This is a genomic window from Micromonospora sp. NPDC049836, assembly GCF_044465125.1.
Lineage (GTDB): Bacteria > Actinomycetota > Actinomycetes > Mycobacteriales > Micromonosporaceae > Micromonospora.
Genome location: NZ_JBITLH010000005.1, coordinates 499436 through 554827, shown reverse-complemented (window position 1 = coordinate 554827; position 55392 = coordinate 499436). Strand labels below are relative to the sequence as shown.

General features: G+C 73.3%; 54 protein-coding genes (1 of these 54 running past the window's edge). 27 read left to right on the top strand and 27 right to left on the bottom strand.

Annotation, left to right across the window (positions count from 1 at the left end; translation table 11 throughout):
* The 4 genes from ACIBPB_RS17245 to ACIBPB_RS17230 form a co-directional block, all read right to left on the bottom strand.
* Positions 1-869 carry the start of an ATP-dependent helicase gene (locus ACIBPB_RS17245; RefSeq protein ID WP_396840551.1) on the bottom strand. Its footprint begins 2665 nt before the window's first position, so only the first 869 of its 3534 coding nucleotides appear in the window; it begins with the start codon at positions 867-869; the stop codon falls past the left edge of the window.
* A 46-nt stretch (positions 870-915) separates the two neighbouring features.
* Entirely contained in the window at positions 916-4536 is a 3621-nt protein-coding gene (locus tag ACIBPB_RS17240) for an ATP-dependent helicase (protein WP_396840604.1), read from the bottom strand.
* A gap of 135 nt (positions 4537-4671) precedes the next feature.
* Entirely contained in the window at positions 4672-5217 is a 546-nt protein-coding gene (locus tag ACIBPB_RS17235; protein ID WP_396840550.1) for a TIGR00730 family Rossman fold protein, read from the bottom strand.
* A 3-nt stretch (positions 5218-5220) separates the two neighbouring features.
* Complete coding sequence (locus ACIBPB_RS17230; RefSeq protein WP_396840549.1) at positions 5221-6132, bottom strand: TIGR00730 family Rossman fold protein; 912 nt, start codon at positions 6130-6132, stop codon at positions 5221-5223.
* 156 nt (positions 6133-6288) lie between these two features.
* Here ACIBPB_RS17230 and ACIBPB_RS17225 point away from each other — a divergent pair, with 156 nt between their 5' ends.
* Positions 6289-6450 (top strand): hypothetical protein, encoded by a 162-nt coding sequence (locus ACIBPB_RS17225; protein WP_396840548.1) that lies wholly within the window; start codon positions 6289-6291, stop codon positions 6448-6450.
* Between the two features lie 79 nt (positions 6451-6529).
* On the opposite strand, the gene dapE is transcribed toward ACIBPB_RS17225, so the two are convergent.
* Positions 6530-7603 (bottom strand): succinyl-diaminopimelate desuccinylase, encoded by a 1074-nt coding sequence (gene dapE, locus ACIBPB_RS17220; RefSeq protein ID WP_046568515.1) that lies wholly within the window; start codon positions 7601-7603, stop codon positions 6530-6532.
* Positions 7604-7733: 130 nt separating this feature from the next.
* Between dapE and dapD the strand changes: the two genes are divergently transcribed.
* Entirely contained in the window at positions 7734-8693 is a 960-nt protein-coding gene (gene dapD, locus ACIBPB_RS17215) for a 2,3,4,5-tetrahydropyridine-2,6-dicarboxylate N-succinyltransferase (protein ID WP_396840547.1), read from the top strand.
* Between the two features lie 147 nt (positions 8694-8840).
* On the opposite strand, the gene ACIBPB_RS17210 is transcribed toward dapD, so the two are convergent.
* Positions 8841-12185 (bottom strand): S8 family serine peptidase, encoded by a 3345-nt coding sequence (locus tag ACIBPB_RS17210; RefSeq protein WP_396840546.1) that lies wholly within the window; start codon positions 12183-12185, stop codon positions 8841-8843.
* Positions 12186-12316: 131 nt separating this feature from the next.
* Here ACIBPB_RS17210 and ACIBPB_RS17205 point away from each other — a divergent pair, with 131 nt between their 5' ends.
* Both ACIBPB_RS17205 and ACIBPB_RS17200 read left to right on the top strand, forming a co-directional pair.
* Positions 12317-12874, top strand: coding sequence for a sugar O-acetyltransferase (locus ACIBPB_RS17205; RefSeq protein WP_396840545.1), 558 nt, complete (start codon positions 12317-12319; stop codon positions 12872-12874).
* A 94-nt stretch (positions 12875-12968) separates the two neighbouring features.
* Complete coding sequence (locus ACIBPB_RS17200; protein ID WP_396840544.1) at positions 12969-15560, top strand: hypothetical protein; 2592 nt, start codon at positions 12969-12971, stop codon at positions 15558-15560.
* On the opposite strand, the gene ACIBPB_RS17195 is transcribed toward ACIBPB_RS17200, so the two are convergent.
* Genes ACIBPB_RS17195 through fdxA form a run of 5 tightly spaced genes read right to left on the bottom strand, consistent with a single transcriptional unit; the run spans position 15537 to position 19381 of the window.
* Positions 15537-16184, bottom strand: a complete 648-nt coding sequence (locus ACIBPB_RS17195) for a nucleoside/nucleotide kinase family protein (protein ID WP_357313840.1) — start codon at positions 16182-16184, stop codon at positions 15537-15539. The two genes, ACIBPB_RS17200 and ACIBPB_RS17195, sit on opposite strands and share 24 nt — an antisense overlap.
* Entirely contained in the window at positions 16184-16828 is a 645-nt protein-coding gene (locus ACIBPB_RS17190; RefSeq protein WP_357313843.1) for an SIMPL domain-containing protein, read from the bottom strand. Before ACIBPB_RS17190 ends, ACIBPB_RS17195 begins: the two co-directional genes overlap by 1 nt.
* Before the next feature lie 46 nt (positions 16829-16874).
* On the bottom strand, positions 16875-17936 hold the full coding sequence (locus tag ACIBPB_RS17185; protein ID WP_396840543.1) for a prephenate dehydrogenase: 1062 nt from the start codon (positions 17934-17936) through the stop codon (positions 16875-16877).
* Between the two features lie 15 nt (positions 17937-17951).
* On the bottom strand, positions 17952-19058 hold the full coding sequence (gene dapC, locus ACIBPB_RS17180; protein WP_357314448.1) for a succinyldiaminopimelate transaminase: 1107 nt from the start codon (positions 19056-19058) through the stop codon (positions 17952-17954).
* Complete coding sequence (fdxA, locus tag ACIBPB_RS17175) at positions 19055-19381, bottom strand: ferredoxin (RefSeq protein ID WP_007464872.1); 327 nt, start codon at positions 19379-19381, stop codon at positions 19055-19057. Before fdxA ends, dapC begins: the two co-directional genes overlap by 4 nt.
* Before the next feature lie 79 nt (positions 19382-19460).
* Here fdxA and ACIBPB_RS17170 point away from each other — a divergent pair, with 79 nt between their 5' ends.
* Positions 19461-20411, top strand: coding sequence for a GNAT family N-acetyltransferase (locus ACIBPB_RS17170; protein WP_396840542.1), 951 nt, complete (start codon positions 19461-19463; stop codon positions 20409-20411).
* A gap of 12 nt (positions 20412-20423) precedes the next feature.
* On the opposite strand, the gene ACIBPB_RS17165 is transcribed toward ACIBPB_RS17170, so the two are convergent.
* The 3 genes from ACIBPB_RS17165 to mshB form a co-directional block, all read right to left on the bottom strand.
* Positions 20424-20888 (bottom strand): hypothetical protein, encoded by a 465-nt coding sequence (locus ACIBPB_RS17165; RefSeq protein ID WP_396840541.1) that lies wholly within the window; start codon positions 20886-20888, stop codon positions 20424-20426.
* Between the two features lie 85 nt (positions 20889-20973).
* A complete protein-coding gene (locus ACIBPB_RS17160; RefSeq protein ID WP_357313855.1) occupies positions 20974-21447 on the bottom strand; it encodes a hypothetical protein in 474 nt (157 codons plus the stop codon).
* Between the two features lie 17 nt (positions 21448-21464).
* Positions 21465-22388, bottom strand: a complete 924-nt coding sequence (gene mshB / locus ACIBPB_RS17155) for an N-acetyl-1-D-myo-inositol-2-amino-2-deoxy-alpha-D-glucopyranoside deacetylase (protein WP_396840540.1) — start codon at positions 22386-22388, stop codon at positions 21465-21467.
* A gap of 86 nt (positions 22389-22474) precedes the next feature.
* Here mshB and ACIBPB_RS17150 point away from each other — a divergent pair, with 86 nt between their 5' ends.
* Positions 22475-24619, top strand: a complete 2145-nt coding sequence (locus ACIBPB_RS17150; protein WP_396840538.1) for a prolyl oligopeptidase family serine peptidase — start codon at positions 22475-22477, stop codon at positions 24617-24619.
* Between the two features lie 119 nt (positions 24620-24738).
* On the opposite strand, the gene ACIBPB_RS17145 is transcribed toward ACIBPB_RS17150, so the two are convergent.
* The 5 genes from ACIBPB_RS17145 to ACIBPB_RS17125 form a co-directional block, all read right to left on the bottom strand.
* On the bottom strand, positions 24739-26475 hold the full coding sequence (locus ACIBPB_RS17145; RefSeq protein ID WP_396840536.1) for an ABC transporter substrate-binding protein: 1737 nt from the start codon (positions 26473-26475) through the stop codon (positions 24739-24741).
* Positions 26476-26581: 106 nt separating this feature from the next.
* Positions 26582-27568 carry an ABC transporter permease gene (locus ACIBPB_RS17140; RefSeq protein WP_357313868.1) on the bottom strand — a complete coding sequence of 329 codons (987 nt, stop codon included), beginning with the start codon at positions 27566-27568 and terminating at the stop codon, positions 26582-26584.
* Between the two features lie 70 nt (positions 27569-27638).
* Positions 27639-28646 carry an ABC transporter permease gene (locus ACIBPB_RS17135; protein ID WP_396840535.1) on the bottom strand — a complete coding sequence of 336 codons (1008 nt, stop codon included), beginning with the start codon at positions 28644-28646 and terminating at the stop codon, positions 27639-27641.
* 114 nt (positions 28647-28760) lie between these two features.
* Positions 28761-29843, bottom strand: coding sequence for an ABC transporter ATP-binding protein (locus ACIBPB_RS17130; RefSeq protein ID WP_396840534.1), 1083 nt, complete (start codon positions 29841-29843; stop codon positions 28761-28763).
* Positions 29840-30946, bottom strand: a complete 1107-nt coding sequence (locus tag ACIBPB_RS17125; protein ID WP_357313881.1) for an ABC transporter ATP-binding protein — start codon at positions 30944-30946, stop codon at positions 29840-29842. The genes ACIBPB_RS17130 and ACIBPB_RS17125 overlap by 4 nt, the downstream gene beginning before the upstream one ends.
* A gap of 236 nt (positions 30947-31182) precedes the next feature.
* On the opposite strand from ACIBPB_RS17125, the gene ACIBPB_RS17120 reads away from it, so the two are divergent.
* The 6 genes from ACIBPB_RS17120 (at position 31183) to ACIBPB_RS17095 (ending at position 38906) form a co-directional block, all read left to right on the top strand.
* Positions 31183-31731: a Uma2 family endonuclease gene (locus ACIBPB_RS17120; RefSeq protein ID WP_396840533.1), complete on the top strand. Its 549-nt coding sequence runs from the start codon at positions 31183-31185 to the stop codon at positions 31729-31731.
* A 113-nt stretch (positions 31732-31844) separates the two neighbouring features.
* A complete protein-coding gene (locus ACIBPB_RS17115) occupies positions 31845-33281 on the top strand; it encodes a TldD/PmbA family protein (RefSeq protein WP_396840532.1) in 1437 nt (478 codons plus the stop codon).
* Positions 33282-33357: 76 nt separating this feature from the next.
* A complete protein-coding gene (locus ACIBPB_RS17110) occupies positions 33358-34749 on the top strand; it encodes a TldD/PmbA family protein (protein WP_396840531.1) in 1392 nt (463 codons plus the stop codon).
* 307 nt (positions 34750-35056) lie between these two features.
* Positions 35057-35878, top strand: coding sequence for a hypothetical protein (locus tag ACIBPB_RS17105; protein WP_357313898.1), 822 nt, complete (start codon positions 35057-35059; stop codon positions 35876-35878).
* Between the two features lie 10 nt (positions 35879-35888).
* Entirely contained in the window at positions 35889-37799 is a 1911-nt protein-coding gene (locus ACIBPB_RS17100; protein WP_396840530.1) for a fumarate reductase/succinate dehydrogenase flavoprotein subunit, read from the top strand.
* A gap of 3 nt (positions 37800-37802) precedes the next feature.
* The gene (locus ACIBPB_RS17095; protein WP_396840529.1) at positions 37803-38906 is read left to right on the top strand and encodes a succinate dehydrogenase/fumarate reductase iron-sulfur subunit; all 1104 of its coding nucleotides are present in this window, start codon (positions 37803-37805) and stop codon (positions 38904-38906) included.
* 82 nt (positions 38907-38988) lie between these two features.
* Here the strand turns inward: ACIBPB_RS17095 and ACIBPB_RS17090 are convergent, their stop codons facing one another.
* A complete protein-coding gene (locus tag ACIBPB_RS17090) occupies positions 38989-39429 on the bottom strand; it encodes a (deoxy)nucleoside triphosphate pyrophosphohydrolase (RefSeq protein WP_396840528.1) in 441 nt (146 codons plus the stop codon).
* Between the two features lie 184 nt (positions 39430-39613).
* Between ACIBPB_RS17090 and ACIBPB_RS17085 the strand changes: the two genes are divergently transcribed.
* From ACIBPB_RS17085 to ACIBPB_RS17070, 4 genes are all read left to right on the top strand, one after another.
* On the top strand, positions 39614-39922 hold the full coding sequence (locus ACIBPB_RS17085) for a 4a-hydroxytetrahydrobiopterin dehydratase (protein ID WP_357313914.1): 309 nt from the start codon (positions 39614-39616) through the stop codon (positions 39920-39922).
* Between the two features lie 138 nt (positions 39923-40060).
* Positions 40061-40393: a hypothetical protein gene (locus tag ACIBPB_RS17080; RefSeq protein ID WP_396840527.1), complete on the top strand. Its 333-nt coding sequence runs from the start codon at positions 40061-40063 to the stop codon at positions 40391-40393.
* A 214-nt stretch (positions 40394-40607) separates the two neighbouring features.
* Positions 40608-41315, top strand: a complete 708-nt coding sequence (locus ACIBPB_RS17075) for a vancomycin high temperature exclusion protein (RefSeq protein ID WP_396840525.1) — start codon at positions 40608-40610, stop codon at positions 41313-41315.
* A 62-nt stretch (positions 41316-41377) separates the two neighbouring features.
* Positions 41378-41746 (top strand): hypothetical protein, encoded by a 369-nt coding sequence (locus ACIBPB_RS17070; protein WP_396840524.1) that lies wholly within the window; start codon positions 41378-41380, stop codon positions 41744-41746.
* A 138-nt stretch (positions 41747-41884) separates the two neighbouring features.
* On the opposite strand, the gene ACIBPB_RS17065 is transcribed toward ACIBPB_RS17070, so the two are convergent.
* The gene (locus tag ACIBPB_RS17065; protein WP_046568463.1) at positions 41885-42103 is read right to left on the bottom strand and encodes a hypothetical protein; all 219 of its coding nucleotides are present in this window, start codon (positions 42101-42103) and stop codon (positions 41885-41887) included.
* A gap of 576 nt (positions 42104-42679) precedes the next feature.
* Between ACIBPB_RS17065 and ACIBPB_RS17060 the strand changes: the two genes are divergently transcribed.
* Genes ACIBPB_RS17060 through ACIBPB_RS17050 form a run of 3 tightly spaced genes read left to right on the top strand, consistent with a single transcriptional unit; the run spans position 42680 to position 44606 of the window.
* Positions 42680-43039: a GntR family transcriptional regulator gene (locus ACIBPB_RS17060; protein ID WP_357313932.1), complete on the top strand. Its 360-nt coding sequence runs from the start codon at positions 42680-42682 to the stop codon at positions 43037-43039.
* On the top strand, positions 43036-43914 hold the full coding sequence (locus ACIBPB_RS17055) for an ATP-binding cassette domain-containing protein (protein ID WP_396840522.1): 879 nt from the start codon (positions 43036-43038) through the stop codon (positions 43912-43914). Before ACIBPB_RS17060 ends, ACIBPB_RS17055 begins: the two co-directional genes overlap by 4 nt.
* Positions 43911-44606, top strand: coding sequence for an ABC transporter permease (locus ACIBPB_RS17050; protein WP_396840521.1), 696 nt, complete (start codon positions 43911-43913; stop codon positions 44604-44606). The genes ACIBPB_RS17055 and ACIBPB_RS17050 overlap by 4 nt, the downstream gene beginning before the upstream one ends.
* A 98-nt stretch (positions 44607-44704) precedes the next feature.
* On the opposite strand, the gene ACIBPB_RS17045 is transcribed toward ACIBPB_RS17050, so the two are convergent.
* Positions 44705-45244, bottom strand: coding sequence for an orotate phosphoribosyltransferase (locus ACIBPB_RS17045; protein ID WP_396840520.1), 540 nt, complete (start codon positions 45242-45244; stop codon positions 44705-44707).
* Positions 45241-45831 (bottom strand): Lrp/AsnC family transcriptional regulator, encoded by a 591-nt coding sequence (locus ACIBPB_RS17040; RefSeq protein WP_396840518.1) that lies wholly within the window; start codon positions 45829-45831, stop codon positions 45241-45243. Before ACIBPB_RS17040 ends, ACIBPB_RS17045 begins: the two co-directional genes overlap by 4 nt.
* A 91-nt stretch (positions 45832-45922) precedes the next feature.
* Between ACIBPB_RS17040 and ACIBPB_RS17035 the strand changes: the two genes are divergently transcribed.
* The 7 genes from ACIBPB_RS17035 to ACIBPB_RS17005 all read left to right on the top strand — a co-directional run bounded on the left by ACIBPB_RS17035 (position 45923) and on the right by ACIBPB_RS17005 (position 50618).
* Positions 45923-46951, top strand: coding sequence for a zinc-binding dehydrogenase (locus ACIBPB_RS17035; protein ID WP_396840517.1), 1029 nt, complete (start codon positions 45923-45925; stop codon positions 46949-46951).
* A 28-nt stretch (positions 46952-46979) separates the two neighbouring features.
* Positions 46980-47966, top strand: coding sequence for a GNAT family N-acetyltransferase (locus ACIBPB_RS17030; protein ID WP_396840516.1), 987 nt, complete (start codon positions 46980-46982; stop codon positions 47964-47966).
* A 284-nt stretch (positions 47967-48250) separates the two neighbouring features.
* Complete coding sequence (locus ACIBPB_RS17025; RefSeq protein ID WP_396840514.1) at positions 48251-48643, top strand: YbaB/EbfC family nucleoid-associated protein; 393 nt, start codon at positions 48251-48253, stop codon at positions 48641-48643.
* A complete protein-coding gene (locus tag ACIBPB_RS17020) occupies positions 48643-48957 on the top strand; it encodes a type VII secretion target (RefSeq protein WP_396840513.1) in 315 nt (104 codons plus the stop codon). The genes ACIBPB_RS17025 and ACIBPB_RS17020 overlap by 1 nt, the downstream gene beginning before the upstream one ends.
* Positions 48958-48972: 15 nt before the next feature.
* Entirely contained in the window at positions 48973-49698 is a 726-nt protein-coding gene (locus ACIBPB_RS17015; protein WP_396840512.1) for a WXG100 family type VII secretion target, read from the top strand.
* A 10-nt stretch (positions 49699-49708) separates the two neighbouring features.
* Positions 49709-50338, top strand: coding sequence for an EndoU domain-containing protein (locus tag ACIBPB_RS17010; protein WP_396840510.1), 630 nt, complete (start codon positions 49709-49711; stop codon positions 50336-50338).
* A 22-nt stretch (positions 50339-50360) separates the two neighbouring features.
* Positions 50361-50618, top strand: coding sequence for a hypothetical protein (locus ACIBPB_RS17005; RefSeq protein ID WP_396840509.1), 258 nt, complete (start codon positions 50361-50363; stop codon positions 50616-50618).
* A gap of 215 nt (positions 50619-50833) precedes the next feature.
* Here the strand turns inward: ACIBPB_RS17005 and ychF are convergent, their stop codons facing one another.
* The 3 genes from ychF to ACIBPB_RS16990 all read right to left on the bottom strand — a co-directional run bounded on the left by ychF (position 50834) and on the right by ACIBPB_RS16990 (position 53337).
* The gene (ychF, locus tag ACIBPB_RS17000) at positions 50834-51919 is read right to left on the bottom strand and encodes a redox-regulated ATPase YchF (protein ID WP_396840508.1); all 1086 of its coding nucleotides are present in this window, start codon (positions 51917-51919) and stop codon (positions 50834-50836) included.
* Positions 51920-52049: 130 nt separating this feature from the next.
* Positions 52050-52793, bottom strand: coding sequence for a Type 1 glutamine amidotransferase-like domain-containing protein (locus ACIBPB_RS16995; protein ID WP_396840507.1), 744 nt, complete (start codon positions 52791-52793; stop codon positions 52050-52052).
* Positions 52794-52824: 31 nt separating this feature from the next.
* Positions 52825-53337 (bottom strand): MarR family winged helix-turn-helix transcriptional regulator, encoded by a 513-nt coding sequence (locus ACIBPB_RS16990; RefSeq protein ID WP_396840506.1) that lies wholly within the window; start codon positions 53335-53337, stop codon positions 52825-52827.
* 91 nt (positions 53338-53428) lie between these two features.
* On the opposite strand from ACIBPB_RS16990, the gene ACIBPB_RS16985 reads away from it, so the two are divergent.
* Positions 53429-54523 (top strand): EamA family transporter, encoded by a 1095-nt coding sequence (locus tag ACIBPB_RS16985; RefSeq protein ID WP_396840505.1) that lies wholly within the window; start codon positions 53429-53431, stop codon positions 54521-54523.
* Here ACIBPB_RS16985 and ACIBPB_RS16980 read toward each other — a convergent pair.
* Entirely contained in the window at positions 54455-54910 is a 456-nt protein-coding gene (locus ACIBPB_RS16980) for a hypothetical protein (RefSeq protein WP_396840504.1), read from the bottom strand. The two genes, ACIBPB_RS16985 and ACIBPB_RS16980, sit on opposite strands and share 69 nt — an antisense overlap.
* Positions 54911-55392 lie beyond the last annotated feature (482 nt).

Below are 55392 nucleotides of genomic sequence, written 5' to 3'. Positions count from 1 at the left end.
ACCCGGAACCGGTCCCGCTCGATCACCCCGACGCCGGGGTGGTCGCGGGCCACCCGGGCCGCCCGGGCGAGCTGGTCGGCGAAGTCCATCGCCTCGAAGTCATCCTTGCGCCGGGCGTACGCGCGGACCAGCGGGAGCAGCTTGAGCCGGGCCCGCTGGAGCTGCAACGCCTTCCGGACGTCGGCGTAGACCCGGCCGGGGCGGGACTGCACGTCGGCGAAGAACCGGCCGGTCCAGGCGGCCAGGTCGTCCGGGTCGACCAGGTGCTCGTCCAGCTCGCCGGCGAGCGCGAGCACGGCGTCGGTGATGGTGGCGGGCATCCGGTCCACCTCGGACATGTCCCCGTCGTAGTTGCGTACCAGCAGGTCGACGAGCTGCCAGCGGGACGCCTCGGTGAGCAGCCGGGTGGTCGGCTCGTACCCGGCGCGCAGCCCGTGCTCGGTGACGATCCGCCCCGCGTAGGAGTGGTAGGTGGAGACGGTCGGCTCGCCCGCCAGGGGGTCGTCGTGCGGGTCCCGTCCGGCCCGGCCGAGCCGGCGGATGAGCTGGTCGAGCCGGGTGCGTACCCGGTGCGCCAGCTCGCCGGCGGCCTTGCGGGTGAAGGTGAGGCCGAGCACCTGCTCGGGCCGGACGTAGGAGTTGGCGACCAGCCAGACCACCCGGGCCGCCATCGTCTCGGTCTTGCCCGAACCCGCGCCGGCGACCACCAGCAGCGGCTCGACCGGGGCCGCAATGATCGCCGCCTGCTCCCGGGTGGGCGCCGGCAGCCGCAGCAGCTTCGCCAGTTCGACCGGCGTGTAGCGGGGGCCGGCGTCGGCGGCGCGCGGCGCCGGGGCGGCGCTGCCGAACAGGGTGGGCTGGGTCGTCACGGCGCCTTCCCGGTTCGCGACTGCGGGGCTCGCAGGTCCGGCTCGGTCACGGCTGCTCCGTCGGTGGCTCGACCACCTGGCGGCCCTGGCCGGAGACCGGGCAACTGGTGCGGACCGGGCAGACCCGGCACTTCGAGTTGGCGACCGCCGCGAAGGTCGCGGCGGCCATCGTATCGGCGGTGCGCCGGACCAGCGCGGTGGCCCAGCCGGCCTCGGGCCCCTCCCCGGCGGCGGCCTGGGTCTGCTCCCGGGCGTCCTTCGCCCCGGTGCCGAGCTGCACCAGGGCGGCCCCGCCGGGCTCGTCGCCGAACTCGGCGAACGCACCCGCCTCCACCGCCGCCTGGTACGCCCCGAGCTGCGGGTGCTCGGCGACCTCCCGCTCGGTGACCGCCGTCGACTTGCCGGTCTTCAGGTCGATCACCACGAGCCGGCCGTCCTCGTCCACCTCCAGCCGGTCCACCCGCCCGGTCAGCTCCACCGGCCGGGCCGGGTCGTCCAGCCGGACGGCGAACTCGTGCTCGATGGCGAGCAGCCGGCGCGGGTTGCCGGCCAGCCAGCGCAGCAGCTTGTCCACCATGGCCTCGGCCCGCTGCCGTTCCGGGCCGACCATCCAGCGGGCGGCCAGCTCGATCGCGTCGAACCGGGCGGCCACGTATTCCAGCAGGGTGCCCCGGTCGACGCTGGCGTCCTCGGCCAGCATCGCGGCGGCGTGCACCAGGTTGCCGACCCCCTGCGCGGCGCTGGCCGGCGCGCTGCCGCCGTGCCGTTCCAGCAGCCAGCGCAGGCTGCACCGGAGCGCGCTCTCCATCGCCGACGGGGTGACCTTCACCGGCTCGCCCTCGTCGACCAGCGGCCGGTCGTCGGAGAGGCCGCGCAGCCCCCACCAGTCGTCCGGGTGCGCGCCGGGCACCCCGGCGGCGGCCAGCCGGGCCAGCTCGGCCGCCGCGGCGCGCCGCCGGCTGATCGGTGCCGCCGGGTCGGTGACCGCGGTACGCAGCTCCGCCACCAGCGCGGAGAGGGTGAGCCCGCGCGGCGGCAGGGTCACCGGAAGCGCGCCGGGCAGCCCGTCCTGCGGATCGTCGTCGCCGGTCGGCACCGGCCCCTCCGCCGGCTGCGGCGGCGACCCGGCCAGCGCGGCACCGTCGCCGGGCCGCCCGTCCCGGCGACCCCGCCCCCGGCCGGCACCACCGGCCGCGGCGCCACCGGCCGGGCGACCGCCGTCCGGACCGGTCGGTGCGGAGCCGCCACCGGGACCGGTCGGTGCCGGCCCGCCGCCAGGGCCGGGCGGGACCGGGCCACCACCCCCGCCCACGGCGGGCGGGTCGGTGGCGGCCAGCTCGTGCAGGAAGCGGCTGGGCTGCTCCTCGTGGTCGTCGCCACCGACCGCGGCCGAGGCGACCGCGCTGACCAGCAGCCGGTGCCGGGCCCGGCTGACCGCGACGTGGAAGAGCCGGCGCTCCTCGTCGAGCAGGGCCGAGGTCTGCCCGACCAGGCTGGCCCGTACGCCGGTGCCGTCGGCCCGGCCGGCGAGCACGTCGACCAGCCGTTCCGAGCCGAGCAGGCTGCCGCGCAGCCGCAGGTCCGGCCAGACGCCCTCCTGCACCCCGGCGACCGCCACGAGGTCCCACTCCAGGCCCTTCGCGGCGTGCGCGGTGAGCAGGCGGACCGCGTCGCCCCGGTCGGCGCCGGCGGCCAGGGTGTCCGCCGGCAGGTCCTGGCCGAGCACGTGGTCGAGGAAGACCTCGGTCCGGGCGCCGGGCAGCCGGTCGGTGAAGCGGGCCGCCGCGTCGAAGAGGACCAGCACCGCGTCGAGGTCCCGGTCGGCGGCCTCGGCCCGCCAGCGCTGCGCGGTCTCGTGCTCCCCGGTGGCCTCCCGGCCCCGGGTGATCGCGCCGGCCCAGCGTTCGGCCAGGCCGCTGTCCCGCCACACCGCCCAGAGCACGTCCTCGGCGGTGGCCCCCGGGGTCGCCGCGGCCGTCCGGGCGGTGGCGAGCAGCCGGGCCACCGCCTGGGCCGGCGCGGCCCAACGCCGCTGCACGGTGTCCAGGTCGGCGGGGTCGCGCAACGCCTCGACGATCAGCTCGCCGGAGGGGCGGCGGTCCCCGGCGGCCAGCGCGAGCGCGCGCAGCCCCTGGCGCAGCCGGCGCTCGGCGAGCGGGTCGGCGCCGCCGAGCGGCGAGTGCAGCAGCGCGACTGCCGCCTCCTCGTCCAGCCGGTCGGGTTCGAGGGCGCAGCGCAGCAGGAGCAGCAGCGGCGCCACCCCGGGCTGGAGGTGCAGCGGCAGGTCCTCGCCGTGCACCACGGTCGGCACCCCGGCGGTGTGCAGGGCGCGTTGCAGCGACGGCAGCTGCCGGCCGGTGGAGCGGACCAGCACCGCCATCCGCGACCAGGGCACCCCGTCGAGCAGGTGCGCCTCGCGCAGGGCATGGGCCAGCCAGGCGGACTCGCTGGTGGCGGAGCGGAAGGTGCGGACCTCGACGGCGCCGGGCGGGGCGTCCGGCAGCGGGCGTAGCCGCCGGTGCGCCGCCGGGCCGCGCAGCCGGCGGGCCAGCCGCGCGGTCGCCGCCAGCAGCACCGGCCCGGCCCGGTAGGAGGTGGTCAGCGTGACCTGGGCGGCCGGCGCACCGGAGGCGGTCCGGAACCGGTGCGGGAAGGTGCCCACCCCGGCCGGGTCGGCGCCGCGGAACGCGTACGTGGAGGAGTCCGGGTCGGCGAAGGCGACCAGGGGCTTGCCGCCGCCGGCGATGACGGCGAGCAGGTCGAGCTGGGCGGGGTCGGTGTCGGCCAGCTCGTCGACGTAGACGTGGGCCAGCCGGCGGCGCTCCGCCGCCAGCAGCTCCGGATCGTCGCGCAGCATGCCGGTGGCGGCGCGGACCAGCTCCGCCGGGTCGTACGCGATGGAGCCGCGGTTGCTGACGTCGCGCAGGGCGAGCACGGCGACGTACTCGCGCAGGAAGCGGGCGGCGGCCGGCCAGTCCTCCCGGCCCAGCTTCTCGCCCAGCCGGGCCAGCTCCACCGGGCCGACGCCCCGCTCGGCGGCGCGCATCAGCAGGTCGCGCAGTTGCTGGGCGAACGCCCGGGTGCGCAGCGCGGGGCGCAGGTCCTCCGGCCAGCCGACCGGGTCGTCGCCGGGCTCCTCGCCCACCACGTCGAGCAGCTCGCGGATGATGAGGTCCTGCTCGGGGCCGGTGAGCAGCCGGGGCGACGGCTCGCCCCGCTCGGCGGCGGCCCGGCGCAGCAGGCCGAACGCGTACGCCGGGAAGGTCCGCACCAGCGGCTCGCGGACCACCCGGTGCCCGTCGCCGGCGATCCGCGCCTCGATCCGGTGCCGCAGCTCGGTGGCGCCGCGCCGGCCGAAGGTGAGCACCAGGACCCGTTCCGGGTCGACGCCCTCGGCGACCCGGGCGGCGACCGCCTCGACCAGGGTGCTGGTCTTGCCGGTGCCGGGACCGCCGACGACCAGCATCGGCCCGGCGGTGTGCGCGACGACCTCGGCCTGCACCGGGTCGGGGCGGCGCGGGTGCGCGGCATCGACCGTCGACCCCCCGGATCGCGGCTCCGCACCGGCCGGCCCCTCGGACCGGCCACCCCCCTGCCCCGCCCCGCCGGAGTGGACGACCCCCGTCCCCACCCCGCCGGCCCGGCGCACCAACCGGAACGCCTGCATCACGGACATCCCACCACGCCGGTACGACAGCGGGAACCACCCACCACCCCCGTGGCGCCCCGGTTCCCGCCGATCAGGAGGGTCGGGCCGGTGGCGGGGCTCCAGCACGCCGTCGACCGCAGGGTCGGGCGAGGGTCAACCGAGGTGGGTGTCGAGCAGGTCGAGGGCCGCCGGGACGGTCGGGGCGACCATGAGCAGGCCGAGGCCGGCGGGCTTGAGGAAGTTGCGGTCGGCCAGCGTACGCAGCCAGTCCAGCAGCGGGCGGTAGAAGCCGTCGACGTCGACCAGCACCATCGGCTTGTCGTGCAGGGCCAGCGTGGCGGTGGTCCAGACCTCGAACAGCTCGTCCAGGGTGCCCAGGCCGCCGGGCAGCGCCACGAAGGCGTCCGACTTCTCGATCATGAGGGTCTTGCGGCTGGCCATCCCGTCGGTCACCAGCAGTTCGTCCGAGGCCAGGTCGGCGACCTCCAGGTCGACCAACACCTGCGGGATCACCCCCAGGGTGCGCCCACCGGCGCTCCGCGCGCCGTCGGCCACCGCGCCCATCATCCCCACGCAGCCGCCGCCGCTGACCAGCACGTGACCGCGCCGGGCCAGCTCGGCGCCGGTCTCGGCGGCCAGCTCGAGCCAGCGGGCGTCGAGGGTACGCGACGACGCGCAGAACACGCAGACGGCGGCCACGCCTCAGCGCTCCCCGGCGCGCCGCGCCCCGGGCCCCTCCGGCCCGGCCTCGGCGGCGGCCTGCTGGTCGGCGGCGACCCGGGCGACCGCCTCCTCGCGGACCGCCTCCTGCTCGGCGGAGAGCACCGCCTCGGCCTCGACGATGTGCCGCACCGCCTCGTTGACGTCGTCGGTGAGGCAGATCAGGTCCAGGTCCGTCGGGCCGATCTTGCCCTCGGCGGCCATCGTGCCGCGCAGCCAGTCGAGCAGCCCGCGCCAGTAGTCGACGCCCATCAGCACCACCGGGAACCGGGTGACCTTGCCGGTCTGCACCAGGGTGAGCGCCTCGAACAGCTCGTCCATCGTGCCGAAGCCGCCGGGCAGCACCACGAAGGCCTGGGCGTACTTGACGAACATGGTCTTGCGGGCGAAGAAGTAGCGGAAGTCGATGGCCAGGTCGACCCAGTCGTTGAGGCCCTGCTCGAACGGCAGCTCGATGCCGAGCCCGACGGAGAGCCCGCCCGCCTCGCCGGCGCCCCGGTTGGCCGCCTCCATCACGCCGGGGCCGCCGCCGGTGATCACCGCGAACCCGGCCCGGGCCAGCGCGCCGCCCAACTCCTCGGCCAGCCGGCACTCCGGGCTCTCCGGCAGGCTGCGGGCGGAACCGAAGACGCTGACCGCGGGCGGCAGGTCGGCGAGGGTGTCGAAGCCCTCGACGAACTCGGACAGGATGCGCAGCGCCCGCCAGGCGTCCTTGGTCTTCCAGTCGCCCCGGCCCCGGGAGTCCAGCAGCCGCTGGTCCGCGGTGCTGGTCGGGATCGCCCGGTTGCGCAGCGTCACGGCACCCCGGTGCCGCTCCCCGCCCGGGCCGCGACCGGCCTGCTGCCGCTCCCCGCCCGGGCCGCGACCGGGCTGCCGCCCGTTGCTCTGACTCATGCAGCCACCGTAGTGGAGCCGGGCCGGTCGGGTGCGCAGGCCGGCGGGCCGGAGAAATTCTTCGGGATCTTGGGCAACGAATTCGGTCGCTCGTACGTCTTACTATTCACATACGGGGTATGCCCCGGCGCGTTGCCTTCGGGGGAGGAGCAGGCGTTGATCAGCAGCACCGAGATGATCCGGATCCGCCGGCAGATGCAGCGGCGGATCCGCGACGTGGTGGCCGAGCGCCGCCGCGCCCGGATGATGGAAGCCCACCACACCGACCTCACCGGCGGATCCAGCGAGACGGAGTCCCCGTTGACCACGAACGTCTGACGGCCCGCCGTCACCGGCCCGGGGGGTCCGCGTCACCGACGCGGGCCCCCCGGTCGCGTCTGCGGGGCCCGGGGGCGGCTCAGGCCGAGGCGAGCCAGCGGTGCAGGGTGGCCGCGCCGTCCCGGATCTTGGTCAGCTCGACGTGCTCGTCCTTGTGGTGGGCCAGGTTCGGGTCGCCGGGGCCGAAGTTCAGCGCCGGGATGCCCATGGCCGCGAAGCGGGCCACGTCGGTCCAGCCCAGCTTGCCGATCGGCGCCGCGCCCACCGCGGCCAGGAACTCCTGGGCCGGCGGGTTGTCCAGCCCCGGGGCCGCGCCGGCCGCCGCGTCGGTGACCGCCAGGTCGAAGCCGGCGAAGACCTCGCGCAGGTGCGCCTCGGCCGCCGCCGGGTCGCGGTCCGGGGCGTACCGGTAGTTGACCTCGATCTCGCAGCGGTCCGGGATGACGTTGCCGGCCACCCCGCCGGTGATCCGCACCGCGTTCAGGCCCTCGCGGTAGTCGCAGCCCTCGATGGTGACCCGGCGCGCCTCGTACGCGCCCAGCCGGCGCAGCACCTCGCCGGCGCCGTGGATGGCGTTCACCCCGTGCCAGGAGCGCGCCGCGTGGGCCCGCTCGCCGTGCGTGGTGACGATCGCCCGCATGGTGCCCTGGCAGCCGGCCTCCACGATGCCGTAGGTGGGTTCGAGCAGCAGTGCGAAGTCGGCCTGGAGCCATTCCGGGTGGGCCTGGGAGACCAGGGTGAGCCCGTTGTACCGGGACTCGATCTCCTCGGCCTCGTAGAAGAAGTACGTCACGTCGTAGCGCGGGTCGGGCAGCGTCACCGCGAGGTGCAGCGCGAAGGCCACCCCCGACTTCATGTCCGAGGTTCCGCAGCCGTACATCAGGTCGCCGCGCATGGTCGACGGGAAGTTGTCGTTGAGCGGCACGGTGTCGAGGTGGCCGGCGAGCACCACCCGGGAGGCCCGACCCAGGTCGGTACGGGCCATCACGGTGTTGGAGTGCCGGTAGGTGGTGAGGTGCGGCACCCCCCGCAGCACCTCCTCGACGCAGTCGGCGATCGCCTTCTCGTTGAGGGAGACGGACTCGATGTCCACCAGCGCGCGGGTCAGCGCCACCGGATCGGCCAGGACCTCGGGGGTCAACGGGTTCTGCATGTCTCGCACGGTACCGTCAGCAACGGTGAGCGCGACGAGGACGCGTTCCCGGGCGCCCCGCGTGGGACGCGGCCGCGCGGGAATGCGAGGAGAGCTTGCGAGCCCCGCAGCCGCTAACGAAGGGACAGCTGTGACGACCGCACAATCCGCCTGGGGCATCGGCCTGGCCACGGTCACCGCGGACGACCAGGTGCTGGACACCTGGTACCCGACCGGCAAGCTGGGGCTCGGCGAGCTGCCCCTGGTGCCCGGGGAGGACCAGGCCGACGTGCTCGACCTGCCGCCCGGCGCGATCGGCGAGCGGGCGCTGCCCGGCCTGCGTACGGTCCAGGTGGTCACCGTGATCGGCTCGCTGGACGACCCGATCAAGGACGCCGCCGACGCGTACCTCCGGTTGCACCTGCTCTCCCACCGCCTGGTGCGGCCCAACGAGCTGAACCTCGACGGCATCTTCGGCAAGCTGGCCAACGTGGCCTGGACCTCGGCCGGCCCGTGCCCGCCGGAGCGGGTCGACGAGCTGCGGGTCATCGAGCGCGCCGCCGGCCGCCACCTGGCCGTCTACGGGGTGGACAAGTTCCCCCGGATGACCGACTACGTGGTCCCCTCCGGGGTACGGATCGCCGACGCGGACCGGGTCCGGCTCGGCGCCCACCTGGCCGCCGGCACCACCGTCATGCACGAGGGCTTCGTCAACTTCAACGCCGGCACGCTGGGCACCTCCATGGTGGAGGGCCGGATCGTGCAGGGCGTGGTGGTCGGCGACGGCTCGGACATCGGCGGTGGCGCCTCGATCATGGGCACGCTCTCCGGCGGCGGCACCGAGAAGGTGCGGATCGGCGAGCGCAGCCTGGTCGGCGCGAACGCCGGTGTCGGCATCACGCTCGGCGACGACTGCGTGGTGGAGGCCGGCTGCTACATCACCGCCGCCTCCAAGATCACCCTGCCGGACGGGCGGGTGGTCAAGGCCCGCGAGCTGTCCGGCGTGGCCGGGCTGCTGTTCTGGCGCAACTCGGTGACCGGCGCGCTGGAGGCGAAGCCGCGTACCGGCCGGGGCATCGAGCTGAACGCGGCGCTGCACGCCAACGACTGACGGCGGACGTGGGGCGGGCCGGGGGCAGGATTCCCCCGGCCCGCCCGCGTTCCGGGCCCACGGCGGGGAGACCGCGGGCCCGCAGCGGCGCCGTCGGCGACTCCGGGGCCGGAACGTCGGACGCCCCGGCCCGGAGCCGCCGCCGGTTCACCGCAGGCGGTACGCCTGGGTGATCCGTTGGGTGACCGTGTTGCCGGCGCCGTCCCGGGCGCTGGCGCGCAGCGAGACGTGGCCGGGGCCGGCCGGATGCCGGACGGTCGCCGCCCAGCCGTCACCCTGCCGGCGCAGGTCCGCCTTCTGCCAGGTCCGCCCGCCGTCGTAGGAGACGTCGACGGTGAGCCGGGTGACCCGGTCGGCCGGCGCGCCGGGCTGGCGGTGCACCGTCACCGGGATGGTGAAGGAGCGGCCGGCCGGGGCGCTGTTCGTCACGCTCAGCGGCGGGGCGAACCGGACCGCCATGGCGGGCAGCCGGGCCCAGTCCTCGCCCGGCACGTGCCGGGACCGGAAGGTCCAGCTGGCCGCGACCTCGGTGCTCAGGTCGGTGAAGCTGCGGGTGGCGGAGGTCTCCACCCGGTAGGTCGCCGCCCCCGGCGGCACCTCGAACTCGGCGTACCCCCCGGACGGCTGCTCGCCGAGCAGCGTCCCGTTCCGGTAGAGCGCGGTCCGCTCGGTGTCGGCGAGCGATCCGCCGGGGTGCCCGGCCGCGTCGCTGAACAGCGGCAGCACGACCAGCAGGGTGTCGCCGTTGCGGGTGATGCCCTGCTCCGGCCAGCGGGGCGGCGGGAAGGACGGCCCGTACGGCGCCGAGTTCCAGCTCTCCCGGTAGGTGCGGCCGGCCCGGTACCGGGTCGGCACCGATTCGAGGCCGGCCTGCGCGTTCAGCCAGCCGTCCTCGTCCCGGGTGCCGAAGTACAGCTCGCTGCTCCAGCCGGTGCGGGTGGTGCTGTGGTACTCGGTCCGCCGGCCGGGCACCGCGGTCGGCAGGATGAGCGCGGAGCCGCCGATGTTGTAGTCCGACTCCGGGAAGACCGACCGTTCGGCCTCCAGCCCGGCGTAGCCGCCGCGGAACGTGTGCGCCACGGTGGCCAGATCCCGCTGCCGGTAGTGCCGCACGAACCCGGCCGGCATCCGGCCGGGGAAGAGTTCGTTCAGCGCGTACAGGTAGGGGCTGTCGGGTCTGCCGTCGGTCCACTGGCTGGCCAGGGCGGCGACGAACCGGTCGGCGGAGACGGCGGGGCCGACCTGGCCGCTGTACAGCCCGTCGAAGCGGTCCGCCCAGAGCCCGAACCCGTAGCTCACGTCCTGGCCGAAGTAGGTGGCGGAGAGGTCGATCAGCAGCGGGGTGGCCCCGCGCCGGGGCACCGTGGTGCGGATCGGCTTGCCCACCCGGGCGTCCAGGTCGAGCACCTGGTCGCGGTCCACCACCAGCTCGGGCCGGGCCAGCATGGTGGTCTCGGTCCAGTTGCCCTCTTCGTCGGCCCGGAAGATCAGGCTGTTGACCCCGTACCGGCCCTTGGGCACCCGGACCGTGGCGTCGCCGTCCGGGTCGTAGACGTCCCGGGGGAAGGCGAAGCCGGCGAGGTCGACCAGGCTGGTGAGGTAGTCGCCGGTGCGGGCGCCGGCCCGGTCCCGGTGCCGGAGCGTCAGGTTGTAGCTCTCCACCTCACGGTTCACCGCCAGCGGGGTGACCGCCACGGTGTCGCCGGAGCGGGCGACGATCCGCCCGGTCCAGTACCCGTCGACGGCACCGGCGCGGGTGTCCGCCGTGACCGTCACCTGGGCGGTGCCGCCGGCCGGCACGGTCAGCCGGGACGCGCCGAGGGTGAACATGCCGGCGGGCGCCGGCTGCCCGGCCGGCCCGATCGCCTCGGTGCTCAGGTCGAGGGTGAGCGGGGCGGCCCCGGCGTTGCGGTAGGTGACCGTCCGGGTGATCGGCTGATCGTCGGCGTGCGGCCAGACGGCCAGCCCGAAGGAAACCCCGACCGGGTCGCTGGTGACCTGCTCGGTGATGGCGCGCGCCACGTCGACCCGGCCGGCGCCCTGCTGGTACGCGGTCTGCTCCGGGTGCGGCTTCGCCGAGGCCATCAGGGTCGCCTTGAGCTGGCCGGCCGCCCAGCCCGGGTGCTGCTGGGCCAGCAGGGCCGCGGCGCCGACCACGTGCGGGGTGGCCATCGAGGTGCCGGAGAGTGAGACGTACCGCTCCCCCACCGGGTCGCCGATCCGGCCGTGCGCGGCGCGGGCCGCGACGATCTCCACGCCGGGCGCGGTGAGGTCCGGCTTCAGGCCGTCGTCGCCGATCCGTGGTCCCCGGCTGGAGAAGTCGGCGAGGTTGTCGTCGCGGTCCACGGCGCCCACGGCGAGCGCCGCGTCGGCGCTGGCCGGTGAACCGACCGAGCCGTCCATGCCGTCGTTTCCGGCGGCGGTGACGAAGAGCGCGCCGGTCTGCGCGGTGAGCGTCTGCACGGCCTGCTCCAGCGGGTCCACCTCGGAGGTGTCCCAGCCGCTGAGGCTCATGTTGACCACGGTGGCGCGCTTCTCGACGGCGGCCCACTCCATGCCGGCCAGGATCGCCGAGTCGGCGCAGCCCTCGTCCTCGCAGACCTTGCCGGAGAGCAGGGTGGCGTCCGGGGCCACGCCCCGGTACCGCCCACCGGAGGCGGCGCCGCTGCCGCCGATGATCGACGCGACGTGGGTGCCGTGCCCGACGGTGTCGTCCGCGTCCGGGGCGGCGCTGAAGTTGCGCGCGTCGGCGACCCGGCCGGCCAGGTCCGGGTGGGTGGTGTCGACGCCGGTGTCGAGGACGGCCACGGTGACGCCCCGGCCGGTGAAGCCGGCGGTCCAGGCGGCCGGCGCGCCGATCTGCGGCACGCTGTGGTCCAGGGTGATCTTCCGTTTCCCGTCCAGCCAGATCCGGTCGACGCCCCCCGCCGCCTCGACCCGGGCACCGGCGCGCCCGGCCGTGAGGGCCCGCCAGACCGTTCCGGCGTCCGCCTTCGGCGCGGTGAGCGCCGCGCCGCGGATCGCCGGCAGGTCGCGGGTCACCCGGGTGCCGGCCGGTGCGGCGGTGCCGCGCCGGGCGAGCCCTTCGGGGTACGACACCAGCAGCGGGAGGCTGTCCCGCCGGGCGTCGTCGTAGCCGGACGCGATCAGCTCGGTGACGTCGAAGAGCCGCCGGTCGACCCGGCCGGCCCGGATCAGCGGCAGCGCGTCGCGCGGCACCACGGAGAGGTGGCCCCGGTCCCGGCCGACCAGGAACCCGATGCCGTCCCGCCCGGGGCCCGGACGGACCGCGGCCCGGTCGCCGCCGGTGACGGTGATCCGGTCACCGGTGAGCAGGGTGACGGTGACCGGACGGGCACCGGCCGGTGCGGCGGGCCGGGCGGCGGGGCCGGTAGGCCGCGCCTCGGGCGCCGCGGCGGCCCAGCCCGGCGTGCCGAGCACCAGGGCGGCGGCGAGGCCGGCGGCGGTCAGTTTTCTTCTCGTTCGGCGCAACGCATTCCTCCTTCGGAGCGTCTTCATCGATGAGAGAGGCATCGATGCGAATCGTCAGGATTGCATACCTGGTATGCATAAGGAAGTCGGCAAGCCGACTGAATCCCGGCCGGAACGGGCAGAATCGTCCGATGACCTCCATGAAGGACCGGATGCTCGCCGGCGAGCCCTACCGCGCCGAAGGCCCGGAGATCGAGGCCGACCTGGACCGGGCGGCACGGCGCACCGAACGCTTCAACACCAGCCCCGCCGCCGACCCCGCGGCCCGGCTCGCCGCACTGCGCGACCTGCTCGGCTCGCTGGGCGAGGACGCCTGGATCCGGCCACCGTTCCACTGTGACTACGGCTGGCAGACCCACGTCGGGCCGCGCACCTTCGTCAACTTCAACGCGGTCTTCCTCGACGTCGCCCGGATCACCATCGGCGCGGACGTCCAGATCGGACCGAACGTGCAACTCCTCACCGCCACCCACCCGGTCGAGGCGGAGCCCCGCCGGGCGAAGTGGGAGTCCGCGAAACCGATCACCATCGAGGACAACGTCTGGCTCGGCGGCGGGGTCATCGTGCTGCCCGGGGTGACCATCGGGGCGAACACAGTGGTCGGCGCGGGCGCGGTGGTGACCAGGGACCTACCCCCCAATGTGGTCGCGTTGGGTAATCCCGCTCGACCGGTACGAACCCTCGACTAGCCGTTCTACCTGCAAAAACATCGTTTCGTTGAGATGCAAAACCGTGCCGAAGGATGCACTCTGGGTAGTGAACGTCCGGCCTGGGGAGCGGATCATGGAACGCGTGCTGGAACTACGGGTGCACGGGGTGTCCAACACCCCGCCCGCCCAACTGCTCGGCCTGCGCTCCGCCCCCGGCGACGGCGGACCGTACAGCCGGCTCGTCGCCGGCGGCGAGGTCACCGGCTTCTACCGGTCCAGCGCCGCCGGACGGGACGACCCGCTCACCGTCGAGGCGTACAGCTGGGGGCAGTTGACCTCCGGGGCGCGGACCGCGCGGGACGTCGAGCGGGCCCTCTGGACGCTGCTGCTGCCGTTCACGCTGGCCAACGTGGCGCACTTCGCCCGCGCCGGCATCCCGCCCGACCTGCACTCGGAACGCTGGGCCAGCAGATCCGGCATCACCGCCTGGCTGATCCGGCTCTTCTGCCTGAGCCTCACCGGCACTCTGGTGATCACGGTGACCGGGGTCGGCGTGGACCTGATCGGCTGGCAGTGCGTCGGCCCGGACTGCCTGCGCCAGATCCCCGGACCGTGGGAGTGGCTGGGCAACGAGTGGTGGCGCCAGGACACCCGGGCGCTCAGCGTCGGCCTGCTGCTGCCGCTGCTCCTGCTGCTCGCCCTCGGCGGCCTGGCCTGGCGCACCTACCAGTACGAGGCGCAGATGCCCGCCGACCCCCAGGTCCCGCCGGCGGGCGTGGACGGTACGCCGGACGCACTCCCGCCCACCGGGCGGGCCGAACCACCGGAGAACCCGCTGCAGCACCCGAGCTTCTGGTGCGGGGAGGGGCAACTGCGCCGGGCGGCCGTGCTGCACCTCAGCACCGGAGCGGTGGTCGCCGCGGCCGTACCGCTCGCCGGGGTGGTCATCATGGACCCACCCCGTGGCCTGCGGGCCGCGATCGCCTGGCCCACCGTGGTGGCGCTCGCGGCGGTGCTGGCCATCGCCGTGGTCGCGCTGGGCCGGCCGGCGCTGACCCGCCGGCAGGGGAACATCCCGCTCGGTCCGTGGAGCGCCGCCGTGGCGCTGCTGGCCGGCCTCGGCGTGGCCGGCACCCTGCTGCTGCTCCTGCTCCCGGACGGCCCCGCCGGCCCGCCGCTGGCCAGCTACCGCCCACCGATCGGCTGCGTCACCGACCCGGGCATCGCCGGCTGCCGGACCGACCGGTCCCTGCCCGGATACGACACCGCCGTCGCCTGGCTCGCCACCTGCCAGGTGCTGCTGCTGGTCACGATCGGCGCGGTGAACCGGTCCGGCCGCCGAGGGCTGATCGCCCCGCTGGCCGGCGCCGTGCTGCTCCCCCTCGGTGCGCTCTGGACCGAGTGGGGGCTGCCGGGCCTCCCCCCGGCGCCGGACGGGTCGCGGACCTGGCTGCTCGCCGTGCCGGCCATCGTGGTGGCCGTCATCGGGCTGTTGCTGCCCCGGACCCGGCCCGCCGTACCCGAGCAGCCCCTCGGCCCGCACACCGACCTCGCCTGGGGCGGCCGTGGCCCGGCGATCATCGCCGGCTTCGGCTGGATGATGGCCATCGCCTACTGCGCCGGCCTGCTCTACTGGGTCAGCGACCGGCTCGACGACCGGGCCGACCCGAGCGGCGCGAGCCGGGTGGTGCCCCCGCTCGCGGTGTTCTGGGCCGGGCTGGCCTGCATGGTCGCCCTGCTCGCGCTGCTCGGGCTGCTGGTCCGGGCCGGCCTGCTGTTCCGGTCCCTGCGCCGGGCCGAGTACGCGGCCCTGACCGCGGCGGCCCCGGCGCTCTCCGCGCACGAGCTGCGCCGCTGCCGGGACGTCAGCAGGTTCCGGGCGCTGCACCGCCTGGTCGGCGAGCGGGCGATCCGGCTGGTCGGCTGCTACGCCACCGTCTCCCTCGTGCTGGTGACGCTCTGCTGCGCGGCCGCGCTCTCCCGCAACCGGCCAAGCCCGCAGTCGCCGGCCGGCTGGCAGGTGGTCATCCACTGGACCGCCAACCTCGGCGACATGCTGCTCGGCTGGCTGCCGCTCGTGGTGGGCGCCCTCGGGCTGCTGGTCTACCGCAACGACACGGTGCGACGCTCGGTGGGCGTGGTCTGGGACATCGGCACGTTCTGGCCGCGCGCCGCGCACCCGCTCGCCCCGCCCAGCTACGCCGAACGGGCCGTGCCGGAGCTCCAGACCCGGATCGCCGGCCTGCTGGCGCTCCCCCCGCACCACCCCGATCGGATGGACGGGGTGATCCTCTCCGGGCACAGCCAGGGCGCGGTCATCTGCGCCGCCGTGCTCCTGCAGATGCCCCGCCGCTGGCGCCGGCGGATCTGGTTCTTCTCGTACGGCTGCCAGCTCACCCGCCTCTACGGCCGGGTCTTCCCCGCCTACTTCGGGCCGCCCCGGCTACGGGCCCTGGCCCGGGCGCTGAGCTGGGAACCCGGGCACGTCACCTGGACCAACTTCTGGCGCGGCACCGACCCGCTGGGCTGGCCGGTCACCGCCGGGGAACGCGACGTGCCGGTCGCCGACCCGGAGGCCCTGCACCCGAGCGGCGGCGAGGTCGCCGACCCGCCGATCCGCAACCACAGCGGCTACCCGGACGCGCCGGAGTTCACCCGGGAACGGGCCGTGGTCGCCCGGCTGCTGCGCCGCAGCATCCCGTCACCCCGGCAGCGGGTCGGCTAGCCGGACCACCAGGTCGGCGTGCCCGGCGGTGCCGGCGACCCGGGCGGCGTTCGTCTCGTCGCTGCCCAACGCCCAGGCCCGCGCCTCCGCCGGGGACTTCCCGTACGCCTCGTGCCGGGCGACCAGCCGGCGCACCCGCAGCTCGGCGTCGAGATCCAGGAACCAGGCCTCGTGCAGCAGCGTGCGCACCTCCTCCCACGGGTCGTCCCGCAGCAGCAGGTAGTTGCCCTCGGTCACCACCAGCCGCACCTCGGGCGGCACCTCGATCGCCCCGGCGACCGGCTCCTCCAGGTCCCGGCGGAACTCCGGCGCCCAGACCGAGGTCGGTTCCAGCCGCCGCAGCCGGCGCAGCGTGGAGACGTACCCGTTGACGTCGAAGGTGTCCGGGGCGCCCTTGCGCCCGGCCCGCCCCAGCCGGGCCAGCGCCGACTGGGCCAGGTGGAACCCGTCCATCGGCACCAGCCGGGCCGCCGGGCCCACCTCGGCGGCGATCCGCTCGGCCAGGGTGGACTTGCCCGCCCCGGGCGCGCCGGCGATGCCGAGCAGCTGCCGCGGGCCGGCGTCGGCCAGGGCACGCGCCCGGGCCACCAGCTCGTCGAGCGGGAGCACCCGCGCCGCCGGCATCAGCCGAGAACCGGTTCGCTGATCCGGAACCGGGCCTCCACGGACGCCTGCACCGGCTGCGGGCGCGGATCCAGCTCCAGCTCGGGCGGGGCCTCGCCGCCCGGACCACCCTTCATGACCGCCCGGAGGACCATCGGTTGCGCGCCCGGACCGGTGTCGGCCAGCTCCAGCAGCCCGGTCACCCGGGCGCCGAGCGCCTCCGCGTACTCGCGGGCGCGGGCCAGCGCGTCGGCCACCGCGGCGTGCCGCGCCTCCCGGTACGCCGGGCTGTCCGGCCGCAGCAACCACCACGGGCCGGCCACCTCGACCTGGTCCTGGTCGGCCAGACGGAGCATCAGCTCGCCGAGCGCGGTGAAGTCGGCGACCGTGACGGTGGTGCTCACGCTGCCGTGGTACGCCACCACCCGCTCGCTCGACCGCTTGGTCTCCGGCCAGACCCGCAGCTGGTCGGTCTCCCGCCGCGCCACCGCCGGCTCGGCCCCGTCGAGCAGCACCCGCACGGCGGCGGCCCGCTCGGCCAGCCGGGCCAGGGTGGCCTCCCGGTCGCGGTCCCGGGCGGTCGCGGTCACCGTGAAGCGGGCCAGCTCGGGAGCGACCTCCCGGTACGCCTCACCGCGTACCACCACGACCGGTGCCTCCGCCATGCCCACCACCCTAGAACCTTCCTCCGCGCGGTGCCGGCCGCCCGGCTCAGCCCGCGGCGGGCCGGCGGGGCAGGTGCCCGGTGTAGGTCACCGCGCCGGCCGTCAGCCGGCAACCGGTCAGGTGGCCGCCCGCCGCGCCCAGCTCGCGCAGGTAGGCCAGCTCCCCCGCGTGGTCGACGCCGGCCGGGAACTCCCGCTCGTGGCGGTCGAAGGCGCGCTCCGCCAGCGCCGCGCGGGCGGCCCGCCCCTCGTCCAACCGGGCGGTCAGCGCGGCCGGGTCACCGTCGCGCAGCGCGGCGGCGAACTCGTCGAGGACCGCGCGGACGGACTCCAGTCCGGCCAGCACCGGGCCCCGGTTGCCGAGCAGCATGTTGGCGGTGCGCGGGGGCGGACCGCCGGCCACCCGGGTGCCGTCGGCGAAGCTGCCGGCGGCGAGGGCGAGCACGGCGTCGCGCAGCGCCGACCGCTGCACCGCCCCGGCGAGCGCGCCGGCCAGCAGGTGCGGCAGGTGCGAGCTGAGCGCGGCCGCCCGGTCGTGCTCGGGGGCGGACATCGGCACCACCCGGGCCCGGAACACCTCGATGAGCAGCGCCGCGAGCCGGCGGAACGGGGCCATCCCGTTCGGGCCGGGGCAGAGCACCCAGGCGGCGTCGAGGAGCAGCCCGGCGTCCGCGGCGGCCGGACCGGCCCGGTCGGCGCCGGCCATCGGGTGGCCGGGCACGAACCGGTGCCCGAGGCCCTGCCCGGTGGCGGCCGCCGCCACCTCCGCCTTCGTGCTCCCGACGTCGGTGAGCACGCAGTGTTCACCGGTGGCCGCGGCCACCCGGGTCAGCATGCCGGGCAGGGTGGGCAGCGGGCCGCAGAGAAACACCACGTCGCGGCCGGCCACCGCCGCCTCGACCGGGTCCGGCGCCGGGACGCCCCACCGGCGGGTGTGGGCCCGGACGCCCGGGTCGGGATCCCAGCCGGCGACGTCCAGCCCGGCGTCGCGCAGCCGCAGCAGCAGCGAGCCGCCGATCAGCCCGGTGCCGACCACGGCGGCCCGCACCGCGGCCACCGGCCGGTCGCCGGAGGCCGGGCCGTCCCGCCCGGTCGCGTCGCCGGTCACCGCCGCCGCCCGAGGTCAGTCGCGCAGCCGGTCGGCGACGGCTGCGACGTGCTCGTCGGACTCGGTCAACGCCACCCGGACGTGCCGGGCGCCGGCCGGACCGTAGAACACGCCGGCGGCGACCAGGATGCCCCGGCGGGCCAGCCAGTCGACGGTGTCCCAGCAGTCCTCGTCCCGGGTCATCCAGAGGTAGAGCCCCGCCTCGGAGTGCTCGATGGTGAAGCCGGCCGCGGTGAACGCGGCGCGCAGCCGCTCCCGCCGGGCCCGGTAGCGCTCCCGCTGCTCGTCGGCGTGCGCCTGGTCGCCGAGCGCGGCCACCATGGCGGCCTGCACCGGGGCGGGCACGATCATGCCGGCGTGCTTACGGATCTTGAGCAGCTCGGCCACCAGCGCCGGGTCGCCGGCCACGAAGCCGGCCCGGTAGCCGGCCAGGTTGGAGCGCTTGGAGAGCGAGTGCACCGCGAGCACGCCCTCGTACGAGCCGCCGCAGACCTCCGGCGCGAGGATCGAGACCGGCTCGGCGTCCCAGCCCAGCGGCAGGTAGCACTCGTCGCTGGCGACCACCGCGCCGCGCTCGCGCGCCCAGTCGACCACCTTGCGCAGGTGGCGCGCGGGCAGCACCCGGCCGGTCGGGTTGCCCGGCGAGTTGACCCAGACCAGGCGCACCCGGGGGGTCGGGCCCAGCGCGGTCAGCGAGTCGGTGCGTACCGTGGTGGCGCCGGCCAGCCGGGCCCCGTCCTCGTACGTCGGGTAGGCCACCGACGGCACCACCACCACGTCACCCGGGCCGGCGCCGAGCAGCGTGGGCAGCCAGGCCACCAACTCCTTGGAGCCGATCGTCGGCAGCACGCCGAGCCCGTCCACGCCCGCGCCGCAGGCCCGGGAGACCCAGGCCGCGATGGCGTCCCGCAGCGCCGGGGTGCCGGCGGTGAGCGGGTAGCCCGGCGCGTCGGACGCGTCGGCGAGCGCCTGCCGGATCAGCGCGGGCACCGGGTCGACGGGCGTGCCCATCGAGAGGTTGATCAGACCGTCCGGGTGCGCCGCGGCCGTCGCGGCCGCGGCGTCCAGGGTGTCCCAGGTGAAGTCGGGCAGCCGCGACGAGACCGGCGCGGGCCGGTTCAGTGGCCCTCTCCGCGCGGCGGCTGGGCGGCCACGAACGTGGCGTCCTTCTCCACCTTGCCGATCTTGGAGGCGCCGCCGGGCGAGCCCAGGTCCTCGAAGAACTCGTAGTTCGCCCCGGTGTAGTCCTTCCACTGCTCCGGGACGTCGTCCTCGTAGAAGATCGCCTCAACCGGGCAGACCGGCTCACAGGCACCACAGTCGACGCACTCGTCGGGGTGGATGTAGAGCATCCGGTTGCCCTCGTAGATGCAGTCGACCGGGCACTCCTCGATGCATGCCTTGTCGAGCACATCCACGCACGGCTCGGCGATGATGTAGGTCACCGGTCTTCTCCTCCGCAAGACTCGTCGCGATCACCCGCGACGGTAAGAGCCTAGTATCTCGCCGGGGAGGAGGTCGATCGTGCTCCGACAGCAGGATGTGGGACACCGGATCGTGGTCCGGCGGATTGTGGGGATTCGCGAAGGCCGACCGCTGTTCAGCGACGCCCTGGGCGAGCTCGTCGAGCTGAGCGAGACCCACATCACGCTCGCCACCGACACCGGCCGGCTCCGGGTGCCCGTCGGCGAGGTGCACCGCGCCCGGCGCGTACCGCCGGCCCGCCGGCCGACCGCCGCCGCGGTGATCGCCCTCGAACTGGCCGCCGACGAGGCGTGGCCCGCCCCGGTACGCGCCCGGCTCGGCGACTGGCTGCTGCGCGGCGCGGCGGGCTGGACCGGCCGGGCCAACTCGGCGCTGCCGGTCGGCGACCCGGACCGCCCGCTGCCCGCCGCACTGGACGCGGTCGTGCGCTGGTACGCCGCGCAGGGCCTGCCGGCCCTGGTGAACACCCCGCTGCCGCTGGCCGGCCCGGTCGGCGCCGAACTGGACGCCCGGGGCTGGTCGGCCCGGCCGCCGGTGCTGGTACAGACCGCGCCGCTGGCCGCGCTCCCGCCCGGCCGGCCCGAGCCGCCCGCGGTCGACCTCGCCGCCACCCCGTCGGAGGAGTGGCTGGCGATCGCCGCCGGCCGCAAGGGCGGGCTGCCCGACGCGGCCCGGCACGTGCTCACCGCCGTGGACCGGGTCCGCTTCGCCCACCTGCGCGTCGACGGCGAACTGCTGGCGGTCGGCCGGGGCACGGTCACCGGCGACGGGCGCTGGCTCGGCCTCAGCCTGATCGAGGTGCTGCCCAAGGCCCGCCGGCGCGGCTACGCGGGCGCGGTGATCCGGGCCCTGGCCGACTGGGCACGGACCGAGGGCGCCACCCGCGCCTTCCTCCAGGTGGAGCAGCACAACACCGGGGCGGTCGCGCTCTACCAGCGGCTCGGCTTCACCACCCACCACACCTACCTCACCCGGGTCGCCCCGGCCTGAGCCGGCGCCGGGTCAGCGGCGTACCACCCGGCGCGGCTTGGCGGCCTTCAGCTCGGCGTACCGCTTGAGCTGGCGGGACCGGTGGTCGCGGCCGAGCGCGGTGAGGATGAGGTAGCCGACCGCCACGCCGGCCGCCACGGCGGCCAGGTAGAGCCAGATCTGGGCGAAGAAGAGCCCGGCACCCCCACCGAACGGGTTCTCCCCGACCAGCAGCGGCCCGACGAAGACGGTCAGCGCCAGGGCCACCGCGACCGCGCCGGCCAGGTCGGCCGACCACCGGCCGACCGGCCGGTCCTGCCCCCAGCGGAACGCCAGCGCGGCCAGGATCAGCCCGATGACCAGGAACATCAGCCAGGAGACCCGGTCCGAGGCGGCATCGTCGTCCGGGAACCCGAACCTGATGACCAGCCGCGCCACCACGTTGACCAAGAACAGCGCCGCCGCCAGCACGCCGATCGCGCGCCACCGCTCCCTCATCGCACGCCTCCCGCCGTACGCCCGCCCCCACGGCGAGCTCCTGGCAGGAATGTCTACCACCGCCACCGGTGTCGCGTCAGCACCCTCAACGATGCGCGGGGGGCAGCACCAGTTGCCGGAAACCCAGCACCGCGAAGGTGACCGCGCCGGCCACCACCAGCCCGAGGCCGAGCACGTTGTCGCCGGTGAGCGCGAGGTCGCCCTCGGCGGTCCGGAAGCCACCGGCGACGATCAGCACGAACCACGGCAGCGCGGCCAGCGCCGCCGCCCAGCGGGTCCCCACGGCGGCGTGCGCGAACCAGCCCACCAGGACCGTCACCAGCACCGCCACGGCGATGCCGCCGACCCCGGCCACGATCCCGACCAGCGCCGCCGGCAGCCCGCCGGGCGGCCCCTGCACCAGCTCCCAGGACCAGGTGGCGTAGAGCAGTTCGAGCAGCGCCAGGAGCACCCCGGCCCAGACCGTCACCACACCGCCGGCCACCCGCAGCGCGAGGTCGGCGGAGCGGGCCGGTCGGGCCGGTGGCGCGGTGGGGTCGGGCTCGGCGGCGAGCGACATCGGAACGGCCGGCAGCGTCACCGGAGGCCGGCCGCCGCGACCGGGGACCGGTCCACGCCGTCCAGCGGCAGCCCGGCGAAGAGGTCGTCCTCCCAGCCGTACGGGCCGGTGCCCGGGCCCCGCTCGCCGACCGCGAGGGTGAAGTACTCCACGCCCATGAACTCGGCGCCGAAGTTGCCGGCGATCGAGTAGAGCCAGGAGTTGGCCGGGATCTGGGTGGCGTGCGCGCGCATTGCCGCCTCCTTGGCGGCGTGCCGCTCGGTGGCGTCGATCCGCGCGGCGATCTCCGGGTCGGGGGTGCCGAACGGCAGCTCCTCGATGCTGTCGATGCCGGCGAAGGGGTTGTCCGCGCTCTCGGTGAACGCGTCCAGGCCGGCCTCCAGCACGCTGCGCGGCATCGCCGTCCAGTAGACCTTGGCCGGGGCGATCCCCTCGAGGTCGGCCAGCTCCCGGGCCCGCATCGCCACCCGGTGCGCCTGGATGTGGTCCGGGTGGCCGTAGAAGCCGTTCGGGTCGTACGTGATCATGACCTGCGGCCGGACCTCGCGGATGACCTCCAGCAGGTACCCGGCGGCCTCGTCGAGGTCGGCCTGCCAGAACGCCCGCGGGTGCTCGTTGGTGGCCAGGCCCATCATGCCGGAGTCGCGGTAGCGGCCGGCGCCGCCGAGGAAGCGGTGGTCGGTGACGCCGAGCGCCGCGCAGGCGGCGGCCAGCTCGCCGATCCGGTACCCGCCGAGCTGGTCGGCCTCGGCCGCGGCGAGCTGGGCCAGCGCCGGCACGTGGATCTCGCCCTCCTCGCCCAGCGTGCAGGTCACCAGGGTGACGTGGGCGCCGGCGGCGGCGTAGTGCGCCATCGTCGAGCCGGTGCCGATGGACTCGTCATCGGGGTGCGCGTGGACCAGCAGAAGTCGTCGGTCGGGCAGCGTCGTCACGCCCGTCACTCTAACCGGCGGTCCTGTCCCACCGAGGTTTACGCGTCCGCGCAGGTCGGCCACATCACCCGGAACGCGCGCCTACCATCCGAGGCGTGGACTTTCCCGAGCTGGCCGCCCGTACCCGTCGGTTCAGCCACGGGGCGCCGCGCGCCGTCTCCGTCGCGGACGACGGCTCCCGGGTCATCTTCCTGCGCTCCTCCGGACCGGAGGACCCGGCGGACGCGCTCTGGCTGCTCGACGTCGCCTCCGGCGAGGAGCGGCTGGTCGCCGATCCGGCGGTGCTGCTCGGCGCGGACGCCGACCCCGGCGCCCTCTCCCCCGGCGAGCGCGCGCTGCGCGAGCGGCTGCGGCTGGCCGTCTCCGGCATCGGCTCGTACGCCCTGGACGGCGCCGGCCGGGTGGCCACGTTCGCGCTGGCCGGCCGGCTGTTCCGGGCCGACCTGGTGCACGGCGACGTGGTCGAGGTGGCCGCCGTCGGCCCGGTGATCGACCCGCGGCCGGACCCGACCGGCGCCCGGCTGGCCTACGTCACCGACGCCGCCGAGGGGGTACGCCGGGGCCAGTTGCGGGTGGTCGAGCCGGACGGCACCGACAACCTGCTGGCCGGCGAGGACAGCGGGGTGAGCTGGGGGCTGGCCGAGCACATCGCCGCCGAGGAGTTCCACCGGTACCGGGGCTACTGGTGGTCCCCGGACGGGCGCTCGGTGCTGGCCGCGCGGGTCGACGAGTCCCGGCTGGACCGCTGGCACCTGCACGACCCGGCCGACCCGGCGAGCCCGCCGACGACCGTCGCGTACCCCCGGGCGGGTGGGCCGAACGCGCAGGTCAGCCTGCACCTGCTCGACCTCGACGGCGGCTGGGTCGACGTGCACTGGGACCGGGAGACCTACCCGTACCTCACCTCGGTCGACTGGGCCGACGGCGGGCCGCTGATCACCGTGCTGCGCCGCTCCCAGCAGCACGGGCTGGTGCTCGCGGTGGACCCGCGGACCGGGGAGACCCAGGTGCACGCGGAGCTGGCCGACCCGCGCTGGGTGGAGCCGATCCCCGGCACCCCGGCGCACCTGCCGGACGGCCGGGTGCTGGTCGGCGGCGAGCTGGCCCACGACGGGTACGACGCCCGCTGCCTGTTCGCCGACGGCACCCTGCTCACCCCGCCCTCGCTCTACGTCCGGCGGGTGGTGGGGCGGCTGCCCGCCGGCGCGGGCGCCCCGGCCGACCTGCTGGTGGAGGCGAGCGAGGGCGAGCCGAGCCAGCGCCACCTGTACCGGGTCCGGACGGTGATCGGCGGTGGGGTGGACGCCCGGCGGATGGGCTCCGACCCGGGCTGGCACACCGCGACGATCGGCGGGAGCACGCTGGTGGTCGGCATCGCCTCGCTGGAGCACCCGGGGGTGCGCTGGCGGGTGTGGCACGGCGACCGGGAGGTGGGCGAGCTGCGCTCGCTGGCCGCCACCCCGCCGTACGCGCCCCGGCCGACGATGGTGCGGGTGACCGACCGGCGGCTGCCCAGCGCGGTGCTCTACCCGGGCGAGCACGTCAAGGGCACGAAGCTGCCGGTGCTGCTGGACATCTACGGCGGCCCGGGTCACCAGGAGGTGATCGCCGCCCGGTCCGCCTGGCTGGAACGGCAGTGGTGGGCCGAGCAGGGCTTCGCGGTGGTGACGATCGACAACCGGGGCACCCCGGGCATCGCCCCGTCGTTCGAGAAGGCGGTCCACCGCCGGCTGGCCGACGTCATCCTCACCGACCAGGTGGACGCGCTGACCGCGCTCGCCGGCAAGCACCCGGACCTGGACCTGGCCCGGGTGGCGGTGCGCGGCTGGTCGTTCGGGGGCTGGCTGGCCGGGCTGGCGGTGCTGCGCCACCCGGAGCTGTTCCGCTGCGCGATCGTCGGTGCCCCGGTCACCGACTGGACCCTGTACGACACCGCGTACGCCGAGCGCTACCTGGGCCTGCCGGAGGACGGGATGGACGTCTACGCCCACCACTCGCTGGTGGAGCTGGCCGCCGAGCCGGTCGGCGACCCGGCGCAGGCCCGGCCGATGCTGCTGGTGCACGGCCTGGTCGACGACAACGTGGTGGCCGCGCACACGCTGCGGCTGTCGGCCGCGCTGCTGTCCGCCGGCCGCCCGCACGCGGTGCTCCCGCTGACCGGGGCCAGCCACATGGCCGCCGGCGGCGTCGCCGAGCGCCTGCTCCGCCTGGAGCTGGACTTCCTCCGCCGCCACCTGTGAGGTCGGGGCCCGCTCAGCGCCTGCGGTGGCGCCGAGGCCGGGCGGCGCCGCCAACCGACCGGAAAGGGGCCCTTTGCCCGACACCGGGGTGTCGGGCAAGGGCCCCTTCGGTCAACCGGTTACTGCTTGACGTACGCGTTGATCAGCGCGGGGTAGCCGAAGATGCTGGACAGGTAGATCCCGCCCACCTTCGAGCCGTGCAGGTAGTAGCCCTGCTCGACGAAGAGCGGCACGGCCGGGGCCAGCTCGGTCATGACCCGCTTGTCCAGCTTGGCCCACTCCTTGCCCTGGTCGCCCGCCGGCATGGCGAGGATCCGGTCGAACTCCTTGTTGATCTCGTCGCTGTTCACGTACGAGGTGTTGCTGTTGTTCTCCGCCTTGATGGTGCGCCCGTCGAAGAGCACCGGCAGGATCGCGGCACCGCTGGGCCAGTCCGCGGCCCACTGGTCGAGCCAGATGTCGTACGGGTTGTTCTTCTTGCCGACCTCGTCCAGCTTGGCGTCGGTCGGAATGGTCTTCACCGTGATCTTGAAGCCGGCCCGCTCCAGGTTGCCCTTGAGCTGGGTGGCCAGCTCCGGCGAGTCGTCGCTGATGCCGAGCACCAGCTCCGGGGTCTTGCCGCCGAGCAGCTCCTTGGCCTTGTCGGCGTTACCGGTCGCGCCGGCCGGGTAGGCGTCGTAGTTCTCCCAGCCGATGGTCGACGGCGGCATCAGGGTGGTGACCGCCTTCGCCGAGGCCTCACCGCCGTACGCCTTGATCAGGCCGCTGCGGTCGATGGCGTAGTTCAGCGCCTGGCGCACCGACAGGTCGGTGACCCGCTGGGTGTTGATGGTGAGCCGCCACAGGCTCGGGGTCTGGCCGCGCACCGAGCGCTGCTGGAGCGCCGCGTCGGCGGTGACCTTGGCGACCAGCGACGCGGGCACGCCGTTCCAGCCCAGCGCCGCCTGGTCGTCGCCGTTGTCGGCGATCACCCGGTTGGCGCCCGCCTCGTCGTCCGGGCCGAAGGTCCAGACGATCTTGTCCGGGTACGCGTGCCGCACCGGGTCGGTCTTCGGGTCCCAGTTCTCGTTCCGCTCCATCACCAGCTCGACCCCGGCGGTGTTCTTGGTGATCTTGTAGGGCCCGGAGGAGAACGGCTGGTTGTCCAGGTTGACGCCGGTGTCCTTCTCCGGCTTCAGCGGCGCGGTGTACGGCAGCGACGCGGCGAACGGCAGGTCACAGTGCGGCTTGGCGAACTCGAACTTCAGCGTCTTCGCGTCCGGGGTGGTGAGGCCGGGCGGCAGCGAGGTCTTGTTCGCCTTGAAGTCCCACTTGGTGTCGTACTGCGGGTCGTTGGCGAGCCACTCCTGCAGGTAGGTGGGGCCGCCGGTCAGGTCGGGGTCGAAGGAGCGGGCGATGCCGTACGCGATCTCCTTGGCGGTGATCGGGCTGCCGTCCTCGAACTTCACCCCGTCCTTGATCTTGAATTCCCAGACCTTGCAGTCCTTGTTCACGTCGGTGCCCGGGGTCTCGGCCAGGTCGCCGACCAGGGTCACCTTGCCCGAGCCGTCGTCCTTGAACGTGGTCAGGAAGCGGCTGTAGAGCGGGGCGTTCATCAGGCCGGCGAACGAGTAGACCCGCTGCGGGTCGATGTGCGAAATCTTGGTCTCCCGGATCACCCGGAAGGTGCCGCCCTTGGCGGCGCCCGGGACCTCGGCGGCCGGACCCATCGAGTCCTTCGGGTCGGTGGCGATCGAGCCGCTCTGCACCCGGTCGGCACCGGCGTCGCCGTCGGTACCCTTGTTCTCGCTGCACGCACCCATCACCGCGAGCAGTGCGAGCGCGCCGCCGGCGGCGGCAGCCCTCTTCAGGCGCATCTGCGCCACCTCCCTTATCTGGAGCCTCGTCAGACGACGTAGGAAAACTACGGTTTGTGTAACAGAGGGCGGTGGATTTCTCCATGCCCTGCCCGGGGCCGTTGCGCTATCGCAACCGGACCCGGGGGTCGATGGCGGCGTAGAGCACGTCGACCACGATGTTGGCGACCACGATGAAGACCGCCGAGATCAGCACGGTGGCCATGATGGTCGGCAGGTCGCCCGACCGGACCGCGTCCACCGCCGTCCGGCCCAGGCCCTGGATACCGAAGGTGGTCTCCGTGATCACCGTGCCGCCGAGCGCGCTGCCCACGTCCAGACCGGCGATGGTGACGATCGGGGTGATCGCCGCGCGCAGCGCGTGCCGGCCGTACACCTTGGGTTTGGCCAGGCCCTTGGCCCGCGCGGTGCGGACGAAGTCCTCCGACAGGGTCTCCAGCATCTGGGCCCGGGACAGCCGGGCGTAGACGGCGGAGAAGAGGAAGGCCAGGCACACCCAGGCCAGCACGAGCCCGCTGGCCCACTTCACCGGGTTGTCGAAGATGGAGGTGTAGCCCGGCGTCGGGGTGATCCGCAGGTTGTAGGTGAAGATCAGCAGCAGTACCGCGCCGACGAAGTAGAGCTGCATCGAGGCGCCGGCCAGCGAGAAGCCGATGGCCAGCCGGTCCAGCACCGTGCCCCGCCGCAGTGCCGAGATCATGCCGAGCCCGACGCCGAGCACCAGCCAGAGCACCGCGGCCGGGAGGACGATGCTGAGCGTCACCGGGAGCACCCGGGCGAGCGTATCGGTCACCGCCTCGCTGTTGACGTACGAGTAACCGAGGCACGGGGCGTCGCACCGGCCGCCCTGGGAACTGCCCAGATCCCGGCCCGTGACAATGCCCTTCATGTAGTTGGCGTACTGCTCGGGCAGCGGGTCGCGCAGGCCCAACTCCTCGCGGACCCGCTCGAGCCGCTCCGCGTTGCAGTTCTTCGGGCACATGCCGCTGACCGGGTCCCGGGGCAGGCCGAAGAACATCAGGAAGCTGAGCACGCTCACCGCGAAGAGGGTGAGCACGGCGGTGAGCAGCCGGCGTACCAGGAATCGGGTCATCAGAACTTTCCTTCACTCGCGACTGCGGGGCTCCGCCCCGCCGCACTCCGCGCGCTCATCGCATCCACCCCTACCGGGACGACTTCGGGTCGAGCGCGTCACGCAACGCGTCGCCGAGCAGGTTGAAGGCGAGCACGAGGATGAAGATCGTGACGCCGGGGAAGAACACGTACGCCGCGTCGGTCTGCAGGTACGGGATGCTCTGGAAGATCATCCGGCCGAAGTCGGCGGTCGGTTCGAGGATGCCGATGCCGAGGAAGGAGAGCGCCGCCTCACCGGTGATGTACTGCGGCACGGCGAGCGAGAAGGCGACCAGGATCGGCGCCCAGAGGTTGGGCAGGAGCTGCCGGAAGAGCATGTGCCCCAGCCCGGCGCCGCTGGCCCGCGCCGCCTCCACGAACTCCCGCTCGCGCAGCGAGATGACCTGGCCCCGGACCAGCCGGGCGGTGCTCGTCCAGCCGAACGCGGCGAAGATCCCGATGAGCACGGCCACCTGGAACGACGGCGGCACCTCCTCGCGCGGGCCGTAGAAGCGCAGCGCCACGGTCGGCACCACGGCGAGGGCGAAGATGAGGAACGGCAGGGCCAGCGCCACATCGGTGATCCAACTGATCACCGTGTCGACGATCCCGCCCAGATAACCGGCGATGATGCCGGCCACCACGCCGATCGCCGTGGTCACCAGGGCAGCGGCGAACGCGATGAACAGCGACGTCCGCATGCCGTAGACCATCCGGATGAAGATGTCCCGGCCCAGCCGCGGCTCCAGCCCGAACCAGTGGTCGCCGGTGATCCCGCCGACGTAGCCCAGCGGCATCCCGTTGCCGTCCAACAACTGCTGGAACTGCTCGTTCGGGCCGACCCCGTACAGCCTGGAGACCAGCGGCGCGGCCAGTGCCAGCACGATGAAGAAGACCAGCACCACACCACTGACCATCGCGGTGCGGTCCCGGCGCAGCCGGGTCCAGGCGAGCTGGCCCGGCGACCGGCCGACGAAGGCCCGCTCGTCGGGCTTGACGGTGTCGGCCGCCGGCTCGATCTCGGCCCGCGCCGTGCTCTCGACCGGTGACAGGCTCACGGTGCCTCCTCAGTTCGCGACTGCGGGGCTCGCAAAACCGGCTCACTCCTCGCGCTCACCCTGCCTCCTCAGTTCGCGACTGCGGGGCTCGCAAAACCGGCTCGCTCCTCGCGCTCACGGTGCCTCCTCAGTTCGCGGCTGCGCGCTCACGGGCGACACCGTCACGGCCTCGCTGCTCCCGGCGCCGCCCGACCCCTGCGCGGGACCAGCGGCGATCGTTCCCTGCTCGGGGAAGTGGCAGGCGGTGACCTGATGACCGCCGTCGCGGGCGATCAGGGCCGGCTCCTCCTCGGCGCACCGCTCCTGCGCCTTCCAGCAGCGGGTCCGGAACCGGCAGCCCGAGGGCGGATTGAGCGGGGTCGGCACGTCGCCGGTGAGCCGGATCCGCCCGGCCGGGCCGAGCGCCGTCACGTCCGGGATCGCCGACAGCAGCGCCCGGGTGTACGGGTGCTGCGGCCGCTCGTAGATGTCGTCGCGGTCGCCGATCTCGACGATCTTGCCGAGGTACATCACCGCGACCCGGTGGCAGAAGTGCCGGATCACGGCCAGGTCGTGGGCGATGAACACGAACGCCAGGTCGAGTTCGCGTTGCAGGTCGCGCAGCAGGTTGATGACCTGCGCCTGGATCGAGACGTCCAGCGCGCTGACCGGCTCGTCGGCGACGATCAGCTTGGGTCGCAGCGCCAGCGCACGGGCGATGCCGATGCGCTGCCGCTGGCCGCCGGAGAACTCGTGCGGGTAGCGGTTGTAGTGCTCCGGGTTCAACCCGACCAGCTCCAGCAGTTCCTGCACCCGCTTCTTCGTCCCGCCCGGCGGGTCGATGCCGTTGACCTGCAACGGCATGGCCACGATCCGGCCGACGGTGTGCCGTGGGTTCAGCGAGGCGTATGGGTCCTGGAAGATGATCTGGAGGTCCTGCCGCAGCGGCCGCAGCTCCCGGCGCCGGGCGTGGGTGATGTCCCGCCCGGCGAACTCGATGGTGCCGGAGGTCGGTTCGAGCAGCCGTACCAGCATCCGGCCGGTGGTGGTCTTGCCGCAGCCGGACTCCCCGACCAGGCCCAGCGTCTCGCCCGGGCGGACGTCGAAGTCCAGCCCGTCGACCGCGCGCACGGCACCCGGGGAGCGGAACCCGTCGCGGACCGGGAAGTGCTTGGTCAGCCCGCGCACCCGCAGCAGCGGTTCGGTCTCGGTGCTCATCGGGCCACTCCCACCTGCGCGATGTCCTGCTGGTAGAGCCGGGTGCGCTCCTCGGCCGGCAGGTGGCAGGCGACCAGGTGGCCCGCCTCCCCGGCCGACCGCAGCTCCGGCACCTCGGTCCGGGACCGGTCGCCGTTGCGGTCCGCGTAGCGGCAGCGCGGGTGGAAGGCGCACCCCGACGGCAGGTTGATCAGCGACGGCGGATTGCCCTTGATCGGCACCAGGTCCGCGTCGGCGTCGCCGTGCAGCGACGGCACGCTCGACAACAACCCCCAGGTGTACGGGTGCTGCGGCCGCCGGAGCACCTGCTCCACGCTGCCGTGCTCGACGGCCCGGCCGCCGTACATGACCAGAACGTCGTCGGCCACCTGGGAGACCACCCCGAGGTCGTGGGTGATCAGGATGATCGCCGACCGGAACTCGTCCTGGAGGTCGCTGAGCAGGTCCAGGATCTGGGCCTGCACGGTCACGTCCAGCGCCGTGGTCGGCTCGTCGGCGATCACCAGGTCCGGATCGTTGACCAGGGCCATCGCGATCATCGCCCGTTGCCGCATGCCGCCGGAGAACTCGTGCGGGTACTGGTCGAACCGCTTCGCCGGCTGCGGGATGCCGACCCGGCCCAACATGTCCACGGCCCGGGTGCGCGCCTCCCGCTTACCGGCCCGCGGATGGTGCACCCGGTACGCCTCGGCGATCTGCCGGCCCACCGTGTAGTACGGGTGCAGCGCCGACAGCGGGTCCTGGAAGATCATCGCCATGTCCCGGCCGCGCAGCCGGCGTACCTGCTCCTCCGGCAGGCCGACCAGTTGGCGGCCGCCCACGGAGATCTCTCCGGTGATGGTGGCCCGCTTGGTGTTGTGCAGGCCGAGGATCGCCAGCGAGGTGACGCTCTTGCCCGAACCGGACTCGCCCACGATGCCGAGCGTCCGGCCGCGCTCGACGGCGAACGAGACCCCGTCGACGGCCCGCACCACGCCGTCCTCGGTCTCGAACCGCACGCGAAGGTCCTTGACCCGCAGATAGGGGCCGTCCTCGCCGGTGCGCTGCGCCGGCACCTCGGGGCGGTCCGGCTCCCCGGACGGCGTTGTCTCCGACCTGCCCATGACCGCCTCCCTCTGTGACGAAGAGAACTTACAACAAACTTCTGGAGGCGAAAATAAGCTACAGAACGCGGCCTGTCAGCGGCCAGAGCGTAACGACTGGGTTTCCCACCTGAACAGCCCTCACCTGGACATTCATGGTTGCGACTGGGCAACGCCGCCGCGTTGCCGCACGTGAGGTGCGACCATGGCGGTGGTGATCCAGGGAGGATTCGCGCCGGCACGAGGTGGAGGTGAGGATGACCGCGGCGGTGTTCGACCACGACGGCCCGTGGAGCGAAGAGGACTACCTCGCCCTCGGCGAGACGCAGCAACGCGTCGAACTCTTCGACGGGAGCCTCCACGTGACGCCAGCGCCCACCCCACGGCACCAACGCATCCAGCGGAACCTCGGCAACATCCTCGAGCAGGCGGCGCGCGACGCCGGGCTGGAACTGCTGGAGACGGTCAACGTTCGCCTCAAGCCGGGCCGGATCCCCATCCCCGACCTGGTCGTCACCCAGCCGATCGACTTCGACGAACCGATGATCGAGGCGCAGGACGTGCGGCTGGTCTGCGAGATCATCTCGCCGAGCAACGCGGCCACCGACAAGGTGCTCAAGATGCACTACTACGCTGCCGCGGGCATCGAGTGGTACCTGCTCGTCGAGCAGGAGAACGGGACCCTGCACCTCTACCGCCGGCACGGTCGGCACTACAGCGAAGACTCGGTGACCAAACCCGGCGACTCGTTGGAGCTGACCGAGCCCGTCCGGGCGACGATCCGGCCGGAGGATCTCGTCCCCTGACGGATGTCGGCCCGTTCACCTAGGGTCGGGCCCATGAGCGAGCGGCAGCGAGCGAATCATCAACGCAGCCCGATGGTGCCTCATGGCGGCACGGAGCGAAGCGTAGTGCCGTCATGAGTGGATTCGACGCGGCGACCGCCGCTGTCCAGGCCGCCCTCGACGCCGGGGCGCGGTACGCGGACGCCCGGGTGATGCACCGGCGCTACGAGTCGATGTCGGCCCGCAACGGCGACATCGAGGAGCTGACCCAGGACGAGAGCATCGGCCTCGGCGTCCGGGCGCTGGTCGGGTCGAGTTGGGGCTTCCACGCCGTACCCGAGCTGTCCGACGCCGCGGCCCGCGGAGCCGGCCGGCGCGCCGCGGCGACCGCCGCCGCGAGCGCGCGGGTGCCCGGCCCGCCGATCGACCTGGTCCCCGCCGAGGCCATCGTGGCGAGCTGGTCCTCGGCCTGCCAGGTCGACCCGCTCGGCGTGCCGCTCTCCGACAAGGGCGACCTGCTGGTCCGGGCCACCGCGACGGCGCGCGAGCACGGCGCCGACTTGGCCGAGGGGCTCTACCAGATCTGGGACACCGCGAAGTGGTTCGTCTCCAGCGAGGGGCACCGGATCGACCAGCGCATCCGGGAGTGCGGCGGCGGCATCTCCGCCACTGCCATCGGCGACGGCGAGACCCAGCGCCGGTCCTACCCGAGCTATCGCGGCCAGTACGGCACCACCGGCTGGGAGCTGGTCACCTCGCTCGACCTCGCCGCGCACGCGGCGCGGATCGCCGAGGAGTCCCGGGAGCTGCTCACCGCCCCCGAGTGCCCGGCCGGCGAGACCGACCTGATCCTCGGCGGCGAACAGCTGGCCCTGCAGATCCACGAGTCGGTCGGGCACGCCATCGAGCTGGACCGGATCCTCGGCTGGGAAGCCGCCTTCGCCGGCACCTCCTGGCTGGACCTGGCCCAGCTCGGCACGCTCCGCTACGGCTCCGAGCTGATGAACATCACCATCGACCCGACCATCCCCGGCGCGCTGGGCAGCTTCGGCTACGACGACGAGGGCTCCCCCGCGGTCAAGCGGGACGCCGTCCGCGCCGGCCGCTGGGTGGGGGTGCTCGCCGGCCGGGACTCCGGCGCCGTCGCCGGTCTCGATTACGGCGGCAGCGTACGGGCCGACGGCTGGGCCCGGTTGCCGATGGTGCGGATGACCAACGTGGGCCTCGAACCGGGCCCGCACACCCTCGACGAGATCATCGACGCCACCGACGACGGGGTGCTGATGGACCTCAACCGGTCCTGGTCGATCGACGACAAGCGGCTCAACTTCCAGTTCGGCTGCGAGGTCGGCTGGGAGGTGAAGAAGGGCCGGCGGGGGCGGATGCTGCGCAACCCCACCTACACCGGGATCGGCCCGGTCTTCTGGCGCTCGATGGACATGCTCTCCTCGGAGATCGTCCCGTGGGGGACGCCGAACTGCGGCAAGGGGCAGCCCGGCCAGACCGGGCACACCGGCCACCCGGCCGCCCCGGCCCGCTTCCGCAACGTCCGAGTGGGGGTACGGGCATGAGCGAGCGTCAGCGAGCGAATCATCGGCACAGTCCGCTGGTGCCTCATGCCGAGGCCGAGCGAAGCGAGGCGTCGGCATGAGCGAACTGGACCTCGCCGGGCAGGTGGTGGAGCTGGTCCGCCGGCTCGCCGGGCCGCACGCGCAGGCCGAGGTGACGGTGACCCGGGCCGACCTGGCGCTCACCCGGTTCGCCAACTCGTTCATCCACCAGAACGTCGCCGAGTCGGCCACCACGGTGCGGCTGCGGCTGCACCTGGACGGGCGGACCGCCGCGGGCGGCGGCAGCCTGGTCGACCCCGACGGGCTGGCCACGCTGGTCGAGCGGACCGTGGCGGCGGCGCGGCTCTGCCCGCCGGACCCGGCCTGGCCGGGGCTCGCCCCGGCGGCGCCGGTGCCGCCGGCCGTCTTCGACGAGGCCACCGCCGAGGCGTCGCCCGACGAACGGGCCGCCCGGGTATGCGCCTTCGTGGACGCGGTCGAGGGGCTGGCCGCGGCCGGCTACTGCCGGACGGCGTACCGGTCGGGGGCGTTCGTCAACTCGGCCGGGCACTCGGCGGTGGGGCGCACCACCGAGGCGGCGATGGACGGCATCGCGCGGACCGGCGGATCCGACGGGGTGGCCCGGCTCTGCGCCGACCGGCTCGCCGAGATCGACGGCGCGGCGCTCGGCGCCCGGGCGGCGGCCAAGGCGCGGGCCGCGGCCGATCCGGTCGAGCTGCCCCCGGGGCACTACGAGGTGGTGCTCGAACCGGCCGCCGTCGGCGACGTGCTGCAGAACCTCGCCTGGTTCGGCTTCAACGGCAAGCGGTACCTCGAGCGGCAGTCCTTCGCCGAGCCGGGCGTCGCCCAGTTCGACCCGGCGGTGACCGTGGTGGACGATCCGACGCACGGTTCGGGGCTGCCGTACGACCTGGAGGGCACGCCGCGACGGCCGCTGCCCCTGGTCGAGGCGGGCACCACCCGCGCGGTGGCGCACGACCGGCGCAGCGGCGCCGAGGCGGGCACCGGGTCCACCGGGCACGGGATGCCCGGCGGGTCGACGTTCGGCCCGATCCCGCACAACCTGCGCCTGCTGCCGGCCGCGGACCGGCCGGGCCCGGCGGCGGGGCAGTTGAGCGGCGGAGTGACCGGGGCGGTCGCCGACCCGGACACCGCCGCGCTGGTCGGCGGGATGGCGCGCGGGCTGCTGGTCACCGACTTCTGGTACACCCGGGTGCTCGATCCGAAGCGCCTGGTCATCACCGGACTGACCCGCAACGGGGTGTGGCTGGTCGAGGACGGCGTGCCGACCCGGGCGGTGCGCGACTTCCGCTTCACCGAGTCCTATCCGCAGGCCCTGGGGCCGGCGCGGGTGCTCGGCGTGGGCGGGACGCCGGTGCGCCAGCCGGACCGGGTGGACGGTGCCTGGTGGGAGGCGCCGCCGCTGCGGCTGGCCTCGTGGCACTTCACCGGCGGGGCGTCCGGCTGAGCCACCGCCGCCCACCCCGTCGGCGCACCGCCGACCGCGGCTGGCGCACCGGTCGGCGCACCGTCCACCGCACCGGAAGCATTGATCTTGGCGTGGGTCTTTCCAACCTGCGGGACACACGGGACACTGCGTTGCGCGGCCGGGCCGCGAAGATCGGCGTAACGTGTGTCATTTAGCTGCGCCGGTTCACCGGCGCGGCCGCATGCGTGCGCAAGACGTGGCAGTGGATGCGGTCTCGCCGGTCCGCTGGCCGGTACGAAAGGTGATCCGCCGCCCCCGCGAGGGCGCCGTCAGGGAGACGACTGGAATGACATCAACGTCGGCGACGACGCCGAGACCGCAGCCGCGAGGGGCGCGAGCACGCGCCGCGATAGCTGCCAAGACGTTGCGGACCGACCGCTGGTGGTTCGCGCCACTGATCACCGTCGTCGGGCTCAGCGCCTGGGTCATCTACGCGACGGTCCGGGTCTTCATGCACAAGTGGTACTGGGTCGACCAGTACCACTACCTGACGCCGTTCTACTCCCCGTGCGTGACCGAGCGGTGCGTCGAGGGCTCCTCGCACTTCGGCTCGTTCCTGCCCGGCTGGTGGATCATCCCGGACGCGGCGCTGACCCTGCCGTTCCTGCTGCTGTTCCGGCTCACCTGCTACTACTACCGCAAGGCGTACTACCGGTCGTTCTGGCTGTCCCCGCCGGCCTGCGCGGTCCCGGACGGGCACCAGGCGTACAGCGGCGAGACCCGCTTCCCGCTGCTGGGCCAGAACCTGCACCGCTACTTCTTCTACCTCGCCGCGATCATCTCGCTGATCAACACGTACGACGCCATCTACGCCTTCCACTCGCCGAAGGGCTTCGGCTTCGGGCTCGGCAACCTCATCCTGCTCGGCAACGTGGTGATGCTCTGGGCGTACACCATCTCCTGCCACTCCTGCCGGCACATCATCGGCGGGCGGCTCAAGCACTTCTCCAAGCACCCGCTGCGCTACAAGGCCTGGACCTTCATCTCCTGGCTGAACGTCCGGCACATGCAGCTCGCCTGGATCACGCTCGGCACGCTGGCGGTCACCGACTTCTACGTCATGGCCATCGCCGCCGACTGGTTCCCCGACCTGCGGTTCATCAACTGAAAGCCTGGACATGACTGAGACGCGAATCGAACGACACCACTACGACGTCGTCGTGATCGGGGCCGGCGGGGCCGGCCTGCGCGCGGCGATCGAGGCCCGGCTGGCCGGCAAGAAGACCGCGATCATCTCGAAGTCGCTCTTCGGCAAGGCGCACACGGTGATGGCCGAGGGCGGCGCGGCGGCCGCGATGGGCAACGTGAACGCCCGGGACAACTGGCAGGTGCACTTCCGGGACACCATGCGCGGCGGCAAGTTCCTCAACAACTTCCGGATGGCCGAACTGCACGCGAAGGAGGCCCCGCAGCGGATCTGGGAGCTGGAGACGTACGGCGCGCTCTTCGACCGCACCAAGGACGGGAAGATCTCGCAGCGCAACTTCGGCGGCCACGAGTACCCCCGGCTCGCGCACGTCGGCGACCGGACCGGCCTGGAGCTGATCCGTACCCTCCAGCAGAAGATCGTCTCCCTGCAGCAGGAGGACAAGCGGGAGCACGGCGACTACGAGGCCCGGATCAAGGTCTTCTCCGAGACCACCATCACCGAGCTGCTGCTCGACGGCGACCGGGTCGCTGGCGCGTTCGGCTACTACCGGGAGTCCGGCGAGTTCGTCCTCTTCGAGGCGCCGGCCGTGGTGCTGGCCACCGGCGGCGTCGGCCGCTCCTACAAGGTCACCTCGAACTCCTGGGAGTACACCGGCGACGGTCACGCGCTGGCGCTGCGTGCCGGGGCGACTCTGATCAACATGGAGTTCCTCCAGTTCCACCCGACCGGCATGGTCTGGCCGCCCTCGGTGAAGGGCATCCTGGTCACCGAGTCGGTCCGCGGCGACGGCGGGGTGCTGAAGAACTCCGAGGGCAAGCGGTTCATGTTCGACTACGTCCCGGACGTCTTCCGCAAGCAGTACGCGGACAACGAGGCCGAGGCGGACCGCTGGTACAAGGACCCGGACAACAACCGGCGCCCGCCGGAGCTGCTCCCCCGCGACGAGGTCGCCCGGGCGATCAACAGCGAGGTCAAGGAGGGCCGGGGTACGCCGGCCGGCGGCGTCTACCTGGACATCGCCTCCCGGCTGCCGGCCGACGAGATCCGGCGCCGACTGCCGTCGATGTACCACCAGTTCAAGGAACTGGCCGACGTCGACATCACCAAGGAGCCGATGGAGGTCGGCCCGACCTGCCACTACGTCATGGGTGGCGTCGAGGTGGACCCGGACTCCGGTGCCGCGTACGGCACCGTGCGCGGGCTCTTCGCCGCCGGTGAGGTCTCCGGTGGCATGCACGGCTCGAACCGGCTCGGCGGCAACTCCCTGTCGGACCTGCTGGTCTTCGGCAAGCGGGCCGGCGGGCACGCCGCCTCGTACGCCGACCAGCTCACCGCGCGCCCCAAGGTGGCGGTGGCGGCCGTGGAGGCCGCGGTGGAGACGGCGCTGGCGCCCCTGCAGCGGGACACCGGGGAGAGCCCGTACACCCTGCAGCAGGACCTCCAGGCCGTGATGGGTGATCTGGTCGGCATCATCCGCCGGGAGGGCGAGCTGGTCGACGCGCTGGCCCGGCTGGCGGAGCTGCGCGAGCGGGTGGCCAAGGTGAGCGCGGCCGGCGGCCGGCGCTACAACCCGGGCTGGCACCTGGCGCTGGACCTGCGCAACATGCTGGTGGTCTCGGAGTGCACCGCGAAGGCCGCCCTGGAGCGGCAGGAGTCGCGCGGCGGGCACACCCGGGAGGACCACCCCGGCATGGACCCGAAGTGGCGGCGGGTGAACCTGGTCTGCGCGCTGGACGGCGACGTCGTGCGGCTGACCCAGAAGCCGCTGCCGGCGATGCGACCCGAGCTGATCTCGCTGTTCGACCGCGCCGAGCTGGCCAAGTATCTGACTGACGAGGAACTCGCCGAGTTCGACGCCCTCGCCGAGGAGGAGCGCTGAGGAATGGGCACTGAACCGAAGCAGGCGACCGGCAAGCCGGGCGCGAAGCGACAGTTCCGCATCTGGCGGGGCGACGAGACCGGCGGCGACCTTCAGGACTACCAGGTCGAGGTCAACGAGGGCGAGGTCGTCCTCGACGTGATCCACCGCCTCCAGGCCACCGACGCGCCGGACCTGGCCTGCCGGTGGAACTGCAAGGCCGGCAAGTGCGGCTCCTGCTCCATGGAGATCAACGGCAAGCCGCGGCTGAGCTGCATGACCCGGATGTCGACGTTCGACGAGACGGAGACCGTCACGGTCACCCCGCTGCGCACCTTCCCGGTGATCCGGGACCTGGTCACCGACGTCTCGTTCAACTACGAGAAGGCCCGGGAGACGCCGGCGTTCGCGCCGCCGGCCGACGTCGCGCCCGGTGACTACCGGATGCAGCAGGTGGACGTCGAGCGCTCGCAGGAGTTCCGCAAGTGCATCGAGTGCTTCCTCTGCCAGAACGTCTGCCACGTGATCCGGGACCACGAGGAGAACAAGCCGGCCTTCTCCGGACCGCGGTTCTTCATCCGGGCCGCCGAGCTGGACATGCACCCGCTGGACGCGCGGACCGACCGCAAGGAGTACGCGCAGTCCGACATGGGGCTCGGCTTCTGCAACATCACCAAGTGCTGCACCGAGGTCTGCCCCGAGCACATCAAGATCACCGACAACGGGATCATCCCCATGAAGGAACGCGTCGTCGACCGCAGGTACGATCCCCTCGTGTGGCTTGGTAGCAAGATCTTCCGGAGGGGTCAGGTGCCTCAGACCAGCGTGACCAGCGGGCATTCCAGCGGTGCCGTGACCGGCAACCCCACCCACGGCGGGCTGCACTCGCACGCGGGCGGTTCGCACGACGCGCAGGCCGAGCGCGAGGCGCAGCAGGGCGTCAACTGGCACCGCGAGGTGCCGCACCCGACCGCCCCGGCGGTCGACGTCAACGGCAAGCTGCCGCTGACCGAGCTGACCTTCGACCGGGCGGCGGCGCCGTCGCCGTTCGGCGACGACGTCACCTTCCCGCTGCCGCCCGAGCACCTCAACTTCGCCCACCCGCAGCAGGACGAGCCGAAGCACTGAGCAGCACACCGACCATGACGGGGGCCGCGGCGGATGCCGCCGGCCCCCGTCGCTTTTCCGCCCCCGTTTCCGGTTTCCCGGCTCAGCCGTTGATGAGCAGGGGACGCAGCGCGGCCACCACCGGCTCGTCGGCGGGGAGCCAGTCGACGGTGTCGAGTTCGCCGGCGGAGAGCCAGCGCAGGTCGGAGTGCTCCAGGGCCTCCGGCTGGTCACCATGGAGGAGGCGGGCCACGTACACCCGCAGCACGGAGCGGCCGTGGGCCATCCGTACGTCGCGGCCGACCCGCGCGCCGATCTCGACGCGGACGCCGAGTTCCTCGGCGCACTCGCGGGCCAGCGCGGCGGTCTCCGCCTCCCCGGGCTCCACCTTGCCGCCCGGGAACTCCCAGCGGCCGGCGACCTCGGGCGGCGCGGCACGCGCGCACGCCAACACCCTGCCGTCGGAGATGATCGCCGCCCCGACCACGACCCTCGGCTCACGCCGGTCGGCCTGCCGGCCTCCGCTAACCCGTTCGGTCCGCACGGCCGTCCAGCGTGCCAGATCAATCGGCGGTTTGGGTAGCCGACGCCGCCGTCAGGCCAACAGAACACGGAAGTGTGGGCGTGGACACGCCATCGGGGCGGCGACAGACTAGAGGGCGTCGACGAGGACACGGGATGGCGACGATTTGGCCACAAGCCGGCAACGACGCCTGGGAGGTGCGGTGATGCGCGTGCTGTTCAACAGCCGACAGAAGCATGACTACCTCAACGACGCCCTCGCCCTGCTGTCCGGATGGACCCGTGAGGGTGAGCAGATCCGTCGGACACTCGCCCTGGACGACACCCAGCACGCCGCGCTGACCGAGCGGGTCGCGGTGGTCGCCGACGCGCTGCGCCTGCGCCCCGAGATCAGCCGCCGCGCCGGCCGGACCCAGATCAGGGTGGGCCACGGCGACGGCGACCCGCTCACCGAGGGCGAGGTTCTCCTCGCCGCCCGGATCGAGGACGCGGTCCGCGCCGTCACCGCGCCGTGAGCCGGGCCCGACGGCTTCGGAAAGATTCCTGATGGTTGCCGATTAGCAAGCAATCCTCACGGGTAGGAAATCCGGTACAGGGAGCCGCAAAGCCCCCATGTCACACGGAATGCCTGATACCCGCTTGAGGAGCTGATGATGACCACCCCCACCGCAGCGACGGACCGGGCCGCCGACCGCGCGCACCCGGGCCACGTCGAACGCGACATCCGGCACCCGCACCGCCACGGCGAGGAGACCAAGCCGGCTTGGAAGACCACCGAGCTGGCCGTCTACCTGCTCGCCGTGATCGGCGTCCTGATCGCCTCGAACGCCGTCGGTGACGGTGCCGCCGACAACGGCGGCGACTACTTCGTCGCCGACAAGGCGTGGTGGTACATCACCCTGCTGACCATCGGCTACCTGGTCAGCCGCGGACTCGCCAAGGCCGGCAGCCGCACCCGGGACCACGACCCGCGCGTCGACCACTGACGACACGTCCGAACGGCCCCGCCGCATGCGGCGGGGCCGTTCGCCGTCAGAGCGGCGGCCGGCCCGCTGGTAGCGTCGCGTCACGATGGTCGATTGGACCTCGGCCGTACGGCGGCTGGGGCGGCGAGCCGGTCGGGGCGGCGACGGCGAGCTTGTCGTCGTGGCCCGGTCGGACTGAGCGGCCGACGGGCGTCGGCCGTGGATAATCGCCGGCATGCGGAGACGGGTCGCGGTCGTCAGGCGATGGTTTCGGCGGCACCAGCGGGGCGTACGCCGCGTGCTCGTTGCCGCCGTGGTCGGCGTGGCCCTGCTCGCCGCCGCCACGGTGGCCAGCGTGGTCTGGGTCCGCGAGGGCGCCGACGGGCACCTCTACGCCGAGGCCGAGGTGCCGGCGGCGCCGGTCGCCCTGGTGCTCGGCGCCCAGGTGAACCCGGACGGCACACCCTCGCCGTTCCTCGCCGCCCGGCTGGCGATCGCGCAGCGGCTCCTCGCCGCCGGCAAGGTCCGGGCCATCCTGGTCTCCGGCGACCACATGAACGTCGACTACGACGAGCCCGACGCGATGCGGCACTGGCTGGTCGAGCGGGGCGTGCCGGACTGGAAGGTGGTGCTGGACCACGCCGGGTTCGACACGTACGACTCGTGCGCCCGGGCCCGGCGGATCTTCGGGGTACGCCGGGCGATCGTGGTCACCCAGTCCTACCACCTGCCCCGGGCCGTCACGCTCTGCCGGCACCTCGGCATCGAGGCCGACGGGGTTGGCGACGACACCGTCCGCCGGTACGCCCGCCCCTGGCGGATCAGCGCCACCCGGGAGTACGGCGCCTGCGTGAAGGCGGCGGTGGACGCGCTCTCCGGGCGCGACCCGGTCCACCTCGGACGGCACGAGACCGGCGTGGAGGACGCGCTGCGCGCCGGCTGAGCGGCTCGCCCGGTGCGCCGGCTGGCTGGCTCGGCCCCGCCGGCCGGCAGTAGGGTCGGTCCGTGGTGAGACTGGCCGGGGACACGCTGACGGCGGTGGGGCGGATGACCGTCGCGGCGACCGAGTTGGAGCACACGCTGGCGGCGCTCGGCGCCGGCCCGGACGCCACCGCCGAGGCGGTTTTCGCGCAGCCCGGGGCGGCGCTGCGGGCCGCCCGTGCGGCCGCCGGAAGGGTGCCGCCGGCGGACCGTCAGGAGTACGTCGGCGCGGTCGAGGGTGCCGGCACCCAGCTCGCGGTGAGTCAGGCCGCCCTGCGGGCCATGTGGCGGCCGGGCGCGCGGACCGACGCGGCGATGTTCGACGAGATCACCGTGATGCTGCTCCGCTGCCGGGACGTCCTGCACCGGCTGGCCCGGTCGGACGCGGCCTGACCGCATCGGCCCGGCGAGCGGGCCGGACCGCATCGGCCGGTCGGGCACGGCCTGACCGCCCGCCTGGGGCGGGCTGGTGGCCGAGCGGGGTAGCGACCAGCGGGACCGGGCGTCGGCCCGGTCCGCCGGTCAGGGTGTTCAGTGGGTCAGCTCGCGCCAGCCGGGGTTGGCCCCGCGCCAGGCCCCGGCGAGGATGCTCGCCGAGGTCCGGCTGGTGCACTCGAGCACCTTGGACCGGCCCTGCGCGCCACCGATCTGTGCCTGCACTTCCCAGCGCTGACCATCGGTGCGGATGTAGACGTCACGACGTCCCCGTGGGGACGCGTCCCCGTTCCACCAGTGTTCCTCGACGATCACATGTCGACGGTAGCAGCAGACACGCCCGGGGCCGATACCCGTGACCGCCCCGGATGAGCCCTGACCGGCACCTCGGCGGCGACCTGGCCCGGACCGTCACGCACGGTAGCCGGCCGACTTCCGGTATGTGCGCGCCGGCCGGGGATTTGGCAGACTGCTGGCTCCGCCCGGCCGCCGACGGAGGTGCTGACGATGCTCGACGAGACGGTGCAGATCGGGTGCCGGAGTGGGGCGGCCGGCTCCGGCAACTCAACCTGACCGGTCCGGAGCGGCGTGAGGTCGAGTCCGCCGTCGCCGACCCGACGCTGATCGAGCCCTGGCTGCCCGCGACGGCCTGCCCCGGCCGGCCGCCGGGTGGCGGCGGTGCTGACCACCTGCCGCAGCAGAGCACGACGCACGACCGGGCGGGCCCGGTGCCGCCGGCCGCCGGCGGTCATCCGTCGCGGTCGAACCCGCCCTGGGCGAGGTACTCCCCTGCGCTCCCTCGGGCCCCGAGCCCCGAGCCTCGACGGCACTTGACGCCCGAGATCATTGGTGCCATGGTTAGCTACATGAGTAATGAACCAAAGAGCCGGGATGGATGACGATCGGCCGATCTTCGTCCAGATCGCCGAGCTGATCGAAAACTCCATCATCGACGGGACGCTCGCGGAGGAGACCCAGGTGCCGTCCACCAACGAGTTGGCCGCGTTTCACCGGATCAATCCGGCGACCGCCGCCAAGGGGATCAACCGCCTGGTCGATGACGGCATTCTCTACAAGCGCCGGGGGATCGGAATGTTCGTGGCGACGGGGGCCAGCGAAACACTTCGGGAACGTCGCCGGCTCGACTTCTCCGACCAGTACGTGCGTCCCCTCATCGAGGAGGCCCGCAAGCTCGGCATCGGCACCGAAGAGCTGAAGAAGCTCATCGAGACATGGGAGGAACAGCGATGAGCGTCGTGGCGGCCGCCGGCCTCACGAAGCGGTTCGGCGACGTTACCGCTCTGAACGACGTCACCTTCACCCTGACCGAGAACCGGATCTACGGCCTCCTCGGCCGCAACGGCGCCGGCAAGACCACGCTGATGCAGCTGATCACCGGCCAGAACAGCGTCACCGTCGGCGACCTGACGCTCTTCGGTGAGCGCCCGTTCGAGAACGAGCGGGCGCTCATGCAGGTGGTCTTCATCAAGGAGAGCCAGAAGTACCCGGCCGCCTACCAGGTCCGGCACGTACTGAGCCTGGCCAGCCGCCTCTTCCCCAACTGGGACGAGGACTTCGCGCAGTCCCTCGTGGACGAGTTCGAGCTGCCCCGCAAGCGCACTGTGCGCAAGCTGTCCCGCGGCATGACGTCGGCGCTCGGCGTGACGATCGGCCTGGCCGCGCGGGCGCCGCTGACGTTCTTCGACGAGCCGTACCTCGGCCTCGACGCGGTCGCCCGGCAGCTCTTCTACGACCGACTGCTGGCCGACTACGCCGAGAATCCCCGCACGGTCGTCCTCTCCACCCACCTCATCGACGAGGTGGCCGACCTGATCGAGCACGTGCTGCTGCTCGACCACGGCAAGCTGCTGCTCGACGCGCCGAGCGAGGAGCTGCGCGGCCAGGTGATGGAGGCGTCCGGGCCCGCCGAGGCGGTGGACGGGTTCGCGACCGCGCACCGGGCGTTGCACCGCGAGCAGCTCGGCGGCACGGCCCGAACCACGCTGCGCGGGTCGTTCGACAACGCCGAACGGATGCGCGCCAAGAAGCTCGGCATCGATCTCGCGCCGGTGTCGCTCCAGCAGGCCGTCGTGCGCCTGACCGCGGAAGGGACCACCCCCCGATGACTCGCATCCTCGACGTCGCCCGGATGCACACGGTGGCCTGGCTCGGCCAACTGGCCTGGCCCTGGGCCATCATGGGCATCTCGTTGGGCACCAACCTGCTGATCTTCGCCTCGATCGACGAGGCGGCGCCGGGCAAGAACACCACCGGCGGCCTGGCCAGCCTCTACATCGTCTGCGCCCTCGTCGCCGCCGCCTCGATCACCCAGGTGTTCCCGTTCGCGCTCGGCATGGGCGTCACCCGGCGCACCTTCTATCTCGCCACCACAATCGTCAACCTGGTGCAGGCGGTCGCCTACGGTGTCCTGCTCTACCTGCTCAACCTGGTCGAGGGCGCCACCAACGGCTTCGGCATCCAGCTGCGCTTCTTCCGGGTGCCGTACGTCGACGTCTCCAACGACCTGTTGCAGATCGCCGTCTACGCGGTGCCGTTCCTGTTCCTGAACTTCCTCGCCATCTTCGTGGCCGTCTGGTACGTCCGGTTCGGCACCAACGGACTGTTCGCCACCGGCGCGGTCGCGATCCTGGTGATCGGCCTGCTGATCGCGTTGATCACCTGGCAGGGCTGGTACGGCGACATCTGGCAGTGGCTGAGCAGCCAGCACCAGGCCAGCCTGCTGGTGGGATGGCCCGCCCTGCTGGCCGCGATGGCCGGGCTCGGGGGGATGGTGGCCATCCGCCGGGCCAACGCCTGACCCGGGCACGTCCCGCGGCCGCCGGCCCCCACCGGGCCGGCGGCCGCCGCCGTGTCACCTGCTCGGGCCGCGGTGGATGCTCGCTGCCGGACGGCGCCTCACGGTGTCGTCCGTCCGTTGGGCGCCCCGAGATCGGCACGGGTGAGGAGCGCGCGCAGGGTGATGCCCTCGGCCGCCAACGCCTCGCTGCCGCCCTCCTGGCGGTCGATCACACAGACGGCGGCGTCGACGCGCGCGCCCAGGCTCCGTAGCTCCCTGGTCGAGAGCACCACCTGCCCGCCAGAGGTCACCACGTCTTCGACAACGAGCACCCTCCGCCCGGCCACCGCCGCCCCCTCGGCCAGCCGGGCCGTGCCGTACCGTTTCGCGGTCTTGCGCACGAACGCGCAGGGCAGGCCGGTGTGCCGGCCGAGTGCCGTGACGACGGCGATGCCCCCCATCTCCAGGCCGGCCAGCACCTCGGTCCCGGTGGGCACCAGGGCGACCAGCTGTTCCGCGAGCGCATCCAGCAGGACCGGGTCGGCCTCGAACTGGTACTTGTCGAAGTACTCGGTCGCGACCCGGCCGGAACGCAGCACGAACTCCCCGGTAAGGCGAGACCTGGCACCGACCTGACGCGCGAGATCATCAAGCTTCACATCAGGAATCCTGGCACGGCGCGAGCACGGGGACGGGCCCCTGACCCGGTCGACGTCGGACGCGGAGACCCACCTCCGTCGTCTCCGTCCCGTGGCTCAGTCCCGTCTTTCGCGATCCATCCGGCAATGTCGACGTCACGTGGGTGTACGGGTTCGGAGAGGACGACGCCGGTGGTGGTGTCGCCCAGTTCCGTGAGGCGCTCGATGATCTGCTCCAGGTGCGCCGCGTCCCGCACGGCGATGGTCAACTCGTAGCAGTTGTCCCCGGTGACATGGACGCAGGAGAGCACGTGCCCGATGGCGAGCAGTTGCTCACGCACGCCCTGGGAGTTGCGAACGGACCGGTGTCGGGGACGCAGGGACACATGGGCCCGCAGACCCAGCCCGAGCCGGACGAGGTCGAGGTGGACCCCGTACCCCTTGATGACGCCGGACTCCTCAAGGCGGCGCATCCGCTCGCCGACCGCCGGGCGGCTCAGCGCGACGCGGCGGCCCAGCTCGGCGACGCTGATCCGGCCGTCGCGGGAGAGCTCGCGGATGATCGCGAGATCCGCGGCATCCCATTGTGACGATCTGCCGGTTGTCATGAGGAATCAGCTCCGTATCGACGGTCAATGCCCGCCGATCCCGTCGAAGTGGCATGGGCGAGGGCCTGGTCGCAGCATAGTGTCATCCACCATGAAGGCGACAGTGCTGCCCGAGGCCGGCAGGGTGGACGTCATCGACGTCCCCGATCCGATGATTGGGCCTCCTGGTGATGCCGTGGTGAGGGTGTCCCTCGCGGCCGTGTGCGGTTCCGATCTCTGGCCCTACCGGGGCCAGGAGTCGTTCACGCCCGGCGATCGTATGGGGCACGAGTGGGTCGGGGTCGTCGAGGAGACCGGCGCGGACGTCGCTCGTGTCCGGCCGGGCGACCTCGTGCTGGCCCCGTTCGCCTTCGCCGACGGAACCTGCCCCGTCTGCCGCGACGGCTGGTTCACCTCCTGCCCGGCCGGCGGCTTCTGGGGCGGCGGCAACGGCGGGGGTCAGGCCGAGGCGATCCGCGTGCCATTCGCCGACGCGACGCTCGTCCCGGTGCGTGCGGATGCTGACGCGGAGCTGTTGCGCCGGCTGCTCCCGCTGACCGACGTGATGGCGACCGGTACCCACGCCATCTCGCTCGCCGGAGTCGGGCCGGGTGCGACCGCCGTCGTCGTGGGCGACGGCGCCGTCGGACTCTGCGCAACGCTCGCCGCGCGACGGGCGGGAGCAGCACGGATCATCCTCGTCGGCCGTCACCCCGAGCGGAGCGCTCTCGCCACCCGCATGGGGGCGACTGATGTTCTCTCCGCTGACGATCCGGCGACCGTCGGCCTCGTTCGGGAGGCGACCGAGGGCGGCGTGCCGGGTGTTGCCGAATGCGCAGGAACCCAGTCCGCCCTCGACCTCGCGATCGACCTGGTCCGGCCCGGTGGCACGATCGGCTCCGTCGGGGTGCCGAACGGCGTGGACCGTGTCGACCTCTACTGGCTTTTTCGCCACAACATCACGCTGAGGGCGGGGGTCGCCCCCGCCCGCCGCTACATGGAGTCCCTCGTTGCCGACGTCCTCGCCGGGCGGCTGGACCCGTCCCCGGTCTTCTCGGCTGAGGTCCCCCTCGACGCGATCGCCACCGCCTACCACGCCATGGACACCCGCCAGGCGGTCAAGATCGCGATCCGGCCCTGACCCCCAGCACGACCAGCGGAGGCACATGATGCCCGAGACCTTTCGGCCCGGCTACCCGATCCTGACGCCACGGCTGGCGCTGCGGCCGCACCGCGCGGACGACCTCGACGACCTGCTCGAGTTCCACGGCGATCCCGAGGTCGTACGGTTCCTTCCGTGGCCCGTCCGCGACCGGGCGGCGACGAAGGCCGCGCTCACCGCGAAGCTGGGCCAGGCGGCCCTCACCGAACCGGGCCAGTGGCTGGTGCTCGCCGTCGAGTTGCGCGAGACGAAGACCGTGATCGGAGAGATCCTCCTGAAGTGGGCCAGCGCCGAGCACCGGCAGGGGGAGCTCGGCTTCGCCTTCGGGCGGGCCCATCAAGGCAAGGGGTACGCCGGCGAAGCCGCCGCCGAGATGCTGCGCCTGGGCTTCGAGGACCTGGGCCTGCACCGCATCACCGCGGTGTGCGTCGACGACAACGATTCCTCGGTCCGGCTCCTGCGACGGCTCGGATTCGTCCAGGAAGGGCGGCTGGTCGACGACATCTGGTTCAAGGGCGGCTGGGCCACCCGGCTCCTCTTCGGGTTGACCGAAGACGACTGGCGAACGCCGGCGACGACCGGCAGGGACGAGGAGGAGATCCAAGTCCTCGTCCGCCGCTACTTCGACGCCTTCACCTCCGGCCCCGGGGTCGACGAACGGATGGCGGCACTGCGCGACGCGATGCTGCCCGGAGCCATCATCGTCCGCACGTGCGGGGCGACTCCCACGGTGTACGACGTCGACGCGTTCATCGAGCCGCGGCGTGCCATGCTCACCGACGGCACGCTCACCGACTTCCAGGAAGAGGCCCGGTCGGGCCGACTGGACCTGTTCGGCGACATCGCGCAGTGGTTCGGTAGGTACGCCAAGAAGGGCCGCATGAACGACACCCCCTACACCGGCGGCGGGATGAAGTCGATCCAGTTCGTGCGTACCGACGCCGGCTGGCGCATCAGCGCGGCCGTATGGGACGACGACCGCCCGCAGCGATAGGAGTCCGCGCCGCCACCACTCTGAGCTCGGCCCACACCGAGGGCGGCTCGCACGATGTCCGATCTCTTCACGGCCTCGTGCTCCTACCCGTGCTGCCGTGTGAGCCGAATGAGGTCCGCGGCACGGGCGTCTCCATCCTCGCCGACGCGCCGGAGGTGTCACCCACGTCGCCGAGATCCAGATTGACCAGATCACGCCGCATTCGCTCGGCAATCTTGGTGTTGCGGGCCGCGCCTACACTGACGCCTCTCAATTCCCTGCTCGGCAACGGAAACGGAGGCGCGATGGGTAATCCGCTGTTGGACGCCGAGGATGCGCGGGAACGCCTGGAGGCATGGCGGGCCAATGCCTCGCGCCGGGCCGCCGAGACGCAGGCCGCCGGTGCCGGCTTGCGCGCGCTGCGGGTCACGACCACCGACGCCAACGGGACCGTCGAGGTCACCGTCGACTCCACGGGGGCGATGGCCGACGTCCGGCTCTCTGCTCGGGTGCAGCGCATGAGCCTGGAGCAGACGCAGCAGGCGATCATGGGCGCCTATCGCAACGCGCGGGTCAAGCTCGCCGAGGCCGCCGCCGAGGTCGTGCGGGAGACGGTCGGCGCCGACTCGGCGACCGGCCGGGCCCTGCTGGCCGGATTCCGCACCGCCGACACCGAGGACGAAGAGGGGCGTTACTGATGTACGGAGGGTTCGAGGTCGACATCGAGGCCCTGCGCGCGCACGCCACGGCCATGTGGGCCATTCACGACCGCTTCGCCGCCGTCAAGGCCGCCAGCGCCACCATCTTCCAGGCCGACGATGCCTACGGGCAGCTCTGCCAGTTCTTCCCGCCCATCCTGGAGGGACGCCACCGGGACCAGGACAAGGGCGTGGCGATGCTCGCCGAGAACATCGCGCTGCTCGCCGCGGGAATCAAGAAAACCGCCGATGCCTACCAGCGGGCCGAGGAGTCGACCACCGACGGCTTCAACTCCTTCCACTCCGCGGCCTGAGCCCGGCGTCCTCTCATGAGCAACCCACTGGTCGCCACGATCTCCGACATCCCTTCGACCAGCGCCGCGCACCGCGACGGCTGGACCGGCCTGCCGCTCGCCGACGACTACAAGGGCATCAAGGACGCCATCGACTCCGGCAGCTGGATCGACGGCTCAATCGCGGGCATGGGCGCCGCTCTCGACGTGGCGTCCATCGCCATCGACCCGTTCAGCACGCTCCTGTCAATGGGCATCGAGTGGGCCATCGAGCAGGTCGAGCCACTGAAGCAGGCACTCGACTGGCTCGCCGGTGATCCCGAGACCATCGAGACGCACGCCATGACCTGGGACAACATGGCCAATGAGCTGTTCGCCATCGCCGAGGACCTCAAGGCGCGGCTGGTCGGCGACCTCGACGGATGGCAGGGCGCCGCCGCCGACGCCTACCGCGACATCCTCGCCATCAACATCGACGTCGCCGGGATCTTCGCGGGCACGGCCGCCGGCATAGGTGCCGCGACCCGTGGCGCGGGAACCCTGGTGCAGATCGTGCGGGAGTTCGTGCGCGCCTTCATCGCCGACTGCATCGCCAAGGTCGTGGTGTGGCTGGCCGAGGAGGTCTTCTCTCTCGGCGTCGCCACACCGCTGGTCGCCTCCCAGCTCGCGGTCGCCGTCGTCCGCTGGACCGGCCGCATCTTCGGCTGGCTGATGGGCCTGATCACCAGCCTCTCCGCCCTCCGCGCACTCCTCGACGTCTAGGCGGCCCTCGATGCGACAACTCATGGCGGCTCTGCGGACCACCGCCGTCCTGGTGGTCCTGTTCGCTGTGGCGGGCCTCCACAACAAGCACCCCTCAGGCCCCACCCCACCGCACGGCGGTGACGGCGAGGGCCCCAAGCGCCCCAAGTTCAACCCCGGCATGATGCCCAAGCGCGTGGGAGCAGCCCAGCAGCACGGCATCAAACGCGCCGAGGAGGGCCGCCCGAAGGGCGCCGACACATCCGAGCCCGAGGCGCCCAAGAGGACCAACCCCTGGGACGACCCCGAGTTCGCCGAGGCCATGTACGACATGCGCCGTTTCGGGCAGATGGGCGAGGGGGCGATGGACAAGATCTGGGACGGCGACGGCCTGGGCAATGGCAACCACAAGCCCTCGTCCACCGAGCCCGGCAAGACGCTCTTCCCGCCCGGCACTACCAGGGCGCAGGTCGAGGGCTGGTTCAAGAGCATCGCCACCAACCCCGACAGCCCTCCTCAGGCGCGTCCCCACGGCGACGGCTGGCGCGTCACCGGCACCCGCGACGGCATCACCTGCATCGTTATCCTGGACAAGGACGGCAGCATCTCCGGCGGCTTTCCCGTCAGCGGCGAGGGCGTCACCACCAACCCACCGGCCTAGCCACCGAACCCACGGGAGACCCATGGAAGTCAACGATTACTACCGGCGCAGCCGCCGGATCACCGACCAGCTCGCACCCAGGATCAGCCCGAATCACCGGCCGTTCGTCCTGACCGCCGCCGGCGCCGGGGCCTGGGACCTGGCGATCACGGAACTCGTCGGCGCCCTGTCGGAGGAGGACGTCGTGATCACCACGGCGGAGAAGGACGCGCTGCGGGAGCTCATGGAGTACCTCCGGGAACCTCTGACGTACCTGGAGCAGGTCCGGACCTCGGACTGACGGGCGAAGCGTAGATCGGGCCCCTCGAACCCCGCACCGTGTCGACCAGCGGGCGTCCCAGACCTGGCCCGATCTCGGCGAGCGCCCGACGCATCGCCAACGGCGAGTTCCCGGGCGTCGGCGTCTTCGTCACCGGGTAAGCCGGGGTGGGTTCGCACCCCCTGGTGCGCCCCGAGCACGGACACACCCTTCTGACCTGCGGGAACGGGCCGGATTCAGACGTTGAAGCGGAACTCCACCACGTCGCCGTCCTGCATGACGTACTCCTTGCCCTCGATCCGGACCTTGCCGGCGGCCTTGGCCGCCGCCATCGATCCGGCCTGGACCAGGTCGGCGTAGGAGACCACCTCGGCCTTGATGAAGCCGCGCTGGAAGTCGCTGTGGATGACCCCGGCGGCCTCCGGCGCGGTCGCGCCGACCGGGATGGTCCAGGCCCGCGCCTCCTTGGGCCCGGCGGTCAGGTACGTCTGCAGCCCGAGCGTGCGGAAGCCGACCCGGACCAGCTGGTTCAGGCCGGGCTCGGACTGCCCGATGGACTCCAGCAGCTCGCGGGCCTCCTCCTCGGGCAGGTCCACCAGCTCGGATTCGATCTTGGCGTCCATGAACACGGCTTCGGCCGGGGCCACCAGGGCGCGCAGCTCGTCGAGGAATTCGGCGTTGGCCAACTCGGCCTCGTCGACGTTGAAGACGTACAGGAACGGCTTGGTGGTGAGCAGGTGCAGCTCGCGCAGGTGCTCCAGCTCGATCTTGGCGGCGGCCGCGCCCGCGTACAGGGTGGTGCCGCCGTCCAGGACCTCGACGGCCTTCTTGGCGGCCTCGACCGCGGCGGCCCGGTCCTTGCGGAGCTTGGCCTCCTTCTCGAGCCGGGGCAGCGCCTTCTCCAGCGTCTGGATGTCGGCCAGGATCAGCTCGGTGTTGATCGTCTCGATGTCGTCGGCCGGGGAGACCTTGCCGTCGACGTGCACCACGTTCGGGTCGGAGAAGGCCCGCACCACCTGGCAGATCGCCGAGGCGTCCCGGATGTTCGCCAGGAACGCGTTGCCCCGCCCCTGGCCCTTGGAGGCGCCCCGGACCAGGCCGGCGATGTCGACGAACGACACCGGCGCGGGCAGCACCTTCTGCGAGGAGAAGATCTCGGCGAGCTCGGCCAGCCGCTCGTCGGGGAGCCCGACCACGCCGACGTTCGGCTCGATGGTGGCGAACGGGTAGTTCGCGGCGAGCACGTCGTTCTTGGTCAGCGCGTTGAACAGGGTGCTCTTGCCCACGTTGGGCAGGCCGACGATGCCGATGGTGAGACTCACGACGAGCCAGCTTACGCGGTTCGCCCGCGGTCCCGGGCAGGCAGGTCCACGGCGACCGGGAAAAGGGACCCGGGTCACCGGGAACCCGCCTGCCGGAGCCGGCGCGGCCGGCGGGTCCCGGCCGCCGGGTTCAGGCCGGCCGGGTCAGCAGCCGCGGTTCGATCCGGGTCTCCTGGACGCTGCCGTCGTCGGCCCGGCTCACCTCGTACGCGGCCACACCCTCCCGGTCGGCCACCGCCTCGGCGAGCCGGGTGCCCCGGTAGACGAGCCCGACCCCGTCGTCGGTGCAGTGGCTGGTGGGGAGCGTGCCGTCGCCGACCAGCCGGTGCATCAGCGGTCGCCGCTGCTCCTCGCTGTCGTAGTGCACGCCGTTGCCGTACGGGAGCCAGCCGAGGCCGTCGGTGAACGCCCGCAGCGTCGGGCCGAAGCTGTCGGTGGCGCCGCCCAGGTGCCAGCAGATCGACCCGGCGGAGACCCCGCCCAGCACCACCCCGGCCTGCCAGCACTCGTGCAGGATGTCCGGCAGGCCGTGCACCCGCCAGACCGCGCAGAGGTTGGCCACGCTGCCGCCACCGACCCAGATGATGTCCTGGTCGAGCAGGTGGGCCCGGATGTCGTCGACGTTGGGCATCGGAAAGAGCGCCAGGTGCGAGGCGCGGTAGCGGGTGCCGGCGAACGCGCCGTGGAACAGGGTGAACGAGGTGGGCTGGTCGCCGACCGCCTGGTTCAGGTAGCAGATCTTCGGCGCTTCGCCGGCCTGCGCCAGCTCGGCCATCAGGTCGAAGACCGGTCCGGGCTGGGCGTCCCAGGGGCCCCGGCGCCGGCTGCTGAAGCCCATGCTGGTGGCGACGATGGTGGGTTCGCTGGCGGGCACGGTGGTCCTTCCGGTCGGGGACGGGTCGGGATCATCCTGCCTGATCGGGCCGGTCCGCCTCGGCGGCGGCGAGCAGCGTACGGAGCAGGTCCGCCAGGCGCTCCTGGTCGGCGGCGGGCAGCGCGTCGAGGATCCGCCGCTGCACCTCGAGGCCGGCCTCGACCGACTCCTCGACGACCCGGCGGCCGTCGTCGGTGAGGCTGACCCGCAGGGCGCGCCGGTCGGCGGGGTCGGGGGCGCGCCGGACCAGGCCGGCCCGTTCCAACCGGTCGAGCCGGCCGGTCATCCCGCCGGAGGTGAGCATCAGGGCGGCGGTGAGCGCCTTCGGGGCGAGCGTGTAGGGCGCGCCGGAGCGGCGCAGCGCGGCCAGCACGTCGAACTCGCCGCGACCGATCCCCCAGTTGGCGTACACCCGCTCCTGACCGTCGCCGACCAGCCGGGCCAGCCGGTAGATGCGGCCGAAGACGGCCATCGGCTCGGGCCGCAGTCCGGCCCGCTCCCGCCGCCACTGCTCGACGATCAGGTCCACCTCGTCCGTTGCCACGCAGGGATTGTGCCGCACCTCGCACTTCCCCTTTCGCTCGACACTCGTTAGCTTAGCGCTGAGCTACTTGCTGTCGAGGAAAGAGGTCGTCGTGGATCGCCGCTGGACCGACGTCGCGCTCACCGCCGCCGCCCCCGCCACCTGGGGTACCACCTACCTGGTCACCGCGGAGCTGCTGCCGGCCGGCCGGCCGCTCTGGTCCGGCGCGCTGCGTGCCCTGCCGGCCGGGCTGCTGCTGCTCGCCCTGACCCGGCGCCGGCCGGCCGGCGACTGGTGGTGGCGGGCCGCGGTGCTCGGCGCGCTGAACATCGGCGCCTTCTTCCCGCTGCTCTTCGTCGCCGCGTACCGGCTGCCCGGCGGCACCGCGGCGGTGCTGGGGGCGGCCCAGCCGCTGCTCGTCGCGGCGCTCGGCGTGGCCGCCCTCGGCGAACGGCCCGGCCGCCGGGCCCTGCTCGCCGCGCTCGCCGCGCCGGCCGGCGTCGCCCTGGTGGTGCTGCGCGGCGGCGGCGGCCTCGACCCGCTCGGCGTCGCGGCCGGCCTCGCCGGCACCGCCGCGATGGCCGCCGGCCTGGTGCTCACCCGCCGCTGGGGGCGGCCGGCCGGCGTCGGCATCCTCGCCGCGACGAGCTGGCAGCTCGTCGCCGGCGGCCTCATGATCATGCCGGTCGCCGCCGCCGTGGAGGGCGCGCCGCCCGCGCCGGACGGGCCCGCCCTGCTCGGGTACGCCTGGCTCGGGCTGGCCGGCACCGCCCTGGCCTACGTGCTGTGGTTCCGGGGCGCGGCCCGGCTGCCGGCCACCCGGGTGTCGGTGCTCGGCGCGCTCAGCCCGCTGACCGCCGCGGCGCTCGGCTGGCTGGTGCTGGACCAGTCCCTCCGCCCGCTCCAACTCGCCGGGTTCCTGGTCGCGGTGGCCGCCATGGTGGTCGGCCAACTCCCCGACCGCCCTCCGGCTCCTTCCCCGCTCCCCCGATCCCCGCTGGCCGGGCCGACGCCGGCCGGACCGACGCCGGCCGGACCGACGCCGGCCGGACCGACGCCGGTCGGGCCAGCGCAGGCCGCACCACGGAAGGCCGTGCCGGTGCCGGCGGAACCGTTGCGGAGCGGGCGGGGCGGCGGGTCAGCCGGCCAGGAGGCGCGGGAGCTCCGGCACGTCGTCGCCCCACTCGGGCAGGGTGCCGGGCGGTAGCTCCGCCGCCGCCGCGCGGGGCAGGATGAACCGGTGCGCGGCGGCCGGGCCGGCGGCGTACGACTGGTCGAGCAGCCAGCGCACCTCGTCGGGGGTCCAGCCCAGCCCGGACCGGCCGGCGATCTGGCGCACCAGCCGCACCCCGACCCGGGTGTCGTCGTCGTAGAAGCGCACGCACCAGTGGTGCGCCCACATCCCGAGCGCCCGCAGCCCGGCCGGATCGAGCGAGCTGGCTAGCCGGCCACACGCGGTCTCGACGAAGGGCCGCCCCGGATCCTCGGCCCGGTCCCGCTCGATCGCGCCGTACGCGGCCGACGCCACCACCCGCATCCGGTCGTAGAAGCCCTGCACCACCGCGCGGTCCAGCCGTATCCGCCCCGACCGCATCAGCAGGCACCTCGCCCGGCCACGCACGCCATCTCCCCGCACCTTTTCTTGAGTTGGTGGCGGGACGGTACCGGCCACTACCGACACTTTCCGCGCCGGAATCCCTTGCCACGCCTGGGATCCCGCGCCTGACCTGCGACGTCACCTGCCGAGCCCTCCGAGCGTGCGTTGGAGCCGTCGCTTCCCTGACGGAGCCGACGGCGACCGGCGCGCAGAGCGAACTCGCATGGCAACGGCTGTCAGCGCCCCTCCCTGTGCGGGCTCCTCCGCGGGGCTGGCCACCGTGGAGAAGGACCACCACCTCAGCGCGATATGCCGCAGAGGCATAAATATGCCGCTGCGGCATATCGACAAAAAGTGCTGCCCGGCTCGGCCGCGACGGCCGTCCTCGGGTCACCCCAGAGCCATGCCCGCGGCCGAGACCGACGCGCCGCTGCTGCCGGGACACCGACACGCCGCGGCCGGTGAAGACCCGCCCGCCC

What these genes read in the sequence shown, in the direction of transcription:
- ACIBPB_RS17110 (WP_396840531.1), top strand. Translation starts at nt 33,358, where the DNA reads ATGAGCGAACTGGACCTCGCCGGGCAGGTGGTGGAGCTGGTCCGCCGG.
- ACIBPB_RS17120 (WP_396840533.1), top strand. Translation starts at nt 31,183, where the DNA reads ATGACCGCGGCGGTGTTCGACCACGACGGCCCGTGGAGCGAAGAGGAC.
- ACIBPB_RS17205 (WP_396840545.1), top strand. Translation starts at nt 12,317, where the DNA reads ATGACCTCCATGAAGGACCGGATGCTCGCCGGCGAGCCCTACCGCGCC.
- ACIBPB_RS17165 (WP_396840541.1), bottom strand. Translation starts at nt 20,888, where the DNA reads ATGAGGGAGCGGTGGCGCGCGATCGGCGTGCTGGCGGCGGCGCTGTTC.
- ACIBPB_RS17160 (WP_357313855.1), bottom strand. Translation starts at nt 21,447, where the DNA reads ATGTCGCTCGCCGCCGAGCCCGACCCCACCGCGCCACCGGCCCGACCG.
- ACIBPB_RS17025 (WP_396840514.1), top strand. Translation starts at nt 48,251, where the DNA reads ATGGGTAATCCGCTGTTGGACGCCGAGGATGCGCGGGAACGCCTGGAG.
- ACIBPB_RS17145 (WP_396840536.1), bottom strand. Translation starts at nt 26,475, where the DNA reads ATGCGCCTGAAGAGGGCTGCCGCCGCCGGCGGCGCGCTCGCACTGCTC.
- ACIBPB_RS17140 (WP_357313868.1), bottom strand. Translation starts at nt 27,568, where the DNA reads ATGACCCGATTCCTGGTACGCCGGCTGCTCACCGCCGTGCTCACCCTC.
- dapE (WP_046568515.1), bottom strand. Translation starts at nt 7,603, where the DNA reads ATGCAGAACCCGTTGACCCCCGAGGTCCTGGCCGATCCGGTGGCGCTG.
- ACIBPB_RS17055 (WP_396840522.1), top strand. Translation starts at nt 43,036, where the DNA reads ATGAGCGTCGTGGCGGCCGCCGGCCTCACGAAGCGGTTCGGCGACGTT.
- ACIBPB_RS17240 (WP_396840604.1), bottom strand. Translation starts at nt 4,536, where the DNA reads ATGCAGGCGTTCCGGTTGGTGCGCCGGGCCGGCGGGGTGGGGACGGGG.
- ACIBPB_RS17020 (WP_396840513.1), top strand. Translation starts at nt 48,643, where the DNA reads ATGTACGGAGGGTTCGAGGTCGACATCGAGGCCCTGCGCGCGCACGCC.
- ACIBPB_RS17105 (WP_357313898.1), top strand. Translation starts at nt 35,057, where the DNA reads ATGACATCAACGTCGGCGACGACGCCGAGACCGCAGCCGCGAGGGGCG.
- ACIBPB_RS17015 (WP_396840512.1), top strand. Translation starts at nt 48,973, where the DNA reads ATGAGCAACCCACTGGTCGCCACGATCTCCGACATCCCTTCGACCAGC.
- ACIBPB_RS17130 (WP_396840534.1), bottom strand. Translation starts at nt 29,843, where the DNA reads ATGAGCACCGAGACCGAACCGCTGCTGCGGGTGCGCGGGCTGACCAAG.
- ACIBPB_RS17085 (WP_357313914.1), top strand. Translation starts at nt 39,614, where the DNA reads ATGCGCGTGCTGTTCAACAGCCGACAGAAGCATGACTACCTCAACGAC.
- ACIBPB_RS17005 (WP_396840509.1), top strand. Translation starts at nt 50,361, where the DNA reads ATGGAAGTCAACGATTACTACCGGCGCAGCCGCCGGATCACCGACCAG.
- ACIBPB_RS17200 (WP_396840544.1), top strand. Translation starts at nt 12,969, where the DNA reads ATGGAACGCGTGCTGGAACTACGGGTGCACGGGGTGTCCAACACCCCG.
- ACIBPB_RS17115 (WP_396840532.1), top strand. Translation starts at nt 31,845, where the DNA reads ATGAGTGGATTCGACGCGGCGACCGCCGCTGTCCAGGCCGCCCTCGAC.
- ACIBPB_RS16980 (WP_396840504.1), bottom strand. Translation starts at nt 54,910, where the DNA reads ATGCGGTCGGGGCGGATACGGCTGGACCGCGCGGTGGTGCAGGGCTTC.
- ACIBPB_RS17075 (WP_396840525.1), top strand. Translation starts at nt 40,608, where the DNA reads ATGCGGAGACGGGTCGCGGTCGTCAGGCGATGGTTTCGGCGGCACCAG.
- ACIBPB_RS17230 (WP_396840549.1), bottom strand. Translation starts at nt 6,132, where the DNA reads ATGAGTCAGAGCAACGGGCGGCAGCCCGGTCGCGGCCCGGGCGGGGAG.
- ACIBPB_RS17080 (WP_396840527.1), top strand. Translation starts at nt 40,061, where the DNA reads ATGACCACCCCCACCGCAGCGACGGACCGGGCCGCCGACCGCGCGCAC.
- ACIBPB_RS17100 (WP_396840530.1), top strand. Translation starts at nt 35,889, where the DNA reads ATGACTGAGACGCGAATCGAACGACACCACTACGACGTCGTCGTGATC.
- ACIBPB_RS17050 (WP_396840521.1), top strand. Translation starts at nt 43,911, where the DNA reads ATGACTCGCATCCTCGACGTCGCCCGGATGCACACGGTGGCCTGGCTC.
- ACIBPB_RS17190 (WP_357313843.1), bottom strand. Translation starts at nt 16,828, where the DNA reads ATGGCGGAGGCACCGGTCGTGGTGGTACGCGGTGAGGCGTACCGGGAG.
- ACIBPB_RS17040 (WP_396840518.1), bottom strand. Translation starts at nt 45,831, where the DNA reads ATGACAACCGGCAGATCGTCACAATGGGATGCCGCGGATCTCGCGATC.
- ACIBPB_RS17060 (WP_357313932.1), top strand. Translation starts at nt 42,680, where the DNA reads ATGGATGACGATCGGCCGATCTTCGTCCAGATCGCCGAGCTGATCGAA.
- ACIBPB_RS17125 (WP_357313881.1), bottom strand. Translation starts at nt 30,946, where the DNA reads ATGGGCAGGTCGGAGACAACGCCGTCCGGGGAGCCGGACCGCCCCGAG.
- ACIBPB_RS17030 (WP_396840516.1), top strand. Translation starts at nt 46,980, where the DNA reads ATGCCCGAGACCTTTCGGCCCGGCTACCCGATCCTGACGCCACGGCTG.
- ACIBPB_RS17195 (WP_357313840.1), bottom strand. Translation starts at nt 16,184, where the DNA reads ATGCCGGCGGCGCGGGTGCTCCCGCTCGACGAGCTGGTGGCCCGGGCG.
- ACIBPB_RS17010 (WP_396840510.1), top strand. Translation starts at nt 49,709, where the DNA reads ATGCGACAACTCATGGCGGCTCTGCGGACCACCGCCGTCCTGGTGGTC.
- ACIBPB_RS17035 (WP_396840517.1), top strand. Translation starts at nt 45,923, where the DNA reads ATGAAGGCGACAGTGCTGCCCGAGGCCGGCAGGGTGGACGTCATCGAC.
- ACIBPB_RS17095 (WP_396840529.1), top strand. Translation starts at nt 37,803, where the DNA reads ATGGGCACTGAACCGAAGCAGGCGACCGGCAAGCCGGGCGCGAAGCGA.